Source organism: Streptococcus infantis (genome assembly GCF_047460685.1).
Lineage (GTDB): Bacteria > Bacillota > Bacilli > Lactobacillales > Streptococcaceae > Streptococcus > Streptococcus infantis_AD.
Window position 1 is genome coordinate 1 of sequence record NZ_JASHFS010000006.1, and the last position, 57671, is coordinate 57671.

General features: G+C 39.0%; 51 protein-coding genes, 3 pseudogenes and 1 riboswitch (1 of these 55 running past the window's edge). Of the genes and pseudogenes, 53 read left to right on the plus strand and 1 reads right to left on the minus strand.

From position 1 onward, the window contains the following. From QM917_RS03715 to QM917_RS03850, 28 genes and pseudogenes are all read left to right on the plus strand, one after another. Nucleotides 1-96, plus strand: a 96-nt coding sequence (locus QM917_RS03715) for an IS3 family transposase (protein WP_414267217.1), incomplete at its 5' end; no start/stop codon positions are given. Nucleotides 97-250: 154 nt separating this feature from the next. Then, the gene (locus QM917_RS03720) at nt 251-1327 is read left to right on the plus strand and encodes an aspartate-semialdehyde dehydrogenase (RefSeq protein ID WP_414284881.1); all 1077 of its coding nucleotides are present in this window, start codon (nt 251-253) and stop codon (nt 1325-1327) included. Between the two features lie 50 nt (nt 1328-1377). Then, nucleotides 1378-2313 (plus strand): 4-hydroxy-tetrahydrodipicolinate synthase, encoded by a 936-nt coding sequence (dapA, locus tag QM917_RS03725; RefSeq protein WP_414284883.1) that lies wholly within the window; start codon nt 1378-1380, stop codon nt 2311-2313. A 100-nt stretch (nt 2314-2413) separates the two neighbouring features. Beyond that, a complete protein-coding gene (gene dprA / locus QM917_RS03730; protein WP_414284885.1) occupies nt 2414-3277 on the plus strand; it encodes a DNA-processing protein DprA in 864 nt (287 codons plus the stop codon). Between the two features lie 118 nt (nt 3278-3395). Then, a complete protein-coding gene (topA, locus tag QM917_RS03735) occupies nt 3396-5483 on the plus strand; it encodes a type I DNA topoisomerase (protein WP_414284887.1) in 2088 nt (695 codons plus the stop codon). A gap of 255 nt (nt 5484-5738) precedes the next feature. After that, nucleotides 5739-6098 carry a YbaN family protein gene (locus QM917_RS03740; protein ID WP_045763427.1) on the plus strand — a complete coding sequence of 120 codons (360 nt, stop codon included), beginning with the start codon at nt 5739-5741 and terminating at the stop codon, nt 6096-6098. Nucleotides 6099-6191: 93 nt separating this feature from the next. Then, a complete protein-coding gene (locus tag QM917_RS03745) occupies nt 6192-6824 on the plus strand; it encodes a copper homeostasis protein CutC (protein ID WP_414284889.1) in 633 nt (210 codons plus the stop codon). Nucleotides 6825-6867: 43 nt separating this feature from the next. After that, nucleotides 6868-7524 carry an MmcQ/YjbR family DNA-binding protein gene (locus QM917_RS03750; RefSeq protein ID WP_414284891.1) on the plus strand — a complete coding sequence of 219 codons (657 nt, stop codon included), beginning with the start codon at nt 6868-6870 and terminating at the stop codon, nt 7522-7524. Nucleotides 7525-7838: 314 nt separating this feature from the next. Beyond that, nucleotides 7839-9401, plus strand: a complete 1563-nt coding sequence (locus QM917_RS03755) for a 2-isopropylmalate synthase (protein ID WP_414284893.1) — start codon at nt 7839-7841, stop codon at nt 9399-9401. An 11-nt stretch (nt 9402-9412) separates the two neighbouring features. Further along, nucleotides 9413-10450: a 3-isopropylmalate dehydrogenase gene (leuB, locus tag QM917_RS03760; protein WP_414284895.1), complete on the plus strand. Its 1038-nt coding sequence runs from the start codon at nt 9413-9415 to the stop codon at nt 10448-10450. Next, nucleotides 10447-10716, plus strand: a complete 270-nt coding sequence (locus QM917_RS03765; protein ID WP_414284897.1) for a DUF1294 domain-containing protein — start codon at nt 10447-10449, stop codon at nt 10714-10716. The genes leuB and QM917_RS03765 overlap by 4 nt, the downstream gene beginning before the upstream one ends. Nucleotides 10717-10719: 3 nt before the next feature. Beyond that, entirely contained in the window at nt 10720-12102 is a 1383-nt protein-coding gene (leuC, locus tag QM917_RS03770; protein WP_414284898.1) for a 3-isopropylmalate dehydratase large subunit, read from the plus strand. Nucleotides 12103-12111: 9 nt separating this feature from the next. Further along, nucleotides 12112-12705 (plus strand): 3-isopropylmalate dehydratase small subunit, encoded by a 594-nt coding sequence (leuD, locus tag QM917_RS03775; protein ID WP_414284900.1) that lies wholly within the window; start codon nt 12112-12114, stop codon nt 12703-12705. 29 nt (nt 12706-12734) lie between these two features. Then, nucleotides 12735-13514 (plus strand): L-threonylcarbamoyladenylate synthase, encoded by a 780-nt coding sequence (locus tag QM917_RS03780; RefSeq protein WP_000160505.1) that lies wholly within the window; start codon nt 12735-12737, stop codon nt 13512-13514. A 210-nt stretch (nt 13515-13724) separates the two neighbouring features. After that, a pseudogene (locus tag QM917_RS03785) lies at nt 13725-15736 on the plus strand (McrB family protein). Beyond that, a complete protein-coding gene (locus QM917_RS03790; RefSeq protein WP_414284902.1) occupies nt 15720-17051 on the plus strand; it encodes an McrC family protein in 1332 nt (443 codons plus the stop codon). The pseudogene QM917_RS03785 and the gene QM917_RS03790 overlap by 17 nt, the downstream one beginning before the upstream one ends. 170 nt (nt 17052-17221) lie before the next feature. Then, nucleotides 17222-18205: a GMP reductase gene (gene guaC / locus QM917_RS03795; protein WP_414284904.1), complete on the plus strand. Its 984-nt coding sequence runs from the start codon at nt 17222-17224 to the stop codon at nt 18203-18205. After that, nucleotides 18198-18294, plus strand: a riboswitch (purine riboswitch). Its footprint overlaps the gene before it by 8 nt. 76 nt (nt 18295-18370) lie before the next feature. Beyond that, nucleotides 18371-18952, plus strand: a complete 582-nt coding sequence (locus QM917_RS03800) for a xanthine phosphoribosyltransferase (RefSeq protein WP_414276687.1) — start codon at nt 18371-18373, stop codon at nt 18950-18952. Continuing rightward, nucleotides 18952-20211, plus strand: a complete 1260-nt coding sequence (locus QM917_RS03805) for a nucleobase:cation symporter-2 family protein (protein WP_414284906.1) — start codon at nt 18952-18954, stop codon at nt 20209-20211. The genes QM917_RS03800 and QM917_RS03805 overlap by 1 nt, the downstream gene beginning before the upstream one ends. A gap of 93 nt (nt 20212-20304) precedes the next feature. Beyond that, nucleotides 20305-22263 carry an NAD-dependent DNA ligase LigA gene (gene ligA / locus QM917_RS03810; RefSeq protein ID WP_414284908.1) on the plus strand — a complete coding sequence of 653 codons (1959 nt, stop codon included), beginning with the start codon at nt 20305-20307 and terminating at the stop codon, nt 22261-22263. 3 nt (nt 22264-22266) lie between these two features. After that, nucleotides 22267-23199, plus strand: a complete 933-nt coding sequence (locus QM917_RS03815; RefSeq protein ID WP_414284909.1) for a diacylglycerol kinase family lipid kinase — start codon at nt 22267-22269, stop codon at nt 23197-23199. A gap of 50 nt (nt 23200-23249) precedes the next feature. Continuing rightward, nucleotides 23250-25532, plus strand: a complete 2283-nt coding sequence (gene pulA / locus QM917_RS03820; RefSeq protein ID WP_414284911.1) for a type I pullulanase — start codon at nt 23250-23252, stop codon at nt 25530-25532. A gap of 396 nt (nt 25533-25928) precedes the next feature. Continuing rightward, on the plus strand, nt 25929-27857 hold the full coding sequence (glgB, locus tag QM917_RS03825; protein ID WP_414284913.1) for a 1,4-alpha-glucan branching protein GlgB: 1929 nt from the start codon (nt 25929-25931) through the stop codon (nt 27855-27857). Further along, complete coding sequence (locus QM917_RS03830; RefSeq protein WP_414276771.1) at nt 27847-28989, plus strand: glucose-1-phosphate adenylyltransferase; 1143 nt, start codon at nt 27847-27849, stop codon at nt 28987-28989. The genes glgB and QM917_RS03830 overlap by 11 nt, the downstream gene beginning before the upstream one ends. Beyond that, the gene (gene glgD, locus QM917_RS03835) at nt 28979-30118 is read left to right on the plus strand and encodes a glucose-1-phosphate adenylyltransferase subunit GlgD (RefSeq protein WP_414276769.1); all 1140 of its coding nucleotides are present in this window, start codon (nt 28979-28981) and stop codon (nt 30116-30118) included. The genes QM917_RS03830 and glgD overlap by 11 nt, the downstream gene beginning before the upstream one ends. Next, nucleotides 30115-31548: a glycogen synthase GlgA gene (glgA, locus tag QM917_RS03840; protein WP_045763411.1), complete on the plus strand. Its 1434-nt coding sequence runs from the start codon at nt 30115-30117 to the stop codon at nt 31546-31548. The genes glgD and glgA overlap by 4 nt, the downstream gene beginning before the upstream one ends. A gap of 62 nt (nt 31549-31610) precedes the next feature. Further along, a complete protein-coding gene (gene serB, locus QM917_RS03845) occupies nt 31611-32252 on the plus strand; it encodes a phosphoserine phosphatase SerB (protein ID WP_414284914.1) in 642 nt (213 codons plus the stop codon). A gap of 16 nt (nt 32253-32268) precedes the next feature. After that, nucleotides 32269-33384, plus strand: coding sequence for a glycerate kinase (locus QM917_RS03850; protein WP_414284916.1), 1116 nt, complete (start codon nt 32269-32271; stop codon nt 33382-33384). Here the strand turns inward: QM917_RS03850 and QM917_RS03855 are convergent. After that, complete coding sequence (locus QM917_RS03855) at nt 33381-33824, minus strand: DUF1694 domain-containing protein (RefSeq protein ID WP_414284918.1); 444 nt, start codon at nt 33822-33824, stop codon at nt 33381-33383. The genes QM917_RS03850 and QM917_RS03855 overlap by 4 nt on opposite strands. A gap of 164 nt (nt 33825-33988) precedes the next feature. On the opposite strand from QM917_RS03855, the gene eno reads away from it, so the two are divergent. From eno to QM917_RS03980, 25 genes and pseudogenes are all read left to right on the plus strand, one after another. Further along, the gene (eno, locus tag QM917_RS03860; protein WP_000022825.1) at nt 33989-35293 is read left to right on the plus strand and encodes a surface-displayed alpha-enolase; all 1305 of its coding nucleotides are present in this window, start codon (nt 33989-33991) and stop codon (nt 35291-35293) included. A gap of 230 nt (nt 35294-35523) precedes the next feature. Continuing rightward, nucleotides 35524-36864 (plus strand): exodeoxyribonuclease VII large subunit, encoded by a 1341-nt coding sequence (gene xseA / locus QM917_RS03865; RefSeq protein WP_414284920.1) that lies wholly within the window; start codon nt 35524-35526, stop codon nt 36862-36864. Further along, nucleotides 36842-37054, plus strand: coding sequence for an exodeoxyribonuclease VII small subunit (locus QM917_RS03870; RefSeq protein WP_000043228.1), 213 nt, complete (start codon nt 36842-36844; stop codon nt 37052-37054). Before xseA ends, QM917_RS03870 begins: the two co-directional genes overlap by 23 nt. Further along, complete coding sequence (locus QM917_RS03875; protein WP_414284922.1) at nt 37051-37926, plus strand: polyprenyl synthetase family protein; 876 nt, start codon at nt 37051-37053, stop codon at nt 37924-37926. The genes QM917_RS03870 and QM917_RS03875 overlap by 4 nt, the downstream gene beginning before the upstream one ends. Beyond that, nucleotides 37919-38734 carry a TlyA family RNA methyltransferase gene (locus QM917_RS03880; protein ID WP_414284924.1) on the plus strand — a complete coding sequence of 272 codons (816 nt, stop codon included), beginning with the start codon at nt 37919-37921 and terminating at the stop codon, nt 38732-38734. Before QM917_RS03875 ends, QM917_RS03880 begins: the two co-directional genes overlap by 8 nt. After that, complete coding sequence (locus QM917_RS03885; protein WP_049526273.1) at nt 38727-39158, plus strand: arginine repressor; 432 nt, start codon at nt 38727-38729, stop codon at nt 39156-39158. Before QM917_RS03880 ends, QM917_RS03885 begins: the two co-directional genes overlap by 8 nt. A 6-nt stretch (nt 39159-39164) precedes the next feature. Beyond that, nucleotides 39165-40832: a DNA repair protein RecN gene (recN, locus tag QM917_RS03890; protein ID WP_414284926.1), complete on the plus strand. Its 1668-nt coding sequence runs from the start codon at nt 39165-39167 to the stop codon at nt 40830-40832. After that, nucleotides 40833-41561 (plus strand): metallophosphoesterase family protein, encoded by a 729-nt coding sequence (locus QM917_RS03895; RefSeq protein WP_414284928.1) that lies wholly within the window; start codon nt 40833-40835, stop codon nt 41559-41561. It abuts the gene before it with no gap. A gap of 78 nt (nt 41562-41639) precedes the next feature. Then, on the plus strand, nt 41640-43463 hold the full coding sequence (lepA, locus tag QM917_RS03900; protein WP_414284929.1) for a translation elongation factor 4: 1824 nt from the start codon (nt 41640-41642) through the stop codon (nt 43461-43463). 298 nt (nt 43464-43761) lie between these two features. Continuing rightward, a pseudogene (locus QM917_RS03905) lies at nt 43762-43993 on the plus strand (transposase); the annotation flags it as partial. Nucleotides 43994-44580: 587 nt separating this feature from the next. Then, nucleotides 44581-44979: pseudogene (locus QM917_RS03910) on the plus strand (hypothetical protein); the annotation flags it as partial. Nucleotides 44980-45235: 256 nt separating this feature from the next. After that, the gene (locus tag QM917_RS03915) at nt 45236-45712 is read left to right on the plus strand and encodes a PTS sugar transporter subunit IIA (RefSeq protein ID WP_371558994.1); all 477 of its coding nucleotides are present in this window, start codon (nt 45236-45238) and stop codon (nt 45710-45712) included. 39 nt (nt 45713-45751) lie between these two features. Beyond that, the gene (locus tag QM917_RS03920) at nt 45752-46057 is read left to right on the plus strand and encodes a PTS sugar transporter subunit IIB (protein WP_000590576.1); all 306 of its coding nucleotides are present in this window, start codon (nt 45752-45754) and stop codon (nt 46055-46057) included. 44 nt (nt 46058-46101) lie between these two features. Further along, on the plus strand, nt 46102-47577 hold the full coding sequence (locus QM917_RS03925; protein ID WP_301560186.1) for a PTS galactitol transporter subunit IIC: 1476 nt from the start codon (nt 46102-46104) through the stop codon (nt 47575-47577). Nucleotides 47578-47680: 103 nt separating this feature from the next. Next, the gene (locus QM917_RS03930) at nt 47681-48574 is read left to right on the plus strand and encodes an aldose 1-epimerase family protein (RefSeq protein WP_414284930.1); all 894 of its coding nucleotides are present in this window, start codon (nt 47681-47683) and stop codon (nt 48572-48574) included. Nucleotides 48575-48833: 259 nt separating this feature from the next. Then, nucleotides 48834-49259, plus strand: coding sequence for a galactose-6-phosphate isomerase subunit LacA (lacA, locus tag QM917_RS03935; protein WP_000029280.1), 426 nt, complete (start codon nt 48834-48836; stop codon nt 49257-49259). A gap of 30 nt (nt 49260-49289) precedes the next feature. After that, nucleotides 49290-49805 (plus strand): galactose-6-phosphate isomerase subunit LacB, encoded by a 516-nt coding sequence (gene lacB, locus QM917_RS03940; RefSeq protein WP_414273611.1) that lies wholly within the window; start codon nt 49290-49292, stop codon nt 49803-49805. A 10-nt stretch (nt 49806-49815) separates the two neighbouring features. Beyond that, nucleotides 49816-50745 carry a tagatose-6-phosphate kinase gene (locus tag QM917_RS03945; protein WP_414284932.1) on the plus strand — a complete coding sequence of 310 codons (930 nt, stop codon included), beginning with the start codon at nt 49816-49818 and terminating at the stop codon, nt 50743-50745. Between the two features lies 1 nt (nt 50746). Next, nucleotides 50747-51727, plus strand: coding sequence for a tagatose-bisphosphate aldolase (gene lacD / locus QM917_RS03950; RefSeq protein WP_414284933.1), 981 nt, complete (start codon nt 50747-50749; stop codon nt 51725-51727). A gap of 232 nt (nt 51728-51959) precedes the next feature. Further along, the gene (locus tag QM917_RS03955) at nt 51960-52796 is read left to right on the plus strand and encodes a PRD domain-containing protein (protein ID WP_414257624.1); all 837 of its coding nucleotides are present in this window, start codon (nt 51960-51962) and stop codon (nt 52794-52796) included. Between the two features lie 34 nt (nt 52797-52830). Continuing rightward, nucleotides 52831-53148 carry a PTS lactose/cellobiose transporter subunit IIA gene (locus tag QM917_RS03960; protein WP_045763395.1) on the plus strand — a complete coding sequence of 106 codons (318 nt, stop codon included), beginning with the start codon at nt 52831-52833 and terminating at the stop codon, nt 53146-53148. Next, nucleotides 53148-54839, plus strand: a complete 1692-nt coding sequence (locus QM917_RS03965; RefSeq protein ID WP_414273615.1) for a lactose-specific PTS transporter subunit EIIC — start codon at nt 53148-53150, stop codon at nt 54837-54839. Before QM917_RS03960 ends, QM917_RS03965 begins: the two co-directional genes overlap by 1 nt. A gap of 282 nt (nt 54840-55121) precedes the next feature. Then, a complete protein-coding gene (lacG, locus tag QM917_RS03970; RefSeq protein ID WP_414284935.1) occupies nt 55122-56528 on the plus strand; it encodes a 6-phospho-beta-galactosidase in 1407 nt (468 codons plus the stop codon). Between the two features lie 42 nt (nt 56529-56570). Next, entirely contained in the window at nt 56571-56825 is a 255-nt protein-coding gene (locus tag QM917_RS03975; RefSeq protein ID WP_281334879.1) for a DUF3884 family protein, read from the plus strand. A gap of 306 nt (nt 56826-57131) precedes the next feature. After that, nucleotides 57132-57671 carry the 5' portion of a pneumococcal-type histidine triad protein gene (locus QM917_RS03980; RefSeq protein WP_414284936.1) on the plus strand. Its footprint extends 2043 nt past the window's final position, so only the first 540 of its 2583 coding nucleotides appear in the window; its start codon is at nt 57132-57134; the stop codon falls past the right edge of the window.

The following is a 57671-nucleotide window of genomic DNA, read 5'->3' on the forward strand; positions in this document are numbered from 1 at the left end:
ATTGTAGACTATATTGATTACTACAACAACAAACGAATTAAGGTAAAACTAAAAGGACTTAGTCCTGTACAATACAGAATTAAATCCTTTGCTTAAATTAATTGTCTAACTTTTTGGGGTCAGTACATTAGCGAACCTTTTTCTTGTCAATTTCAGAAAATAGATAGGAAAAAGACTTTTCAATTTTGGTAAAAAGTAGTATAATGTTTCTATTATAGAAATTTTTAGAAAATTCCGAAAGAGGTTTGTTATGGGATACACAGTTGCTGTTGTCGGCGCTACAGGTGCCGTTGGTGCTCAAATGATCAAAATGTTGGAAGAATCAACTCTTCCTATCGATAAGATTCGTTACCTTGCGTCTGCACGTTCTGCAGGAAAGATTTTGCAATTCAAAGGTCAAGATGTGACCATCGAAGAAACAACAGAAGACGCTTTTGAAGGGGTTGATATTGCTCTTTTCTCAGCTGGTGGATCAACTTCTGCAAAATATGCACCTTATGCTGTTAAGGCAGGCGCAGTCGTCGTAGATAACACTTCTTATTTCCGTCAAAATCCAGATGTACCATTGGTTGTTCCTGAAGTGAATGCCCACGCCCTTGATGCTCACAACGGAATTATCTCTTGTCCTAACTGTTCAACAATTCAAATGATGGTGGCTCTTGAGCCCGTTCGTCAAAAATGGGGATTGGACCGTATTATCGTTTCAACTTACCAAGCTGTTTCAGGTGCTGGTATGGGAGCAATTCTTGAAACTCAACGTGAGCTTCGTGAAGTCTTGAATGATGGCGTGAATCCACGTGATTTGCATGCGGAAATCTTGCCTTCAGGTGGCGATAAGAAACACTATCCAATTGCTTTTAATGCCCTTCCTCAAATCGATGTCTTCACTGATAATGACTACACTTACGAAGAAATGAAGATGACCAATGAAACCAAGAAGATCATGGAAGACGATAGCATTGCCGTATCAGCAACATGTGTACGTATTCCAGTTTTGTCAGCTCACTCTGAGTCAGTCTATATTGAAACAAAAGAAGTAGCACCAATTGAAGAAGTGAAAGCTGCTATTGCTGCATTCCCAGGTGCAGTTCTTGAAGATGATGTTGCTCACCAAATCTATCCTCAAGCAGTTAATGCTGTTGGTTCACGTGATACTTTCGTTGGACGTATCCGTAAAGATTTGGATGCAGAAAAAGGTATCCACATGTGGGTAGTATCTGATAACCTTCTTAAAGGTGCCGCTTGGAACTCAGTACAAATTGCAGAAACACTTCACGAACGTGGATTGGTTCGTCCAACAGCTGAATTAAAATTTGAATTGAAATAATGTGTAGGAGTTCTTTTGAACTCCTTCTTTAAAATAGAGAGGTGTTTTGTATGTCTTATCAAGATTTAAAAGATTGTAAAATTATCACGGCCTTTATTACTCCTTTTCATGAAGATGGCTCTATCAATTTCGATGCCATTCCAAAGTTGATTGAACATTTATTAGCACATCATACAGATGGAATTCTCCTAGCAGGAACAACTGCTGAGAGTCCGACTCTAACTCACGATGAGGAGTTGCAGTTGTTTGCGGCTGTTCAAAAGGTTGTCAACGGACGAGTTCCTTTAATCGCTGGTGTTGGTACCAATGATACACGTGACTCTATTGAGTTTGTCAAAGAGGTAGCAGAGTTTGGCGGTTTTGCGGCTGGTCTTGCGATTGTTCCTTACTATAATAAACCATCCCAAGAAGGTATGTATCAGCACTTTAAAGCCATTGCAGATGCCTCTGATTTGCCAATTATCATCTATAACATTCCAGGTCGTGTAGTTGTCGAAATGACTCCTGATACCTTACTTCGTTTGGCGGAACATCCAAACATTATCGGTGTCAAAGAATGTACCAGTCTTGCCAATATGGCTTACTTGATTGAGCATAAACCAGATGAATTCTTGGTGTACACTGGTGAGGATGGTGATGCTTTTCATGCTATGAACCTTGGTGCAGACGGAGTTATCTCTGTTGCTTCCCATACAAATGGAGATGAGATGCATGAAATGTTTACTGCAATCGAAGAAAGTGATATGAAGAAAGCGGCAGCTATTCAACGTAAATTTATTCCTAAAGTCAACGCTCTCTTCTCTTACCCAAGTCCAGCACCTGTTAAGGCAGTACTCAACTATATGGGATTCGAAGCTGGGCCAACTCGTCTACCTTTGGTTCCTGCGCCTGAAGAGGATGCTAAACGCATTATCAAGGTTGTTATTGATGGGGATTACGAAGCAACCAAGGCAACTGTCACTGGAGTCCTTCGTCCTGATTACTAAGATAACTAATATAAAAAACTTTCTAAACAAGTAAAATTGTTGGGAAGTTTTTTTCTTTTTCTACGAATAAATAGATAGAGAGAAAAACAAGGAGTCTATCATGAAAATTAAGATTGATAATTTTGAGATTTATAAGTTAAAACAAGCAGGTCTGAGTAATCAACAAGTTCTAAAGGTTCTTCAATATGGAGAAATTTATGATCAGGAATTGACTTTAGAGACCATAGCAGAAGCATCTGAATGTCGTAATCCCATTCTCTTTATGGAACGATACCACAAACTAAGCCTTGAGAGTATGGATCGTTTAAAGAGAGATTTTGAGAAATTTCCATCATTTTCCATTTTAGATGATGTCTACCCTTTTGCCCTTTGTGAAATCTACGACGCACCAGTTCTGCTTTTCTATAAGGGGGATATAAACTTATTAAAGTTGCCCAAAATTGCGGTTGTTGGAAGTCGCACTTGTAGTCAGTCAGGTACAAAATCAGTCCGTAAGGTTGTTCAAGAATTGGAGAATGAACTAGTCATTGTCAGTGGTCTTGCTAGGGGAATTGATACGGCAGCGCATATGTCTATTCTTCAAAGTGGCGGAAAAACTATTGCTGTCATTGGTACTGGCTTAGATGTCTACTATCCTAGATCGAATAAACGTTTGCAGGACTACATCGGTCAACATCACTTGCTCCTCAGTGAATATGGGCCTGGTGAAGAACCTTTGAAATACCATTTTCCAGCAAGAAATCGGATTATAGCAGGGTTATGTAGGGGGGTAATCGTTGCAGAAGCTAAGATGCGTTCAGGAAGTTTGATTACATGTGAACGATCTATGGAAGAAGGAAGAGATGTCTTTGCCATTCCAGGTAGTATTCTAGATGGACGTTCAGATGGTTGTCATCATTTGGTACAAGAGGGGGCAAAGCTGGTTACAAGTGGTCAAGATGTCTTGACAGAATTTGAATTTTAGAAGTCTATAAGATTTCAATAATCAAACTTTTCTTCTATATATAGTAGTTAAGTCTTGACAGGTCTCTAAAAATGGTTTACACTTTATAAAGTTTATTACTTTGAAAAGGTGTGATACTGTGGCTACGGCAACAAAGAAGAAAAAATCAACAGTTAAAAAAAATCTAGTAATCGTGGAGTCGCCTGCAAAGGCTAAAACGATTGAAAAATATTTGGGTAGAAACTATAAAGTTTTAGCAAGTGTCGGTCATATCCGTGATTTGAAAAAATCCAGTATGTCGGTCGATTTTGAGAATAACTACGAGCCCCAATATATCAATATTCGCGGAAAAGGTCCTCTCATCAATGACTTGAAAAAAGAAGCTAAAAAATCCAATAAAGTCTTCCTCGCAAGTGACCCGGACCGTGAAGGAGAAGCTATTTCTTGGCATTTGGCTCATATTTTGAATCTAGATGAGAATGATGCTAACCGTGTTGTTTTCAATGAGATTACAAAAGATGCGGTAAAAAATGCCTTTAAAGAACCTCGTAAGATTGACATGGATTTGGTGGATGCCCAACAAGCCCGTCGTGTCTTGGACCGCTTGGTAGGTTATTCAATTTCACCAATTTTATGGAAAAAGGTTAAGAAGGGCTTATCAGCAGGGCGTGTTCAGTCTGTTGCTCTCAAGTTAATCATTGACCGTGAAAATGATATCAATGCTTTTCAACCGGAAGAATATTGGACGATTGATGGAGTCTTCAAAAAGGGGACTAAGCAATTCCAAGCATCCTTCTATGGAATGAATGGCAAGAAGATGAAATTGACAAGCAATGAAGAGGTCAAAGAAGTCTTGTCTCATCTATCCAGCAAAGACTTTACAGTTGATCAGGTAGATAAAAAAGAACGCAAGCGTAACGCTCCACTCCCTTATACTACCTCAACTATGCAGATGGATGCAGCTAATAAAATCAATTTCCGTACTCGAAAGACCATGATGGTTGCCCAGCAACTCTATGAAGGGATTAATATTGGTACGGGCGTCCAAGGTTTGATTACCTATATGCGTACAGACTCGACTCGTATCAGTCCAGTTGCTCAAAATGAAGCTGCAAACTACATTAATGAACGTTTTGGCAGTAAATATTCTAAACATGGCAGCAAGGTAAAGAATGCGACTGGTGCACAGGATGCCCATGAGGCTATCCGCCCATCAAGTGTCTTTAACACGCCAGAAAAAATTGCTAAGTATTTGGATAAAGACCAACTTAAGCTTTATACCCTTATCTGGAATCGCTTTGTAGCGAGTCAGATGACGGGTGCTATCTTTGATACCATGGCTGTGAAGCTCTCTCAAAATGGAGTTCAGTTTGCAGCGAATGGTAGTCAGGTTAAATTTGATGGTTACTTGGCCATTTACAATGATTCAGATAAGAATAAGATGTTGCCGGATATGGCAGTTGGTGATGTCGTCAAGCAGGTCAATAGTAAACCTGAGCAGCACTTCACTCAACCGCCAGCACGTTATTCGGAAGCGACACTGATTAAGACTTTGGAAGAAAATGGTGTTGGGCGTCCATCAACTTATGCACCCACTATTGAAACCATTCAAAAGCGCTATTATGTGCGTTTAGCAGCCAAGCGTTTTGAACCGACAGAATTGGGAGAAATTGTTAACAAGCTCATCGTTGAATATTTCCCTGATATCGTCAATGTAACCTTTACAGCTGAAATGGAAGGTAAACTGGATGATGTCGAAGTTGGAAAAGAGCAGTGGCAACGAGTCATTGATGAATTTTATAAACCCTTCTCTAAAGAGGTTGCCAAAGCCGAAGAGGAAATGGAAAAAATCCAAATCAAGGATGAGCCAGCAGGATTTGATTGTGAAGAGTGTGGCAGTCCGATGGTCATTAAACTTGGTCGTTTTGGTAAGTTCTATGCTTGTAGCAATTTCCCAGATTGCCGTCATACACAGGCTATCGTTAAAGAGATTGGAGTCGAATGTCCAAGCTGTCATCAAGGACAAATTATTGAACGAAAAACCAAGCGTAATCGTATCTTCTATGGTTGCAATCGCTATCCAGAGTGTGAATTCACTTCTTGGGACAAGCCTGTTGGCCGAGATTGTCCAAAATGTGGTAACTTCCTCATGGAGAAAAAAGTCCGTGGTGGCGGTAAGCAGATCGTTTGTAGCAATGGTGATTACGAAGAAGAAAAAATCAAATAAAATGAGTCCTGAAAGTAAATTTCAGGCTCTTTTTAGTAAAGGCTTGACAAAATTCATCATTGTATGTGAAACTAGAAGAAGATTATTTTATACTCAATGAAAATCAAAGAGCAAACTAGGAAGCTAGCCGCAGGCTGCTCAAAGCACTGCTTTGAGGTTGTAGATAGAACTGACGAAGTCAGTAACATATATACGGTAAGGCGACGCTGACGTGGTTTGAATTTAATTTTCGAAGAGTATTAACTAGGAGAAGTTATGCGTATTATCTATCTGATTATTGGATTTCTGTCATTAGCTCTGGCTATTGTTGGAGTTGTCTTGCCCTTGTTGCCCACGACTCCTTTTCTTTTGTTGTCTATTGCTTGTTTTTCGAGAAGTTCCAAGCGTTTTGAAGATTGGCTTTATCATACCAAACTTTATCAGACTTACGTGGCGGACTTTCGTGAGACCAAGTCTATTGCGCGTGAACGTAAGAAAAAAATTATTGTATCGATTTATATCTTGATGGGAATTTCCATTTATTTTGCTCCTCTTTTACCAGTCAAAATCGGTTTGGGATGTTTAACCATCTTTATCACCTACTATCTTTTCAAGGTTATTCCTGATAAAGAATAACTTTAATAAGTAACGATTTTCCTTGATAAAAACAAAAACATATTCGAAATAATATGATATAATAAATTTAAAGTAATCTTCAAGGAGAATCAAATGATTTACGAATTTTGTGCTGAAAATGTAACCTTGCTTGAAAAAGCTATGCAGGCAGGAGCTCGTCGCATCGAGCTTTGTGACAATCTAGCAGTTGGTGGAACAACTCCAAGCTACGGAGTGACTAAGGCAGCTGTGGAACTGGCTACCGACTACGATACGACCATTATGACTATGATTCGACCACGTGGTGGTGATTTTGTCTACAATGATTTAGAAATTGCCATCATGCTTGAGGATATTCGTCTAACTGCTCAGGCAGGTAGCCAAGGGGTCGTCTTCGGTGCCTTAACAGCAGATAAGAAATTGGATAAGGCCAATCTTGAAAAGTTGATTGCTGCATCTAAAGGTATGGAAATTGTTTTCCATATGGCTTTTGATGAATTGAGCGACCAAGATCAGTTGGAAGCTATTGATTGGCTTAGCCAAGCTGGAGTGACACGCATTCTGACTCGTGCTGGTGTATCTGGCGACTCGTTAGAGAAACGTTTTGCTCACTATCATAGAATTCTAGAACACGCTGCAGGAAAAATTGAAATTTTACCTGGTGGAGGGATTGACATGGACAACCGTCAAACCTTTATTGACCAACTGGGCGTGACACAATTACATGGAACTAAGGTCGTCTTTTAAAAAATAGAAAGGAACTGCTAGCTTTTGGTAGCAGTTTTCACTTATGTTTGAAATTTTTAAAGCTTATCAGTTTAATAGTAAAAAAGCTAAAGAGTATGGATTTGTAGAAAATCAAGGCGTATGGAACCATAGTTCGACTATCTTGCACGGAGATTTTTTCATGATAGTTACAGTTGAGGATGGAGACTTAAGTTTTCAAGTTTATGACCAAGAAACTGGCGATCTTTATCCTCAAGTTCATATTGCAAGTATGAGAGGTACGTTTGTTGGAACTGTTCGAGAGGCTTGTTTAGAAGTTCTTTATGAAATCCGAAAGTCTTGTTTTGATGTGCAGGATTTTATCTATCCTCAGACCAAGAGAATCATGACTCGTGTTCAAGAAAAGTATGAAAATCAATTAGAATACTTATGGGAGAAATCTCCTGATACTGCGATTTTACGCCATGAAAATAATCAGAAGTGGTATGCGGTTCTTATGAAGATTTCTTGGGATAAGCTTGAAAAGGGTAGAGAAGGATTAGTGGAAGCAGTCAATCTCAAACATGATCAAGTATCTGATTTGTTGGTAAAAAAAGGGATTTATCCAGCCTTTCATATGAATAAGCGCTACTGGATTAGTGTGCCACTGGATGATAGTTTATCAGATGAAGAGATGCTAGAATTGATCGAAAAAAGTTGGAACTTGACCTTGAAAAAGTAATTATATTTACTTGATTTTTCAAATACTTTCAATTAGCAAAATATTCTTTACTGAAGAAATTTTCAGAAAATATTGGATTTTTTCTTGACATGTGTTTTTTCCTATGCTAAAATACTAAACAAGATATCAAACGAAGGAGAAAGTCAAACATGAAAACAGCTAAGTTTAATCAATTTGCTTTGTTGTTGAGGTACTCGGGCTAGTGCAAAAGCATTAGTCCTGTTTGGCTTACCAAGCGGGAGTAAATCAACATCTCGCTTGGAACTCCGAGCGAGATGTTTTTTTTAAACCAAATTTAGAAAAGGGGAAATCTTATGAGAACAGTTGAATTTCTAGATACTAGCCTTCGAGATGGTGAGCAGACACCAGGTGTTAATTTTTCTATTAAGGAAAAGATTGCCATTGCAAGACAACTGGAAAAATGGGGAATTTCGGCCATTGAAGCTGGTTTTCCAGCAGCTAGTCCTGACTCATTTACTGCAGTTCAGGAAATTGCAAAAGTCTTGAAGAAAACAGCGGTGACTGGTTTAGCTCGCTCTGTTAAATCAGATATTGACGCTTGTTATGAAGCACTTAAGGATGCTAAGTATCCACAAATCCATGTTTTTATCGCTACTAGTCCTATCCATCGTGAATTTAAGTTGAATAAAAGCAAAGAGGAAATTTTGGAAGCTATTAAAGAGCATGTTTCCTATGCACGTTGTAAATTTGAAGTGGTAGAATTCTCTCCTGAAGATGCGACTAGAACTGAGCTGGACTTTCTCCTACAAGTCGTTCAAACAGCGGTAGACGCAGGGGCAACCTATATCAATATTCCTGACACGGTTGGTTTTACCACACCCGAGGAATATGGGAATATCTTCAAGTATCTGATTGACAATGTTAAAACCGACCGTCAGATTATCTATTCGCCTCACTGTCACGATGACCTTGGAATGGCAGTTGCAAATAGCCTTGCTGCTGTTAAAAATGGGGCAGGGCGTGTTGAAGGAACCATTAATGGTATTGGAGAAAGAGCTGGGAATGCTGCTTTAGAAGAAATAGCAGTGGCTCTCAATATTCGCCAAGATTACTACCAAGCAGAGACAAGTATCGTCCTAAACGAAACGATTAATACATCCGAAATGGTTTCTCGCTTCTCAGGAATTCCAGTTCCTAAAAATAAGGCAGTTGTCGGTGGGAATGCCTTCTCTCATGAATCAGGCATTCACCAAGACGGTGTTCTTAAAAATCCTCTCACTTATGAAATCATTACACCTGAATTGGTTGGTGCCAAGAGTAATAGTCTTCCACTGGGTAAATTGTCTGGTCGCCATGCTTTTGTTGAGAAACTAAGAGATTTGGCTCTAGACTTTACAGACGAAGATATCAAGCCACTCTTTGCTAAGTTCAAGGCCTTAGCAGATAAGAAGCAAGAAATCACAGATGCTGATATTCGAGCTCTGGTAGCTGGCACCATGGTTGAAAATCCAGAAGGCTTCCACTTTGATGACTTGCAACTTCAAACCCATTCTGAAAATGACATTGAAGCGACAGTTAGATTAGCTAATTTTGATGGTGAGAAAGTTGAATTTAATGCAGCAGGTCAAGGTTCTGTTGAAGCTATCTTCAATGCTATTGATAAATTCTTTAATCAATCTGTTCGCTTGGTATCCTATACGATTGATGCGGTAACTGATGGGATTGATGCCCAGGCACGTGTATTGGTCACTGTTGAAAACAGAGATACAGAGACTATCTTTAACGCAGCTGGACTTGATTTCGATGTGTTGAAGGCTTCGGCTATTGCCTACATTAATGCCAATACCTTTGTTCAGAAAGAGAATGCTGGTGAGATGGGAACAACAGTTTCCTATCGCGACATGCCTAGCGTGTAAAGGAGAAAGCTATGACAAGAAAAATAGTTGCCCTAGCAGGTGATGGTATCGGACCTGAAATCATGGAAGCTGGTTTAGAAGTTCTAGCATCTATATCTGAAAAAACAGGTTTTGACTATGAGATTGACAGACGACCTTTCGGAGGTGCAGGTATTGATGCTGCAGGACATCCCTTGCCAGACGAAACGCTCAAGGCTTCTAGAGAAGCGGATGCTATTCTCCTAGCAGCTATCGGTAGTCCTCAGTATGATGATGCTCCAGTTAGACCTGAACAAGGCTTGCTGGCTCTTCGTAAGGAACTCAATCTCTATGCTAATATTCGTCCGGTAAAAATCTTTGAGAGTCTCAAGCATTTGTCACCTCTGAAGCCAGAACGAATAACTGGTGTTGACTTTGTAGTAGTACGTGAGTTGACAGGCGGTATTTACTTTGGTGATCATATCCTTGAAGAGCGCAAAGCTCGTGATATCAACGACTACAGTTATGAGGAAGTGGAGCGGATTATTCGCAAGGCCTTTGAAACCGCAAGAAGTCGGAGAAAAATAGTTACCAGTATCGATAAGCAAAATGTTTTGGCAACATCAAAACTATGGCGGAGAGTTGCTGATGAAGTCGTAAAAGATTTTCCAGATGTAACCTTGGAGCATCAGCTGGTTGACTCAGCTGCCATGCTCATGATTACAAATCCAGCCAAGTTTGATGTTATCGTGACAGAGAATCTTTTCGGAGATATCTTATCTGATGAATCAAGCGTTCTATCTGGTACACTCGGGGTTATGCCATCAGCCAGCCACTCTGAAGATGGTCCTAGTCTCTATGAACCGATTCACGGTTCGGCACCTGATATTGCAGGCCAAGGAATTGCCAATCCTATTTCCATGATTTTATCAGTCGCTATGATGTTGCGAGACAGCTTTGGACGTTATGAGGATGCGCAGCGTATCGAACATGCTGTAGAAGAAACTTTAGCTGCTGGCATTTTAACGAGAGATATAGGAGGACAGGCTTCGACTAAGGAAATGACAGAAGCCATTATCGCAAGAATATGAAACTAAACGAAGAAATTACTTTTGCTCTCTTGATTTGGAATCTTTTGACTTTTATCATCTATGGCATTGACAAATTTAAGGCAAGAAGAGATGCTTGGCGCATCCCTGAAAAATATTTATTATTATTTGCATTCTTATGTGGTGGTTTTGGTGCTTGGTTGGCAGGTATTACCTTTCACCACAAGACTAGAAAATGGTATTTTAAAACGGTTTGGTTCCTAGGAATAGTGACTACACTAGTAACTTTGTATTTGATATGGAGGTAATGGATGGCAGGAAAATCAATTTTTGATAAATTATGGGACCTCCATGTGATTACAGGAGAAGAAGGGCAGCCTCAACTCATGTATGTAGATCAGCACTATATTCACGAGGTGACCAGTCCTCAAGCTTTTCAAGGATTGCGAGATGCAGGACGTAGATTGAGACGACCCGATTTAACATTTGGAACCTTTGACCACAATGTCCCGACAGTCAATATCTACGATATTCGAGATGTGATTTCTAAGGCACAAATTGATAAGCTTGCTGAAAATGTTGAGGAATTCGGGATTGAACATGCGGCCCATGGTTCTGAAAAACAGGGCATCGTTCACATGGTTGGTCCAGAAACAGGAAGAACACAACCTGGGAAATTCATTGTCTGTGGAGATAGCCATACAGCTACCCACGGAGCTTTTGGAGCGATTGCCTTCGGAATTGGAACCAGTGAGGTCGAGCACGTATTTGCAACCCAAACCATTTGGCAAGTTAAGCCCAAGAAAATGTTGGTAGAATTTACTGGTGTCCCTAAAAAAGGAGTCTATGCCAAAGATTTCATTCTGGTCTTGATTGCCAAATACGGTGTTGCTTGTGGTGTTGGCTACGTGGTGGAGTATCGAGGTCAGGCTATTGATGCACTGAGCATGGAAGAGCGAATGACCATCTGCAATATGTCCATTGAGTTTGGCTCTAAGATGGGAATTATGAATCCAGATCAGAGGACTTATGATTATTTGAAGGGTCGAGAGTGTGTTCCCAAGGATTTTGATGCGGCAGTAGCTGATTGGAAAAGGCTTGTTAGCGACGACGATGCCGTTTATGACAAGGTTATCCGAATGGATGTCTCAGACCTAGCTCCTATGGTGACTTGGGGAACCAATCCTGCTATGGGTGTTGACTTTGATAGTAGCTTCCCAGAAATAAAGGATATGAATGATGAACGTGCTTATCATTACATGGATTTACAACCAGGTCAGAAACCAGCAGATATCCAACTAGGCTATGTCTTTATTGGCTCTTGTACAAATGCTCGGCTCAGTGACTTGCAACTGGCTGCTCGATTTGTAGAAGGGAAGAAGATCGCACCAAATTTGACGGCTATCGTGGTACCTGGTTCTCGACCAGTCAAGCGAGCTGCTGAAAAGTTGGGCTTGGATAAGGTTTTCCAAGATGCTGGTTTTGAGTGGAGAGACCCAGGTTGCTCCATGTGCCTAGGAATGAATCCTGACAAAGTACCAGATGGTGTTCACTGTGCCTCAACCAGTAATCGCAACTTTGAAGACAGACAAGGTTTTGGTGCTAAAACACACCTCTGCAGTCCAGCCATGGCAGCAGCAGCAGCTATTGCAGGGCGCTTCGTAGATGTTCGACAAATGCCAGAAGCCCAGTAAGGAGAGGATATGGAAAAATTTACTGTTTATACAGGAACGACTGTTCCTCTTATGAATGATAATATTGACACCGACCAAATTCTTCCCAAACAGTTTCTGAAATTGATTGACAAGAAAGGTTTTGGTAAATATCTCATGTATGCTTGGCGTTATCTGGACGATAAGTACACTGAGGATCCAGACTTTGTCTTTAACCGACCAGAATATCGCAAGGCGAGTATTCTCATCACAGGAGATAACTTTGGGGCTGGTTCCTCTAGGGAACACGCTGCTTGGGCACTAGCAGACTATGGCTTTAAGGTCGTGATTGCAGGATCTTTTGGAGATATTCATTACAATAATGAACTCAATAATGGTATGTTACCCATTGTTCAACCTAGGGAAGTTAGAGAAAAACTCGCCCAGCTCCAACCAACTGACCAAGTGACGGTTGACTTGGAACAACAAATAATCATCTCACCAGTCGGAGAATTCTCCTTTGAAATTGATAGCGAATGGAAACACAAGCTCTTAAATGGTTTGGATGATATCGGTATTACTTTGCAGTATGAAGACTTGATTGCTGCTTATGAGAAACAACGACCAGCCTACTGGCAGGATTAGAAGAAAAAAATAGAAAAGGAAATAGAACTATGACAAAACACATTCAATGGAACGGAACACTTTCACAAGAAGGCTATGATATTTTAAAAGGTGAGGGCGGTTGTATTGTTTGCCCTACTAAAGTTGGTTACATCATCATGACTAGCGATAAGGCTGGTCTTGAACGTAAGTTTGAAGCCAAAGAACGTAACCGTAATAAACCTGGTGTGGTTCTCTGTGGGAGCATGGATGAGCTTCGCGCCTTAGCACAACTCAACCCAGAAATTGAAGCCTTCTACCAAAAACATTGGGATGAAGATATTCTTCTTGGTTGTATCCTTCCTTGGAAACCAGAAGCCTTTGAAAAATTGAAAGCATATGGTGATGGTCGCGAAGAACTCATGACTGACGTGCGTGGAACGAGCTGTTTCGTTATCAAGTTTGGTAAAGCTGGTGAACAATTGGCTGCCAAGCTTTGGGAAGAAGGCAAGATGGTATATGCCTCATCAGCTAACCCATCTGGAAAAGGAAACCGCGGTAAGGTGGAAGGTATCGGAGAACGAATCGAAGGAGCAGTGGACCTTGTCATTGAAGCAGACGACTATGTGGCATCTATCCAACCTGACAAAACGATTGAAACTCGCTACGAGCAAGGTGTGATGGTGTCTATGGTGGATAAAGACGGCAAATTGATTCCAGAACAAGGCGGAGCACGCTCAACTTCACCAGCCCCAGTTGTGATTCGTAAAGGGCTTGACATTGATAAGATTATGATGCACCTGTCAGATACCTTTAACTCATGGGACTACCGTCAGGGAGAGTATTATTAAGATAAAAAGAGTCTAGTGTTATGAGGTAATAAAGCTCTCTACACTAGGCTTTTTCTTTAGAAATTCTTTTCATTTTTTGATAGATATGATATGCTAGATGCAGAATATATTAATAGAATGTAGTTTCGTTCAAAGTAAAATATCTTACTTTGAACGAAACAAATATAATTTAAGTCTAACAATAAATTTTTAATAAGCAAGGAAAACACAATGGTTTCAAAACAAACTTTCATTGACAGGATAAAAAAAGAATTCCCAGATGCAATTGAAAATCAAACAAAAAGTTATATTTCTTTTCAGGTTAAAAATAGGAAAGGGAAGTTACAAAATTTTATAGAGATTAATTTTCAAAATAAAGGAATAAAGATTGCCGTTCTCTCTAAGAGTCTTCATGACTCAGATATTTTGTTGTTTAATAAGAAGCCTGATTCATTCGGTTGGACACTTGATGCTGAGTATTTTATTGAGGATGAAAATTCATTAAATGAGATTTTACCTTTTATAAATAAATCTTATGAATTTGTAAAAAGTGGAATTAAATCAGAGTGTTATAAAGACTTCAAAGAATTTTTGTCTAAATTTGTGAATCAAGCAAATATCTATAATTCAAAAGATATAGAAATTAAACGTTCTCAAAAATTAGATGGAGCTGAACATATTTACCCTGCTCTGACTATTGAGGGTATTCCGTACAAAGTTGAAATGCTTAACACAGGTCATTTTGGTCCAAAGAGTGGTAATGGATATATTAAATCACCTTACTTTGGTTATCGGCTGAGTGACATGGATAACTCATGGATAAATATAAGGTGTGGTTTTCAGAGATTTAAACTCACAGAATTTAAAATAGTAAAATGGTATAGTAATAATCGAGATGAAGATTTAGATTATAAATACTTTGTCAAGGACTTAGAGTTGGAATCAACTGCTGAACCTAACGATATTTTAAAAGAGTTTTATGATAATTTCACTAGTTTTTATAGAGAATCAGAAAAGGAAGAGATAAACATGTCAGAAAATATCAACGAGTATAAGAATATATTATTACGATCCAAAAACCTCATCCTCCGAGGTGCACCGGGTACAGGTAAAACCTATCTTGCTAAAGAAATTGCCAAAGAATTAACGGATGGCAACGAAGACCAAATCGGATTTGTACAGTTTCACCCTTCCTATGATTATACGGATTTTGTTGAGGGTTTAAGACCGGTTTTGTTGAGGGTTTAAGACCGGATTCAAATGAGGATGGCAGTATATTTTTTAAATTAAAAGAAGGTATTTTTAAGAAGTTTTGTCAGAATGCTATAGATTCTAAGAAGATTGGAGGTCAAGATAATTTTGATGAAGCTTGGGATCTTTATCTTGAGTATGTAAATAACAGAGATGAAAAAGAATATTTGACAGAATTTTCCTATCTAACAGTAAATAGTCGAAATAATTTTAATATCAATTATGAAACTAAAGCCCAAGGAACTGTCTTAACAAAATCTTATGTTTATGAACTATATAAAGATAAAAACTATCTGAAACAGCCCTATTATCATAACCAAGGAAAAAAAGTCCTTGAAACTTTAAAGAAAAGATTTGGTTTGAAAGACTATATTTCTCCAGAAGATGTTGAAACAGACAAGAATTTTGTCTTCATCATCGATGAGATCAATCGTGGGGAGATTTCTAAGATTTTTGGCGAACTCTTTTTCTCTATCGACCCTGGATATCGTGGTGAAAAGGGAAGTGTTTCTACTCAGTATGCTAACTTACACAAGACTGATGACAAGTTCTATATTCCAGAGAATGTCTATATCATTGGAACCATGAATGATATTGACCGTTCAGTTGATACCTTTGATTTTGCTATGCGTCGTCGTTTCCGTTTTGTTGAAGTTACTGCTGAAAGCCAACTATACATCCTAGATGAGGAACTAGGTGAGCATGCTGAAGAAGCTAAAAATCGTCTAAGAAGCTTGAATGCTGCTATCGAGAACGTTCAGGAGCTAAACAGTCATTATCATATCGGTCCAAGTTATTTCCGTAATTTAAAAGAATTGGATTATGATTATGAATTACTCTGGTCTGATTATCTCAAACCACTTTTAGAAGATTATGTACGAGGTTCTTATGAAGAATCTGAAACTCTGGAAACATTGAAAAAAGCATTTGATCTTACAAATAACGAGCAAATAGAACCCCAAGATACTGGTGATAATGATGCGGATAACTGATAATCAGCATAAAATTGTTAAAGAAGACTTTGTCGCAGAATATCCCAAACTTAGTCAAGCGCTCCGTGATAGAACACTAGATAACCTATCTCGAGAGGACAATATTTTTATTTTTCCAAATGATTTGATGAATTCTCCTGATTTAGACAAGGACCAAAAGATTTTGGAAACAGTTAATCAGGAAATCAAGACAGGAAACGTGATTGGTTTTCTTGGATATGGTCAGGAAAGATTAACGCTTTCCTCTCGTTTTTCTGATGGAAGTAACGACCACTTTTTGCATTATCTCTTACAAAAGGTACTCAATATCAATCTGACTAGTTTGGATGTTGGTTTATCTCCTGCAGACAAACTCTATCAACTCTTGGTTTACCTCTTTCCCAAGTATCTGCAAGCTGCTCTCCGAAAAGGTCTCTATAAGGAATACCAGAGATTTTCTCATAATGACAGTCATGTAAAGGGAGTGATAGATGTTGGAAATCATCTTAAAAGAAATGTTCCTTTCACGGGAAATATTGCCTACACAACGAGAGAGTTCACTTATGATAATCCCCTCATGCAGCTGATCCGTCATACAATTGAATACATGAAGAATCAGAGAAGCATAGGGGGAGGAGTTCTTGATAATTTATTAACAAGTCGAGAAAATGTCTCTGAAATTATTCGTGTAACCCCATCTTATAAACTAGCTGATCGTGCTAAGATTATCCGACTAAATCAAACCAAGCCTCTTCGTCATGCATACTTTCGAGAGTATAGAAAATTGCAAGAGCTTTGTCTGATGATATTAAACAGAGAAAAGCACGGTTTAGGATACCAAGAGCAAAAAATCCATGGTATTCTTTTTGATGTTGCCTGGCTTTGGGAAGAGTATGTTTATACCTTGTTGCCAAAAGATTTCATCCATCCACGAAATAAGGATAAGACGGACGGTGTTTCTGTATTTTCTGATCGTAAACGAAAAGTTTTCCCAGATTTTTATAACAGAGAACTAAGGACAGTTTTAGATGCTAAATATAAAAGACTAGAATTTACTGAAAAAGGAATTAACCGTGAGGACTTGTTCCAGCTGATTTCTTATTCTTATATTTTAAAAGCTGATCAGGCTGGGCTTGTTTTTCCAAGCAAGGAAAAGGTAGTTGATAATGAGATAGGCAAGTTAGCAGGCTATGGAGCCCTGTTGAAGAAATGGTCTATTCAAATACCTGGACAAGCCGAAAGTTATCAAGATTTTGTCAAGAAGATTGAATCCTTTGAAAAAGTCTTTATCGAAAATCTAGGTAAGTGTTTGAAAGGTAAGACAAATACAGGGTGAATGTCTACTTATTATCTAAATCAAGAATTATAAACACGAACATTATTTGTTTTCGGTCATTACAATTGACAAAAAACGGACATTATTGTAAACTTGTTAGAGTAATTGTCTGGAAAAGACGAGGCTATTCCTAACTTTAGGAAGGTCTAAACAAGAGAAATGAGAGAAATATGTTAAACGAATTTCCGATCTTTGACTATGAAGATATTCAGCTAATCCCTAACAAGTGTGTTCTTCAAAGTCGTGCAGAGGCTGACACGCAGGTAACTTTAGGGAAGCATACCTTTAAGTTGCCAGTTGTTCCTTCCAATATGCAAACAATCCTAGATGAAAATGTTGCTGAACAACTTGCTAAGGGTGGATATTTCTATATTATGCATCGTTTTGATGAAGAAGGACGCATTCCTTTTGTCAAACGTATGCACGATCAGGGCTTAATTGCTTCAATCTCGGTAGGTGTTAAAGACTACGAGTATGATTTTGTGAGTCAATTAAAGGAAGATGCTCCAGAGTACATCACCATTGATATTGCTCATGGTCATGCTGATAGCGTTATTTCAATGATTCAGCACATCAAGAAAGAATTACCTGATACTTTTGTCATCGCTGGTAATGTTGGAACTCCAGAAGCTGTGCGTGAACTTGAAAATGCTGGTGCAGATGCTACTAAGGTCGGAATCGGTCCAGGTAAGGTTTGTATTACTAAGGTCAAAACTGGTTTTGGTACTGGAGGTTGGCAGTTAGCAGCCCTTCGCTGGTGTGCTAAGGCTGCGCGTAAACCGATTATTGCCGATGGTGGTATTCGTACACATGGTGATATCGCCAAATCAATCCGCTTTGGTGCAAGTATGGTTATGATTGGTTCACTGTTTGCAGGGCATATCGAAAGTCCTGGTAAAACAGTTGAAGTTGACGGCAAACAATTCAAAGAATACTATGGTTCAGCTTCAGAATACCAAAAAGGTGCCTATAAGAATGTCGAAGGTAAGAAAATCCTTCTTCCTGCCAAAGGACATTTGCAAGATACCTTGACTGAGATGGAACAGGATTTGCAAAGTTCGATTTCTTATGCTGGAGGTCGAAAAGTAGCAGATCTCAGACATGTGGATTATGTGATTGTGAAGAACTCTATCTGGAATGGAGATGCTCACTAAAAATATGATTACTTATTTATGCCGCGAATTGGCGTGGCGTTTCTACAAGGTACCGTAAATACCTAACAATGAGTAAGCTGCAGAGATATAAGGATAGGTGTTGAATCTATTTCTTTGTTTCCCAGAGGCTTACTTGGTAAGTCTCTTTTTATTTCGGAGGTTATTGTGAAATTATTAGAAGAACGAATTTTAAAGGACGGAAACGTTCTTGGTGAGAATATTCTTAAGGTGGATTCTTTCTTGACCCACCAAGTTGATTATTCCTTGATGCGCGAGATTGGTCGCACCTTTGCAGAACATTTTAAAAATGCTGGTATTACCAAAGTAGTGACGATTGAAGCGTCAGGGATTGCCCCAGCCTTATATGTGGCTGAACAGTTAGATGTTCCCATGATTTTTGCTAAGAAGGCAAAAAATATTACTATGAATGAAGGAATTTTGACTGCTGAGGTTTATTCTTTCACGAAACAAGTAACAAGTACCGTATCTATTGCAGGTAAGTTCTTATCTCCTCAAGATAAAGTATTGATTATCGATGATTTTTTGGCTAATGGTCAAGCAGCTAAAGGTTTGATTCAGATCATTGAACAGGCTGGTGCTAGAGTTGAAGCTATCGGAATTGTGATTGAAAAATCTTTCCAAGATGGTCGTGAACTGCTAGAAAAATCAGGTCATCAAGTAGTATCACTCGCGCGATTAGAGCGTTTTGAAAATGGAAAAGTTATCTTCAAGGAGGCAGATATCTAATGAAGCAACAGGAAAACCACTCACAGGCAGCCGTTCTTGGTTTGCAACATTTGTTAGCCATGTACTCAGGTTCAATCCTAGTACCAATCATGATTGCAAGTGCTTTAGGGTATTCAGCTCAACAGTTGACCTACCTTATTTCAACAGATATCTTTATGTGTGGGGTTGCAACTCTTTTACAATTGCAACTAAATAAACATTTTGGTGTCGGTTTGCCTATTGTTCTTGGGGTAGCCTTCCAGTCTGTTGCTCCTCTTATCATGATCGGTCAGAGTCATGGTAGCGGTGCTATGTTCGGAGCTTTGATTGCTTCAGGGATTTATGTTATCCTGATTTCAGGTATCTTCTCTAAGGTTGCCAATCTTTTCCCTGCAATTGTAACTGGTTCTGTTATCACAACAATCGGATTGACCTTGATTCCAGTTGCCATCGGAAATATGGGTAATAATGTTGAAAAACCTACTGGACAAAGTTTGGCATTAGCAACAATCACTATTCTTATCATTCTCTTGGTTAATATCTTTACAAAAGGATTTATTAAGTCAATTTCTATTTTGATTGGTTTGATTGCAGGTACTATCATCGCTGCAACAATGGGCTTGGTTGATTTCTCTCCGGTAGCAGAAGCTCCACTCGTTCATATCCCAACTCCATTCTACTTCGGTGCTCCACAATTTGAGATTTCTTCTATTGTAATGATGTGTATCATCGCTACTGTATCTATGGTAGAATCAACTGGTGTGTATCTTGCCCTTTCTGATATTACTAAAGATCCAATCGATAGCACTCGTCTTCGTAATGGTTATCGCGCTGAAGGTCTTGCTGTCTTACTTGGTGGACTTTTCAATACCTTCCCTTATACAGGATTTTCACAAAACGTAGGTTTGGTGAAACTTTCAGGTATTCGTACTCGTTTACCAATCTACTACGCAGCTGGTTTCCTTATCTTGCTCGGTCTCTTACCTAAGTTTGGTGCCTTGGCACAGATTATTCCAAGCCCTGTTCTTGGTGGAGCTATGCTCGTCATGTTTGGTTTTGTATCTCTCCAAGGGATGCAAATCTTGGCGCGTGTAGACTTCGAACATAATGAACACAACTTCTTCATTGCAGCAGTTTCTATCTCTGCTGGGGTGGGATTAAACGGAAGCAATCTCTTCAATACTTTACCGACTGAATTACAAATGTTCTTCTCAAATGGTATTGTCATTGCAAGTACAGTAGCCATCGTCTTGAATGCTATTTTGAATCGTAAAAAATAAAAATAAATGAGAAGCGATAGAAATATCCTTCTCATTTTCTTTTTTAGAGCTTCTGTATTGTTTATAGAGTCCTTTTTATGGTAAAATGGTTCTATGAATGAAAGAATGAAAGAGCTCGTTAAACTGCTCAATCGCTATGCGACAGAGTATTATACAAGTGATAATCCATCTGTATCTGATAGTGAGTATGACCGTCTTTATCGTGAATTGGTAGAGTTAGAAAAAGCTCATCCTGAACAAGTCTTGCCAGAAAGTCCGACACATCGTGTTGGTGGAAAGATTCTTGATGGGTTTGAGAAATATAGTCATCAGTATCCTCTTTATAGTTTGCAGGATGCTTTTTCACGTGAAGAACTCGACGCCTTTGATGCGCGTGTTCGTAAAGAATTGGATGATGTCACTTATATTTGTGAGTTGAAGATTGATGGTTTATCGATTTCCTTGACTTATGAGCAGGGAATTTTTGTTACTGGGGCAACTCGAGGTGATGGCTCCATCGGTGAAAACATCACTGAAAATCTTAAACGAGTGAAAGACATTCCTTTATCATTACCAGAAAAATTAGATATTACTGTTCGTGGTGAATGTTATATGCCGAGAGCTTCTTTTGACCGGGTCAATCAATCTCGTCAAGAAAATGGGGAGCCAGAATTTGCCAACCCAAGAAATGCGGCTGCAGGAACACTTCGTCAGTTAGATACAGCAGTAGTAGCCAAACGTAATCTTGCAACCTTCCTTTATCAGGAAGCTAGTCCTTCAACTCGGGATAGTCAAGAGAAGGTTTTGAAACATTTAGAACAATTAGGCTTTGTGGTTAATCAAAGACGTCTATTAGCTCATAGTATGGATGAGGTTTGGACGTTTATTCAAGAAATTGGTCAAGAAAGAGATCAGTTGCCTTATGATATCGATGGAGTTGTGATTAAGGTCAATGATCTAGCTGGTCAGGAGCAACTAGGATTTACAGTCAAAGCACCTAAGTGGGCAGTCGCTTATAAATTCCCAGCAGAAGAAAAAGAAGCGAAACTTCTTTCTGTTGACTGGACTGTTGGCCGTACAGGAGTTGTGACTCCGACTGCTAATCTTACTCCAGTGCAACTTGCAGGTACAACTGTAAGTCGTGCAACCCTTCATAATGTTGACTATATCGCTGAAAAGGATATCCGTAAGGATGACACAGTCATTGTCTATAAGGCAGGGGATATTATTCCTGCTGTTTTACGCGTGGTGGAATCAAAACGTATATCTGAAGAAAAACTCGACATTCCAACAAATTGTCCAAGTTGTGACAGTAAGCTTTTACATTTTGAAGATGAGGTTGCCCTTCGTTGTATCAATCCGCGATGCCCTGCTCAAATCAAGGAAGGCTTGACGCACTTCGCATCGCGTGATGCTATGAATATTTCTGGCCTTGGTCCATCAATCGTTGAGAAACTATTTGCAGCCGATTTGGTTAAGGATGTTGCAGATATTTATCATTTGACTGTGGAAGATTTGCTCTTGCTAGATGGTATCAAGGAAAAATCTGCTCAAAAGCTCTACCAGGCTATTCAAGCATCCAAAGAAAATTCTGCGGAAAAACTCTTGTTTGGTTTGGGGATTCGTCATGTAGGAAGTAAGGCAAGTCAGTTACTTTTACAAAACTTCCACTCAATCGAATCACTAGCACAAGCTAATCCTGAAGAAATTGCAAGTATCGAAAGTTTGGGAAGTGTCATTGCCCAAAGCCTTCAGACCTATTTTGCTACAGAGGGTTCTGCAATTCTTTTAAGGGAATTGAAAGAATCAGGTGTTAATCTAGACTACAAAGGACAGACAGTTGCAGCAAATGCAGCCTTGTCTGGTTTAACTGTCGTATTGACAGGAAAGCTAGATCGTTTGAATCGCTCAGAAGCTAAAAATAAATTAGAAAGTCTAGGAGCCAAGGTTACTGGTAGTGTGTCGAAAAAAACAGACCTTGTTGTAGCAGGAGCAGATGCAGGAAGCAAGCTCAAAAAAGCACAAGAACTGGGAATAGAGATTCGTGATGAAGCTTGGCTTGAGAGTTTGTAAGCTATGAAAGAAGTAAAAAAACGCGCACGTCTCATTTATAATCCGACCTCAGGCCAGGAAATTATCAAGCAAAATATCGCAGAAGTTCTAGAAGTGTTAGAGAGTATAGGCTATGAAACAAGTGCTTTTCAGACCAAACCTGAATACTTATCAGCCCAGAAAGAAGCAGAAAGAGCTGCAAAAGCTGGATTTGATTTGGTTTTGGTAGCTGGTGGCGATGGTACTATCAATGAAGTGGTTAATGGAATTGCACCTCTGGAACATCGTCCAAAGATAGCCATCATTCCTACTGGAACTACCAATGACTATGCAAGAGCATTGAAAATCCCTATGGGGGATCCAGTTGCTGCAGCCAAGATCATTGCTAAAAATGAAACCAAGCAAATTGATATTGGTCGTGCCTTTGGTGATAAGTATTTCATCAATATTGCTGCGGCAGGAGCTCTTACGGAGTTAACTTTTAGTGTTCCGAGTGAACTAAAGACGCGTTTGGGTTATCTGGCCTACGTTGCTAAAGGCTTCGAGATGTTTCCAAAATCCAAAGCCCGTCCTGTTCGTATTTACCATGATTGGGGAATTTTTACAGGAGAAGTTTCTCTTGTCTTTGTTGCCTTGACCAATTCTATTGGTGGATTTGAGCAATTTGCACCTGATACCAAACTGGATGATGGCAATTTCACGCTTATTCTAGTAAAGACGGATAAAATACTAGATATGTTGAGTCTGCTAGTTCAGGCCATGAACGGAGGCCAACACGTTTCAGATATCAATGTTGAATATCTGAAAACTAGTAAACTCCGAATTGAAACTTTGGATCATGAAGAGCCTTTTATGCTCAATCTTGATGGAGAATACGGTGGCGACACACCAGTAGATTTGGAAGTGTGCCATAATCACATTGAATTTTTTGTGAATCGTGAGGCACTTGATCAATAAATTATTAGTCACATATAAAATCAAATTTAATTTAGAAATTAGGAAGAACCATGTACAATTATCCTGTACTTATTCATTATCATCGTAAGGATGAAGCCTACGAGGCTTGCAGTTTCAGCAAAAATCCTCTAGATTCATCAGAGCTTATCAAAGAAGAAGAATATTTTGGAGCTAAATTCTCACTGACTCAATCGAGTGTAGTAGCTCTTGAGACCATGATTTTTACTGTTGAAAAAGATGGTGTCAGCAAAGAATATCCTATTCGCTTCAATTACTATCCACTTTTGACAGAGGTTTGGATTTTGGATGGAGATGATACAGTTTATTATTCTGAAAATCCAGCTATTGCCAGTTCCCACTATAAAGATCAAAATCCTTTTGCCTTCGACAAGGCAATTAATAGTGCTAGTTTTGACCACCACTGGGGTTATCAAGGAGAGTTGGGATGTCAAGTTTCTGAAACTGAAACAAGATTTAGCCTATGGGCACCAACAGCTACTTCTGTCCAAGTAGTAGTCTATGAATCTGCAAGTAACGACGCACCTATCCTTAAAACCTTTGAAATGGAGCGAGGAAATAGTTATTCCTATAGCCACAAGTATAATACCATTGGTGTTTGGAGTTTAACAGTTCCAGAAAACCTAGCAGGTCGTGCTTACCACTACCAAATTGACTTTCCTCATCACCAGTCATTAACTCGTGATCCATATACAATAGCGACAAGTCCTGATGGAAAACGTTCAGCCATTGTCTCAAACCAAGAACGTCAGGTCGAAGGTTTTGAGGTTAAGCATGGTACAGAAGCAACTTGGCGTTTGGAAAATCCTTGCCAGGCAGTTGTGTATGAAATGCATATCCGTGATTTGACTAAGTCTGAAACATCTGGTGTTGCGCTAGAATTAAGAGGAACCTTCTTAGGCGCAGCTCAAACTGGAACAGTTAACCAATATGGTCAATCGACTGCGTTTGATTACATCAAAGAACTTGGTGTCAACTATGTTCAGTTGCAACCAATTGCTGACCGTCATAAAGAATACGATGCTGATGGAAATGTAACTTATAACTGGGGATATGATCCACAAAACTACAATGCTCCAGAAACTAGCATGTCTACAAATCCAAATGATCCAGGTCAAGCTATCCGTGATTTGAAAGCCATGGTCCAAGCTTATCACGATGCTGGTATCGGTGTTATTATGGACGTTGTTTACAATCATACCTTCTCAACCGTTGATGCACCATTCCAAACAACGGTTCCTGATTATTACTATCGAATGAACCATGATGGAACCTACCAAAATGGAACAGGAGTCGGTAACGAAACTGCCAGTGAGCATGAAATGTTCCGTAAATATATGATTGATTCTCTTCTCTACTGGGTAAAAGAATACAATATTGACGGATTCCGCTTTGACTTGATGGGAATTCACGATGTTAAAACCATGCAGATGATTCGTTGGGCTATGGACGAAGTCGATCCGAAAATCATCCTGTATGGAGAAGGTTGGGATATGGGAACAGGTCTTGCTCCTTATGACAAGGCTAAGAAAGACAATGCCTACCAGTTGCCAAACATTGGATTCTTTAATGATAATCAACGTGATGCGGTCAAAGGTTGTGAAGTCTATGGCTCTATCAAATCTGGCTTCATCAGTGGAGCAGGTACTGAGCCGATCCTCGCAAAGGCTATTCTTGGAAGTCGTGAGCTGGGTTCTTATCTTAGCCCCAATCAGGTTCTTAACTACGTAGAAGCCCACGATAACTATAATTTACATGATTTACTTAAAACACTTCATCCGATGGAGAGTGATAAACGCATCATGAAGAAAGTAGAAACAGCAACGGCTATGAACCTCCTCATGCAAGGGATGGCCTTCATGGAACTGGGGCAAGAGTTTGGCCGTACTAAACTCGTAGCTACAGGCGAAAATGGAGAGTTGACTCACGCAGATCGTGAGCGAGCAATGAACAGTTACAATGCTCCTGATAGCGTCAACCAAGTTAACTGGGATTTGATCAATGAGCGTCAAGATAGCATCGAGTTTGTCCGTCAGATTATCCGTCTTAAAACACAAACCAGTGCCTTTTCATACCCTACCTATGAAGAAGTCTACCGTCATGTATTTGTTCATACAGCCATTGAAAATAGTGGTTGGATTGTCTACGAGATTCATGGTGGCGAAGAGCACTTCTTGGTTGTATTCAATGCCAAAGGAGCTTCATATTACTATGAAAATGCAGGAAACCTTGAAATGCTAGTTACAAATAGCCGTTCTAACCAAGAAAATGCTATTGACGATGTCAGTGTGGCAGTTATGAATGTTTTATCCTAAAAAATGAACCAAAACTCAAGATTTATGCTTGAGTTTTTTATATTTCTAGACATAAAAATAAAAATGGAACAATTACTAAAAATAGTTGAAAATTTCAGAAAATTTGGTAAAATTATATAAAAAGAGTTATCTACGAATATTATATTACCGAAATCTAAAAACGTTCAGTTTTTAATCGAGTTATTTTATATATAAATAATGAGAGTTATTTTTGTAATAGTAGCTAATAGAAAATTCCATCGCTTATTATCATTTATGAAAATTTTAGAAATGTTAAGATAACTATATGAAGATTTTCGAAAAAAATTTTAGGAGAATTCGGAAATTAGTTGAAAGTTTTCTTAAAAGGTAGTATAATAGAAATATAGAAAACGCTTACAATAAAAGGGGGATTCAATGGATAAATTTGAGGCTTTAAGAACTTTTACTAGTGGCGAAAATTTTCATCTTCAGCACTATTTGGGAGCGCATCGTGAAGAAAGAGACGGTGAGTATGGCTATACATTCCGTGTCTGGGCGCCAAATGCGCAGGCTGTCCATCTAGTTGGTGATTTTACTAACTGGGCTGAAAATCAAATCCCCATGGTTCGTAATGAATCTGGAGTTTGGGAAGTTTTTACAACTTTAGCTCAAGAGGGACATATTTATAAATATCATATTACTCGTGCTAACGGGCATCAGCTTATGAAGATTGATCCCTTGGCAGTACGCTATGAAGCTCGTCCGGGAACAGGAGCTGTTTTAACAGAGATACCTGAGAAAAAATGGAAGGACGGTCTCTGGTTAGCTCGTAGAAAACGTTGGAGATTTTTCGAAAGACCGGTCAATATCTACGAGGTGCATGCAGGATCTTGGAAGAGAAATCCTGATGGAACACCTTATAGTTTTGCTCAACTCAAAGAAGAGCTCATTCCCTATCTTGTTGAGATGAACTATACTCATATCGAGTTTATGCCTTTGATGGCTCACCCACTTGGTTTGAGTTGGGGTTATCAGCTCATGGGCTACTTTGCTTTAGAGCATGCCTATGGTCGTCCAGAAGAATTTCAAGACTTCGTTGAGGAATGTCACATCAACAATATCGGTGTAATTGTGGATTGGGTGCCAGGTCACTTTACAATCAATGATGATGCTTTGGCATACTACGACGGCACACCGACTTTCGAATACCAGGATCATAATAAGGCTAACAACTACGGTTGGGGAGCACTCAACTTTGACCTTGGTAAAAATGAAGTCCAATCTTTCTTGATTTCTAGCATTAAGTTCTGGATTGATTTCTATCACCTAGATGGTATTCGTGTTGATGCTGTAAGTAATATTCTCTATCTAGATTATGACAATGCTCCATGGACACCAAATAAAGACGGCGGCAATCTCAACTATGAAGGCTATTATTTCCTACAACGTTTGAACGATGTGATTAAACTTGCTCATCCGGATGTTATGATGATTGCAGAGGAGTCTTCTTCAGGTACCAAGATTACTGGCATGAAGGAAATGGGTGGACTTGGATTTGACTACAAGTGGAACATGGGCTGGATGAACGATATCCTACGTTTCTACGAAGAAGATCCAATTTACCGCAAGTATGATTTTAACCTTGTAACCTTCAGCTTCATGTATGTCTTTAATGAAAATTATCTCCTACCATTCTCACATGATGAGGTTGTACATGGTAAGAAGAGTATGATGCATAAGATGTGGGGGGATCGTTATAATCAATTTGCAGGCCTTAGAAATCTTTATACTTATCAAATTTGTCACCCTGGTAAGAAATTGCTCTTTATGGGTAGCGAATTCGGTCAATTCTTAGAGTGGAAATCTGAAGAGCAATTAGAATGGTCAAACCTTGAAGATCCAATGAATGCCAAGATGAAATACTTCACATCTCAGTTGAATCAACTTTATAAGGACCACCGTTGTCTTTGGGAAATTGATACAAGCTATGATGGAATTGAAATTATCGATGCAGATAATAGAGATCAGAGTGTTCTTTCCTTTATTCGTAAAGGAAAGAAAGGCGAGATGCTAGTCTGTGTCTTTAATATGGCACCAGTCGAACGTCCTGATTTCACAATTGGACTGCCAGTTGCAGGTGTGTATGAAGAAATTTGGAATACAGAGTTGGAACAATGGGGAGGTGTTTGGAAAGAACACAATCAAACCGTTCAAACTCAAGAAGGATTATGGAAGGATTATGAGCAGACTTTGACCTTTACTTTGCCAGCTTTGGGGGCAAGTATCTGGAAAATCAAACGTCGCTTGAAACCCGCTAAAAAAAAATCAAATAAATCTCAAAAAGGAGTAGAAAATGAAGAATGAAATGCTAGCTTTAATCCTTGCCGGTGGGCAAGGAACTCGTCTCGGTAAACTCACTCAAAGCATTGCAAAACCTGCTGTGCAATTTGGTGGGCGCTATCGTATCATTGACTTTGCTCTTTCTAACTGTGCCAACTCTGGTATCCACAATGTTGGGGTTATCACACAGTATCAACCTCTTGCTCTTAACAATCACATCGGAAACGGTTCTAGTTGGGGTCTTGATGTAATTGATTCAGGTGTTTCTATCCTTCAACCTTACTCTGCAAGTGAAGGAAATCGTTGGTTTGAAGGTACAAGTCATGCGATTTACCAAAATATTGACTATATCGATAGCATTAATCCTGAGTATGTTTTGATTCTTTCAGGAGACCATATCTACAAGATGGACTATGATGATATGCTCCAATCACACAAGGATAACAATGCCAGCTTGACTGTAGCAGTCTTGGATGTGCCATTAAAAGAAGCAAGCCGATTTGGTATCATGAATACAGATGCTAATAATCGTATTGTTGAATTTGAAGAAAAACCAGCTCAACCAAAATCAACTAAGGCATCAATGGGTATCTATATCTTTGACTGGAAACGTCTGCGCAATATGCTAGTTGCTGCTGAAAAGGCTAACATTGACATGTCAGACTTTGGTAAGAATGTTATTCCAAACTATCTTGAGTCTGGAGAAAGTGTCTATGCCTATGAATTCAGTGGATACTGGAAAGATGTCGGTACTATTGAGTCCCTATGGGAAGCAAATATGGAATATATCTCTCCAGAAAATGCTCTAGATAGCCGTAATCGTCAATGGAAGATTTATTCTCGTAACCTTATCGCTCCACCAAACTTCCTTGGAGAATTTGCTCAAGTAGAAGACTCTCTTGTAGTGGACGGCTGTTACGTAAATGGTACAGTGAAACACTCTATTCTTTCTACAACTGCTCAAGTTCGTAAGGGAGCAGAAGTTGTTGATTCTGTCATCATGAGTGGAGCAGTTATCGGTAGAGGTGCTAAAATTACACGTGCAATCATCGGTGAAGGTGCAATTATTGCCGATGGTGTTGAAATTGATGGTACAGAAGAAGTACAAGTAGTCGGATATAACGAAGTAGTGGGGGTAGCAACAGATGAAGATTGATAAATATTCAGCGATTTTAGGAAATACCGTTGGTTTCCATGATATGTCAACCTTGACAAGTAACCGTCCAGTGGCAAGTTTGCCATTTGGAGGAAAGTATCGTTTGATTGACTTCCCACTTTCAAGTTTAGCAAATGCTGGGGTTCGTAGTATCTTTGGAATCTTTCAACAAGATAACATCAGCTCTGTATTTGACCATATTCGTTCAGGTCGTGAGTGGGGCTTAAACACCCTTCTTAGTCACTACTATCTTGGAATCTACAATACTCGTGTAGAAAGTAGCACTGTTGGTAAAGAGTACTATCAACAACTTTTGACATACCTAAAACGTTCAGGTTCAGACCAAACCGTTTCCTTGAACTGTGATGTTTTGGTGAATATTGATCTCAATCAAGTTTTCCATTTGCATAATACAACTAAATCACCAATCACAGTAGTTTATAAGAAATTACCTAAAAGGGACATTTCTGAAGTAAATGCAATCCTTGATATTGATGAAACTGACCATGTGCTTTCTCACAAACTCTTTGATAAAAAATCAGACCAAGAATACTACAACATGTCGACAGACATCTTTGTAGTAGACACTCAATGGTTGATTAAGCGTTTGGAAGAAGAAGCTCAAAAAGAGCATCCAGAAAAATTACGCTATGTTCTTCGTGATTTGGCAGCAAAAGAAGGTGCATTTGCATATGAATATACAGGTTACCTAGCAAATATTCATTCAGTAGAAACATACTACCAAGCTAATTTAGATATGCTGAATCAGCAAAAATTCTACTCTTTGTTCTCACCAAATCAAAAAATTCATACTAAAGTTAAAAACGAAGAACCTACCTACTATGCATCAGGTTCAAAAGTGAACACATCTCAATTTGCTTCTGGTAGTATCATTGAAGGTGAAGTGGATAAATCTATTATTTCGCGTAATGTTCGTATCAATAAAGATAGCTTGGTTAAAGAGTCTCTTATCTTCCCTCGCGTTGTCATTGCAAAAGGTGCACAAGTCGAGTATGCAATCGTTGATAAGGGTGCTGAAATAGCTGAGGGAGTTGTTATTCGAGGTACAGCAGAAAATCCTGTTATCATCAAAAAAGGAGAAAAAGTAACAGAGGATGTCCTTTCATGAAAATTTTATTTGTAGCAGCAGAGGGCGCTCCCTTTTCAAAAACAGGTGGATTGGGAGACGTTATCGGAGCACTTCCTAAATCATTAGTAAAAGCTGGGCATGAAGTTGCTGTTATCCTGCCATACTATGACATGGTAGAGGCCAAGTTTGGTGATCAGATCGAAGATGTTCTTCAATTCGAAGTATACGTTGGTTGGCGCAGACAATTTTGTGGAATTAAGAAAACTGTTTTAAACGGTGTAACTTTCTACTTTATTGACAATCAATATTATTTCTTCCGCGGACATGTGTATGGAGATTTTGATGATGGTGAACGCTTTGCCTTCTTCCAACTTGCAGCCCTAGAAGCTATGGAGCGTATCGGATTTATTCCTGATGTCCTCCACGCTCATGACTACCATACAGCAATGATACCTTTCTTATTGAAGGAAAAATACAGATGGATTCAAGCCTACCAAGGAATCAAGACTGTTTTGACCATTCATAACTTGGAATTTCAGGGTCAATTCTCTGAAAGCATGCTTTGGGACTTGTTCAGGGTTGGATTTGAGCGCTACGCTGATGGAACAGTTCGTTGGAATGACTGCCTCAACTGGATGAAGGCCGGTATTCTATACGCTGATCGTGTATCAACTGTGTCGCCAAGCTATGCTTATGAGATTATGACTACAGAGTTTGGTTGCGGTATTGATCAGATTCTTCGTATGGAATCTGGTAAGGTTTCTGGTATTGTTAATGGTATTGATACTGATTTATACAATCCAGAGACGGATGCTTTACTTGAGTATCATTTTAATAAAACTGATCTGTCAGGTAAGGCTCAAAATAAAGCGAAACTTCAAGAAAGAGTTGGTCTTCCAGTACGTCCTGATGTGCCAATGATTGGTATCGTGTCACGTTTGACTCGTCAGAAGGGCTTTGATGTGGTGGTTGAAAGCCTGCATCGTATGCTTCAAGAGGATATTCAAATTGTTCTCTTGGGAACTGGAGATCCAGGATTTGAACAAGCTTTCTCTTGGTTTAGTCAAGTATTCCCAGAAAAACTTTCTGCCAATATTACTTTCGATGTGAAATTAGCTCAAGAGATTTATGCAGCATGTGATATTTTCCTCATGCCAAGTCGCTTTGAACCGTGTGGACTTTCACAAATGATGGCCATGAGATATGGTACGCTTCCTTTAGTAAACGAGGTGGGTGGACTTAGAGATACAGTTCAAGCCTTTAATCCAATTGAAGGAACAGGTACAGGCTTTAGCTTTAACAACCTAACTCCATACTGGCTCAACTGGGCATTGCAAACAGCTTTGGATGTTTATCACAACCATCCTGATGTTTGGAAAAATATGCAAGTTCAAGCTATGGAATGTGATTTCTCTTGGGATACAGCCTGCAAGTCATATCTTGATTTGTATCACAGTTTAGCAAACTAAATAGTTAAAATCGTATGATACCTTCATACGATTTTTTGAGATTCTGAAAGTAAGGCAATTATATGAAAAAAATTAAAGGACTCTGTGTACTGGATGTAGATGGGACACTGATAGAAGAGGAAGTTATTGATTTGTTGGGGAAAGAAGCAGAATGTGAAGAAAAAGTAGCTCTACTGACTGTCCAAGCTATGAGAGGAGAACTTGATTTTGAAGAAAGCCTGAGAAAACGTGTTTCTTTATTAAAAGGACTATCTGTAGATACTTTTGATAAGATTTATCATGAACTACACCTTAGTAAAAATGCTGCGCAATTTATTAATACTCTGCAAAAAAATCAGATAGAAGTGGGTCTAGTTTCGGGTGGATTTACACCTGTGGTTGAAAGAATAGCAAAAGATTTAGGGATTTCATTATTTGCTGCTAATCAACTGGAAATCAGAGATGGTTATTTAACTGGAAATCTTGTTGGTCCTATTATCAGCAGAGAAGTTAAAAAAGAAACCCTAGTAAGATGGGCTGATGAATTAGAGGTACCAATCGATAGAACAATTGCTATTGGAGATGGAGCTAATGATTTAGCAATGTTGAAGAGAGCTGGAATCGGGATTGGCTTTTGTGCCAAAGAAATCGTGAAAGGAGAAATTCCCCTTCAAATTGAAGATAGAGATTTAACAAAAGTATTGCATCTGATAGATTTCCTTTGATTAGAAAGATGAGTGTATGAAAATTGTTATAGCACCGGACTCTTTTAAGGAGAGTCTCCCTGCAAGTGAAGTAGCTAAAGCTATTAAACGAGGCCTTAAAAAGGCTCTACCTGAATCGAAATGTTTGCTCTTACCTGTAGGCGATGGAGGGGAAGGAACAGTGGATGCCATTAAAAATTCACTTGGTCTTGTAGAAAAAACTGCTTTAGTAACAGGTCTCTTTGGAAATGAGGTTCAAATGACTTATGTTCAAAAAGGAGAACTTGCTCTGTTCGAGGTGGCCGATTTAGTTGGGCTTGCTAAAATTCCTATTAAAAAACGAAATCCCTTGAAGATTCAAACAAAGGGGATTGGTCAACTGATTCTGCATTTAATAGAGCATGGCATGAAAGAAATCTATATCGGAGTCGGTGGGACATCCACTAACGATGGTGGGATTGGTATTGCTTCAGGACTCGGTTACCAGTTCTATGACAAAAATGGAAATGAACTTTTAGATATTGGTCAGTCCTTGTTTGAAATTACTGATATCTCAAAGGAGAAAGTTATATCTATTCCTTCTGATGTGCGAATTAAAATCTTAGCAGATGTGACAAATTCACTCTGTGGATCACACGGTGCCACTTACACATTTGGGAAACAAAAAGGATTAGATCCAACTCAATTTCATGAAGTTGATTCTGCTATTGAAAACTTCTATCGTAAAGTTGCCCCTGAAATCTTAAAGCTGGAAGGAGCTGGAGCAGGTGGTGGTATTGCAGCTGGCTTATGCGCTTTTGCTGGAGCAACAATTGTGTCTGGTATTCAAACTTGTTTAGATCTAATCGGTTTTGATCAGAAGGTTGCGGATGCAGATCTTGTCATCGTTGGTGAAGGTAGGTTAGACGCTCAAAGTCTAGCTGGCAAGGCTCCAATCGGGGTAGCAAAAAGAACACCAGATGGTGTTCCAGTTATTGCTATTTGTGGGAGTTTGTCAGGGGATTTAGCACCCTTACCATTTGAAAAAATCGTTGCAGCCTTTTCTATTCTAGAAAAAAGTGAACCACTAGAAGAGAGTCTGAAAAAGGCAACAGACTATTTAGAAAATACAGCTGCAAACATTGGTCAGATCTTAGCTTTGAAGAAGCATTAACCAAACCACTTTTTCCAAAGAGAAGTAGGAGCTTTGGTCTCTTTTTCTTGCCACAAGTCTGAAAAGGCCTTTTTAAGGTCTTTTTCATTTATTTGAACAGGGGCATCACTATGAATAATCAAGCCAAAAGGGGATGAATTGTGATCTTCTGAAACGATAGTCGCTTGGCAGTCAGCATCTTTGGCTTGTTTTAAATAATAGACCTGTTTTTCAAATACTACTTGAGGAGAAATCTTGACAAACAGAGGTTCAGTTTCTTTTTTTAGACTCTCTAAAATAGATACATAACCCTTATAAAAATTATCATCATTAGCTGTTTCTAGGTCTGCATAGCCAAGGACACGTTCCTCAAATGTTCCGAGAAAACGTCTCTGTTCATCTGGATTTAGTTTAAGCCCACCATGAGCTTTTTCTAGGATTTGTTTTGATACATCAGTCATAAAAATAGTATATCATAAAATAAAGGAGAAAACAGATAAAAGAAAGCGATTACTTTATAAACTTAAGGAAAATTTGCACAAAGATAACGTTTTTCCTTGAAAAAGGAGTCTTTTTAAGGTATCATAGAGGTGTAAAAAATTTAACTCAATAAGGAGAGTAAAAAATGTCAATTATTACTGATGTTTACGCTCGCGAAGTCCTAGACTCACGCGGTAACCCAACACTTGAAGTAGAAGTTTACACTGAATCAGGTGCTTTCGGACGTGGTATGGTTCCATCAGGAGCTTCTACTGGTGAACACGAAGCAGTTGAACTTCGTGATGGTGACAAATCTCGTTACGGTGGTCTTGGTACACAAAAAGCTGTTGACAACGTAAACAACATCATCGCTGAAGCAATCATCGGCTACGATGTACGTGACCAACAAGCTATCGACCGTGCTATGATCGCACTTGACGGAACTCCTAACAAAGGTAAATTGGGTGCTAACGCAATCCTTGGTGTGTCTATCGCTGTAGCTCGTGCTGCTGCTGACTACCTTGAAATCCCACTTTACAGCTACCTTGGTGGATTTAACACTAAAGTTCTTCCAACTCCAATGATGAACATCATCAACGGTGGTTCTCACTCAGATGCTCCAATCGCTTTCCAAGAATTCATGATAGTACCTGCTGGTGCACCAACATTCAAAGAAGCTCTTCGTTGGGGTGCTGAAATCTTCCACGCTCTTAAGAAAATCCTTAAATCTCGTGGTCTTGAAACAGCCGTAGGTGACGAAGGTGGATTCGCTCCTCGTTTCGAAGGAACTGAAGACGGTGTTGAAACTATCCTTGCTGCTATCGAAGCTGCTGGTTATGTTCCAGGTAAAGACGTATTTATCGGATTTGACTGTGCATCATCAGAATTCTACGATAAAGAACGTAAAGTTTACGACTACACTAAATTCGAAGGTGAAGGAGCAGCTGTTCGTACTTCTGCAGAACAAATCGACTACCTTGAAGAATTGGTAAACAAATACCCAATCATCACTATCGAAGATGGTATGGACGAAAACGACTGGGATGGATGGAAAGCTCTTACTGAACGTCTTGGTGGTAAAGTTCAATTGGTTGGTGACGACTTCTTCGTAACAAACACTGCTTACCTTGAAAGAGGTATCGCTGAAGGCGCTGCTAACTCAATCCTTATCAAAGTTAACCAAATCGGTACTCTTACTGAAACATTCGACGCTATCGAAATGGCTAAAGAAGCTGGTTACACTGCCGTTGTATCACACCGTTCAGGTGAAACTGAAGATTCAACAATCGCTGACATCGCAGTTGCAACAAACGCAGGACAAATCAAGACTGGTTCACTTTCACGTACAGACCGTATCGCTAAATACAACCAATTGCTTCGTATCGAAGACCAACTTGGTGAAGTAGCTGAATACCGTGGATTGAAATCATTCTACAACTTGAAAAAATAAAATAGTTCAGTGAACTATTTTATCCCGAACCTTGAAACTCAAAAGTTCGGCTCTTGATTAAACAAGATTTAAGCCCCTCGGATTTGATCCGAAGGGCTTTTGTATATTATAAGACAAGGTCAAAGAAATCCAGTCTTGTTTTTGTATTCTAGAGGTGAAAAAAGAGATTTTTAAACGTTTTTTTGGTATAATAATACCCAGGAAAAACTAGAGAGAAGAAGGAGGTAGAGATGGAAAAGTATTTATCGGTTACAACTTTGACCAAGTATTTAAAAATGAAATTCGATAAAGACCCCTACTTGGAACGGGTCTATTTAACTGGTCAAGTCTCTAACTTCCGTAAGCGTCCAACGCATCAGTATTTTTCTCTTAAAGATGACCGAGCGGTTATTCAGGCAACCATTTGGTCAGGTATTTATCAGAAACTAGGTTTTGATTTGGAAGAAGGGATGAAGATCAATGTGGTTGGTCGCGTCCAAGTCTATGAGCCAAGCGGAAGTTATTCTATTATCATTGAAAAAGCTGAACCAGATGGTGTTGGTGTCTTGGCTATCCAATTTGAACAACTTAAGAAGAAACTGGCAGAAGAAGGTTTGTTTCAAGAGCGATTTAAACAATCTTTACCACAATTTTCAAAAAAAATAGGTGTGGTGACCAGTCGAAGTGGTGCTGTTATCCAAGATATCATCACTACAGTCAGTAGACGTTTCCCTGGTGTGGAAATTGTCTTATATCCTACTAAAGTTCAAGGTGAGGGTGCTGCAGAGGAGATTGCTCGTAACATTGCGAGAGCCAATGAAAGAGATGACTTAGATGTTCTGATTATCGGCCGTGGGGGAGGTTCCATTGAAGATCTTTGGGCCTTTAACGAAGAGATTGTAGTTCGCTCTATCTTTGAATCACGGTTACCCATCATTTCAAGTGTGGGTCACGAAACAGATGTCACTTTGGCTGATTTTGTTGCGGATAAGAGAGCGGCAACGCCGACAGCTGCTGCTGAACTCGCTACACCAGTAACTAAGTTAGATCTTTTGACCTATCTTCAGAATCAAGAAAAACGAATGACTACAGCAGTTAAGCATAGTTTATCAAAGAAAAAAGAAGCTTTGAGAATTCTCAGTCAATCGGTCATCTTCAGACAACCAGAGCGTTTATATGACGGTTATCTACAACGCTTGGATCAGTTACAGCTACGACTGAAGCAAGGACTGAATACTGAATTGGTTCGAAATCAACAAAAGGTGCAAGAACAAGTCCACCGTTTGGAACAATTATCACCAATCATCAAGATCCAGCGTTATCAGGATCGTATTTTCCAACTGCAAAAACTAATGCGTAGCCAGATGGCTGTGACCTATGATGCAAAAGTAGCAGAAGTAAAACGCCTATCAGAAGCTCTCCTTATGCTAGATACTAGTCGAATTGTAGCCAGAGGTTATGCAATTGTCAAAAAGGGAGAAGTCGTAGTGGCTTCTGCGAAAGATTTGAAAGAAAATGACCAAGTATCACTGTTGATGCGGGACGGTCAGGTAGAATTAGAGGTTAAAGATGTCAAAACAAAAGAAATTTGAGGAAAATCTAGCAGAACTTGAAACGATTGTTCAAAGCTTAGAAAATGGTGAAATTGCTTTGGAAGATGCTATTTCTGCTTTTCAAAAAGGAATGCTCTTATCCAAAGAATTGCAGGCAACACTTGATAAGGCTGAAAAGACCTTGGTCAAAGTTATGCAAGAAGATGGAACAGAAAGTGAACTGGTATGAACAAGCAGGAAAAACTAGCTTTGGTCGAGTCAGCTCTTGAATACTTTTATGGCGACCAACAATTTGCATCCAGTTTAAGAGAAGCTGTTCTTTATTCCATACATGCAGGTGGTAAACGGATTCGTCCTTATTTGCTTTTAGAAGTTTTGGACTCCTTGCAAGTGCCTATCACTCAGGAACATGCTCAAGTTGCAGCGGCACTAGAAATGATTCATACAGGAAGTTTGATCCATGATGATCTTCCTGCTATGGATAATGATGATTTTCGTCGGGGACGTTTGACCAACCATAAGGTGTATGGTGAAGCTCTAGCTATTTTAGCAGGGGATGCGCTTTTTTTGGATCCCTATGCTTTAATTGCTCAAGCTGGTTTACCGAGCCAAACTAAGGTAGATTTAATAGCAAATCTATCACTTGCTTCTGGTAGTATGGGAATGGTAGCTGGTCAAGTATTGGATATGGAAGGTGAAGGAAAACACTTGAATTTAGAGGAACTTCAGACTATCCATGCTAATAAGACCGGTAAACTTTTAGCCTTTCCTTTTCAAGCAGCTGGAATCATTGCTGAATTAGATAAAAATCTTCAAAATCAACTTAAAACTGTTGGAGAACTGATTGGTCTTGCTTTTCAAGTGAGAGATGATGTCCTTGATGTTACCGCAAGTTTTGAGGAAATCGGCAAGACACCCCAGAAGGATTTGCAAGCCGAAAAGTCAACTTATCCTGCATTGTTGGGATTAGATCAGGCGATAGCATTTTGCAATCAAACCTTGGATCAAGCTAATGCGAAACTTGAAGAGATTAGCCAAGTTGTGAGCTTTGATAAGGAACCAATTGTGAAAATAGTAGAAAGTTTGAGAATCAATGGCTAAGGAAAGAGTAGATGTATTAGCTTACAAACAAGGTTTATTTGAAACGAGAGAACAAGCCAAACGTGGTGTTATGGCTGGTTTGGTAGTCGCTGTTTTAAATGGCGAACGATTTGATAAACCAGGAGAAAAAATTCCTGACGATACAGAGTTGAAACTCAAGGGCGAAAAACTTAAGTATGTCAGTCGTGGTGGCTTGAAACTTGAGAAGGCGCTAGATATTTTTGATCTATCAGTTGAGGGACAAACGACCATTGATATCGGAGCTTCAACAGGTGGTTTTACTGACGTCATGTTGCAAAATGGTGCTAAACTAGTTTTTGCAGTTGATGTTGGTACTAATCAACTGGCATGGAAATTACGCCAAGACCCTCGTGTTGTCAGTATGGAGCAGTTTAATTTCCGTTATGCGGAAAAAACTGATTTTGAACAGGAACCAAGTTTCGCAAGTATCGATGTCAGTTTTATTTCCTTAGGCCTTATTTTGCCGGCTTTACACCGTGTCTTAACTGATCAAGGTCAGGTTGTAGCTCTAGTTAAGCCTCAATTTGAGGCTGGTCGAGAACAGATTGGTAAAAATGGAATTATCAGAGATGCCAAAGTTCACCAAAATGTTTTAGAATCAGTTACTAAAATGGCAGTTGATGAAGGATTTTCAGTTTTAGGATTGGACTATTCTCCTATTCAAGGTGGTCATGGGAATATCGAATTTTTAGCCTATTTGCGAAAAGAAGATCACGCAATCAATCAGGTTACTTCTGAAATAGAAAAAATAGTGGAGAAAGCACATAGAGAATTTAAAGATGAATAAAAAAGAGAGACTTGAGAAGATTAGAAGATTTGTTACAGATTATCAAATCGGAACACAGGAAGAAATCGTTGAACACTTGAGAGAAGCGGGTATCTCTGCTACTCAAGCAACAGTCTCCCGAGATATCAAAGAATTAGGTATTGTAAAAATTCCATTGAAGGACAATACTTACATCTATGAATTACCAAAATCAATCGTTAGAAGCTTGCAGTTGGCAGAAAATAATATTATTCATGCTGAACGCATGGGGCATATGATCAATTTGCAAGTTATTCCAGGGAATACTATTTTTGTCAAGAGTCAGTTGATGACTGTTTTTTCTGACCAAATTTTTAGCTGTATTGCTGATGATAATTCCATCTTGATGGTATTGAGAAGTGAAGAAACAGCCAAAGATATTTTTGAGCAAGTTAAAAATTGGTAGGATTATATGTTACTGGAAATTTCGATTAAAAATTTTGCTATCATCGAATCAATTTCTTTGAACTTTGAACAAGGGATGACAGTTTTAACTGGTGAAACAGGTGCGGGTAAATCAATCATTATTGATGCTATGAATATGATGTTAGGAGCTCGAGCTACAACAGAAGTTATTCGTCATGGGGCTCCAAAAGCGGAAATTGAAGGTCTTTTTTCAATTGAAAGTAATCGCGCGCTAGAAGAAATTTTTGATGAACAAGGATTAGAATTAAGTGATGAAATCATTATTCGTCGCGAAATTTTACAAAACGGTCGAAGCATCAGTCGTGTCAATGGACAGATGGTTAATCTGTCAGTGTTAAGGACGATTGGTCAACAGCTAGTTGATATCCATGGTCAACATGACCAAGAGGAGTTAATGCGCCCACATCGACATATCCAGATGTTGGATGAGTTTGGGGATGCTTCTTTCTTTGAATTAAAAGAAGCCTATCAGATGAGCTTTGATAACTATCGCCGTATGCGCAAGCAAGTGCTTGACATCAAAAAAAATCAGCAGGAACACAAGGCTCGAATTGAAATGTTGGAATTTCAGATGGCTGAGATTGAAGCAGCTAATTTGAAAGCTGGTGAAGATATTGCCCTTAATCAAGAAAGAGACAAACTTCTTAACCATAAACATATCGCCGATACTTTAACAAATGCTTATAGTATGCTTGATAATGAAGAATTTTCAAGCCTTGCAAATGTTCGTTCGGCCATGAATGATATGGAAAGTCTTGAAGAGTTTGATCCAGAGTATCGTGAGATTTCAAACTCCCTTTCTGAATCCTATTATGTTCTAGAAGATATCACCAAGCGCTTGGAATCCATTATTGATGATTTAGACTTTGATGGGAATCGTTTGATGCAGGTTGAAAGCCGACTAGATTTAATTCACACCATTACCCGTAAGTATGGTGGTAGTGTAGATGATGTCCTTGAATACTTTGCCAAGATTACAGACGAATACAATCTTCTAACAGGAAATAATCTATCTTCTGAAGATATGGAAATCGAACTCAAGAAACTTGAAAAAAATCTTGTGGATTTAGCAGGTCAAGTTGCTCAAGCTCGCCATAAAATAGCGCAGGACTTAGAAGCTGAAATCAAGCAAGAATTGCAAGACCTATACATGGAGAAAGCACAATTTCAAGTTCGTTTTAGTCAAGGAAAATTCAGTCGGGAAGGTAATGAGAGTGTTGAATTTTACATTTCAACCAACCCTGGAGAAGATTTTAAACCATTAGTAAAAGTAGCTTCTGGAGGAGAATTGTCTCGTTTGATGTTGGCTATCAAGTCCGCTTTTTCTCGTAAGGAAGGCAAGACCAGTATCGTCTTTGATGAGGTGGATACGGGAGTCTCAGGGCGTGTAGCTCAAGCCATTGCACAAAAGATTCATAAAATTGGACAGCACGGTCAAGTATTAGCTATTTCTCACCTTCCTCAAGTTATTGCGATTGCAGATTATCAGTTCTTCATCGAAAAGATTAGCAATGAACATTCAACCGTTTCAACAGTTCGCTTGTTAACAGTTGAAGAAAGGATTGAAGAAGTCGCTAAGATGTTGGCTGGGGAGAATGTGACAGAAGCAGCATTAACTCAAGCGAGAGAATTATTACAAAGTAAGGAGAAATAAATGACAGACTATTATGTAATTGGTGATGTCCACGGAAAAGTTGGAATGTTAGAAGATTTACTTAAAACATGGGATGGCAAGACTCAATTACTCTTTCTTGGAGATTTGATTGATAGAGGAGAAGATAGCCGCCGTGTTCTTGAAATGGTCAAGGATTTAGTAGATAAGCAAGGAGCTATCTGCTTATCAGGAAATCATGAGTATATGTTTTTAACTTGGTTGGATAATCCTGAAGAAAGCTATGACCACTATCGTCGTAATGGTGGGGATACAACCATTAATTCCATCTTAGGCCGTCCACTAGATGCACCAGTAGATGGAGTAGCAGATGCAAAGCGTGTTGAGACAGAAGCAGCAGACTTAGTGGAGTTTATCCGTCAGATGCCTTTTGTCATTGAAACGGAAAAGTATATCTTTGTTCATGCCGGTATTGATTTGACTTTGGATGATTGGCACGATACTACTGACTATAAGAAGGTATGGCTCAGAAAACCATTTCACGAAGCAGCCAATCATACTGGAAAAACCATTGTCTTTGGACATACACCAGTCTATGGTTTGTTGGATCAAAAACCTGGTACATCTGAACTTTGGATGACAGAAGACGGTAAGATTGGAATGGATGGAGGAGCTGTCTACGGTGGTGTCCTTCACGGTATTGTCTTTACCGACCAAGGTATGACTGAGCACTATTTCATCGAAAATGATGGCTTTGTTGCTGAAGATTAGTACTCCTAACAGGGTATAGTCTTGTCAAAATGTTAAAAACAATTTATAATTAATAGATACCCTGAAAGGAAGAGAATGATGAACTTAGAAGAATTGAAAAAACGACAGGAGAAGATTCGTAACTTCTCTATTATCGCCCATATTGACCATGGAAAGTCAACACTAGCTGACCGTATTTTGGAAAAGACAGAGACAGTTTCCAGTCGTGAAATGCAAGCCCAACTTCTTGATAGTATGGATTTAGAGCGTGAGCGTGGAATTACTATCAAGCTTAATGCTATCGAGCTTAATTATACGGCTAAGGATGGTGAGACTTATATCTTCCACTTGATTGACACACCTGGACACGTGGACTTCACTTATGAGGTATCACGTTCCCTAGCTGCCTGTGAGGGTGCTATTTTGGTGGTCGATGCTGCTCAAGGGATTGAGGCTCAAACCCTTGCCAATGTTTATCTGGCCTTGGATAATGATTTGGAAATCATGCCAGTTATTAACAAGATTGACCTGCCAGCTGCAGATCCAGAGCGCGTGCGTACAGAGATTGAAGATGTGATTGGTTTGGATGCTAGTGAAGCAGTCTTAGCATCAGCTAAAGCCGGTATTGGTATCGAAGAAATTCTCGAGCAAATCGTAGAAAAAGTGCCAGCGCCAACAGGTGATGTGACGGCGCCGCTTAAGGCTTTGATTTTCGACTCAGTATATGATGCCTATCGTGGAGTTATCCTCCAAGTTCGTGTCATGGATGGAGTAGTCAAACCTGGTGATAAGATTCAGCTCATGAGCAATGGTAAGACCTTCGATGTAACTGAAGTCGGAATTTTCACACCTAAAGCAGTAGGACGAGACTTCCTTGCGACAGGTGACGTTGGTTATATCGCGGCTTCAATCAAGACTGTTCAGGACACACGTGTCGGTGATACAGTAACCTTGGCGACAAATCCAGCGACCGAACCACTTTCAGGATACAAGCAGATGAATCCAATGGTTTTCGCAGGTCTCTATCCAATCGAGTCAAATAAATACAATGACCTTCGTGAAGCTCTTGAAAAATTGCAACTCAACGATGCTAGTCTTCAGTTTGAACCTGAAACTTCTCAAGCTCTTGGATTTGGTTTCCGTTGTGGTTTCCTTGGACTTCTTCATATGGATGTTATTCAGGAACGTTTGGAACGTGAGTTTAACATCGACCTTATTATGACTGCACCATCTGTTATCTACAAGGTTAATCAGACTGATGGTGAGTCTATGGATGTGTCTAATCCATCCGAGTTCCCGGATCCTACAAAGATTGCAACTATCGAAGAACCATATGTTAAGGCACAAATCATGGTACCGCAAGAATTTGTCGGAGCAGTAATGGAATTAGCTCAGCGCAAACGTGGTGACTTTGTGACCATGGATTATATCGATGACAATCGTGTTAATGTTATCTATCAAATCCCACTAGCTGAGATTGTCTTTGACTTCTTCGATAAACTCAAATCTTCGACACGCGGTTATGCAAGCTTTGATTACGAATTGTCAGAGTATCGTCCATCTAAGCTGGTGAAAATGGATATCCTTCTTAATGGTGATAAGGTGGATGCTCTTAGCTTTATCGTTCACAAGGACTTTGCCTACGAACGTGGGAAACTCATCGTTGATAAGCTCAAGAAAATCATTCCTCGTCAACAATTTGAAGTTCCGATCCAAGCAGCAATTGGGCACAAGATTGTCGCGCGTACAGATATTAAAGCTCTTCGTAAAAACGTGCTTGCTAAATGTTACGGTGGTGACGTTTCTCGTAAACGTAAACTCCTTGAAAAACAAAAAGCTGGTAAGAAACGCATGAAAGCCATCGGTTCAGTAGAAGTCCCACAAGAAGCCTTTCTCAGCGTATTGAGCATGGATGAAGAATAGTTGAGCTCTCAAGAAAAAATAAGATAAATATAAAATAATGATTTTTTAAGAGGCTGGGTAAAAAGTCAATTTTCTCCGAAAATGAAAAAATATAACGCATAGTATCAAGGTTTTCAACATCTGATATTATGCGTTTTTCTGATTTTAAAGACTTTTTGCCCAGCCTCTTTTCTTAATGTTTGACAAACGCGCCAACCTCAAGTATAGCAGATTGAACTTAGAATAGTACACTACAAATTCTAAAACATTTTTAGAAATTGATTTGACTTTCCTAATCTCTTTGTTCATATCTTCTTTCAATCAACTATACAAGTTTGGGAATCGACATTTCTGGGCGGAAGGTTATTATGTGAGTACAGTAGGGCTTAATGAAGGCACAATAAGGAAATATATCCAAGATTAAAGAAATTATCCAGTGGATGATTTCTTCACGAGTATAAAAAATTTGAGAACGAGTATGGGATGATATAGCACTAGATAAATTAAGTGTGAAAGAATATGAGGATCCCTTTAGGGATAGTGGTAAGTGACGAGTCAAGAGCGATGAGGCTTGAACAAGGTGAAAGCCAGCGTCTTTAGGCGCTGGCTGGTAATGTGGACTTATAGCCTTAGTGCAAACCACCCGTTAGATGGGTGGTTATGTATTTTTGATTTTTTTCAACTTTTATTATACAATAAAACCAAATAAAAAGAAAGCGGTAACAATATGCTTAAGGCGAAAATTTTATATATATTTTTATGTTTGATCGTTATCGAAACTACAGGCTTGTTGTTGTTGAAAAGAGGTCTCGAAATGGGTTATTTTGGCACAGAAGCTATTATCCTCGCAATTTTTTCATTTGCTTTTTACAACCTATGTTCATTCGCTTGGGTCTGCTCTACAATAAAAAACAATAAAAAATAAATAGACGTATTTTTAGTCAGAACCTCTCAAAAAACGCATTTTCTTGCACCTGCTCCGTAAATATGTTATACGGACTCTGCGAAAAAGTGATAGTTTTCTAAGCCATGAGCAATGGAAAAGCACCAGCAGTACGAATGCTGAGGCTTCTTTTACGTGGTTGCGAATCACGTCCAGACCAGTGGCACTTAATCATCGCCTTTCTTATCTAGCCAGACAGAAGAAACTCAAATAGTAGGTTCAGATGATTATGGCTATGTAAAAATTCCTAAATCATGGGTTCATTTCAAAGAAATTGAAGGTGGAGATGATATTCAGTACTGTGATGGGACGGATGTCAATATTGTAACTCTCAATACCTTTAAACCTTAGCAGTTTGGTATTAGTGAAAGTGAGTACGCTGCGCTTGAAACTGTTCAAATTTCAACTAGCATTTATGAATCTAAACAGAAAAGTCAAGAATTTTCCAAGGTATGGGGGTCAAAATCAACTATCGGTGGCTATGAGGCCTATGTAGTAAACTGTATTGCTAAGAATGGGAAATATTTAATTATCTGGTTTTTTAAATCCGATGATGGTAAGTTTAGATATGTTTCTCTTGAAGGTGTTCCATAGGTATTAAAAAATCTCCTTCCAATGGTGGAAGAAAGTTGGACCAATAAAAAGAGTTAATATCGTGAAAACAGGAGGCATTCCTGTTTTTTGTTTTACTTATTAAGAAATTTATAAAAAATATGTTTGAAATTATTAAATGTTTAATTCGTAAACAAAAAAAATAAAAATCAAACAAAATGCAACAAAAAAATATTGACAACGGTTTCATATAGTGTTATACTTATACCATAAAAGTTAAATATGAAGGGAGAAGGTCATGGGATTAGATCATTTCTTTGACAAAGACCTAGTCTTTTGCTTAGAAGCAGATAATCAAGAGCAACTTTTCGATCAAGTTGCAACCATATTGGAAGAAAAGAAAGTTGTTACAGAGACCTATCGTTCGGCCTTGATTGAACGTGAAAAATCGTTCCCAACTGGTTTGGATATGGAGTTTTTAGGGAAGGATTTGCCTAACGTAGCTATTCCTCATACTGATACAATTCATAATCTAACTGAAAATGTTGTCGTGGTTCGTCTGGAAAAACCAGTAACGTTCCACAATATGATTGCCCCTGATAAGGAAGTAGAAGTATCATTACTCTTCTTTATCATCAACAATTCAAGCTCAAGTCAAACAAATATTCTTGCGCAGTTGATGGACTTCTTTACAGGCAATGGTCATCTTGAAGCGCTCTCTAAGATTACGGAACCTGAAGCTTTGTTCCAATATATCTCAGAAGCGACTGCTTAATTTGTTAATAATTTTTATATAAAAACGGAGGAAATCCAAATGATTAAAATTCTTGCTGCTTGTGGTGCAGGTGTTAACTCAAGCCACCAAATTAAAAGTGCTCTTGAAGAAGAACTTTCTAACCGTGGGTACGATGTTCAATGTGATGCTGTTATGGTAAAAGATGTCAATGAAGACTTGATTAAAGGTTATGATATCTTCACACCAATCGCTGCTACTGATTTAGGTTTTGAACCAGGTATCCCAGTTGTTGAAGCAGGACCAATCTTGTTCCGTATTCCAGCTATGAGCGCTCCAGTTTATGACAATATTGAAGCAGCTATCAAAGAACATGGTCTAAGCTAATTATTAATTTGTAAATATTCCATAAAAATAAAGGGAGGAAAATTATGGATTTCATTATTGACTTGGCCAATAAAGTATTCAAGCCAATCTTGGATATGGGTGGCCCAATTATCATGCTGATCATTTTGACAGTATTGGCTTTACTATTTGGAGTGAAATTCTCCAAAGCACTTGAAGGTGGTATCAAACTTGCCATCGCACTTACTGGTATCGGTGCTATCATCGGAATGCTTAACGGAGCTTTCTCAGCTTCTCTTGCAAAATTCGTTGAAAATACTGGTATTCAATTGAACATCACCGACGTTGGTTGGGCACCACTTGCTACAATCACTTGGGGTTCAGCTTGGACACTTTACTTCTTGCTTGTGATGTTGATCGTCAACATTGTAATGCTTGCAATGAAGAAAACTGATACACTTGACGTCGATATCTTTGATATCTGGCACTTGTCTATCACAGGTCTTTTGATTAAATGGTACGCTGACAACAATGGAGTTAGCCAAGGAGTTTCACTCTTCATCGCGACTGCAGCAGTTGTCCTTGTAGGGGTTCTTAAAATCATCAACTCTGACTTGATGAAACCAACATTTGATGACCTTCTTAACGCACCAAGTTCATCACCAATGACTTCAACTCACATGAACTACATGATGAACCCAGTTATCATGGTTTTGGATAAGATTTTTGATAAACTCTTCCCAGGTCTTGATAAATACGACTTTGACGCTGCTAAATTGAACAAACGAATCGGTTTCTGGGGATCTAAATTCTTCATCGGTTTCATCCTTGGTATCGTTATCGGTTTGATGGGAACTCCACATCCAGTTCCTGGTGTTGAAGGTGCTGAAAAATGGGAACTTGTTATTAAAGGTTGGTTGTCACTTGGTTTGACTGCCGGTGTCTGCTTGGAGCTCTTCTCATTGATCGGTTCATGGTTCATCGCAGCCGTAGAACCACTTTCACAAGGTATTACAAACGTTGCTACTAAACGTCTTCAAGGACGTAAATTCAACATCGGTCTTGACTGGCCATTTATCGCTGGTCGTGCTGAAATCTGGGCTTGTGCCAACGTACTTGCACCAATCATGTTGGTTGAAGCTGTGCTTCTTTCAAATGTCGGAAATGGTATCTTGCCACTTGCTGGTATCATCGCAATGGGTGTAACTCCAGCTCTCTTGGTAGTTACTCGTGGTAAATTGCTCCGTATGATTATCTTCGGAACACTCTTGTTGCCACTCTTCCTTCTTTCAGGTACACTTATCGCACCATTTGCAACAGAACTTGCTAAAGGTGTAGGTGCCTTCCCAGAAGGTGTAAGCCAAACTCAATTGATTACTCACTCAACTCTTGAAGGACCAATCGAAAAACTATTTGGTTGGGCAATTGGTAATGCTACAACTGGTGATATCAAAGCTATCCTTGGCGCATTAGTATTCCTAGTATTCTACGTTGGTATCTTTGCATGGTACAGAAAACAAATGATCAAACGTAATGAAGAATACGCAGCAAACGCAAAATAATTCGCTCCTAAAAATGTAAATTGTAAAAACTAGGTTGTCAGTTTCCAAATCTGGAGTCGACAGCCTAGTTTTTTTAGGTCTTAAATAAATGGAGGTAATTCTAATGATTGAATTAAAAACAGAACAGCTATGTGTACAGTTTCAAACTTTTGGTGGTGCACTTTCTTCAATAAAAGACAAAGATGGAATGGAGTATTTGTGGCAGGGAAATCCAACTTATTGGAGTGGACAAGCACCTGTTTTATTTCCAATTTGTGGATCCGTTAGAAATGATAGTGTCTTGTATGATCAAGAAGATGGTAGTCAAGTAACAGGTAAAATTCCACGTCATGGATTGGTTCGAAAAAAAGAATTTGAATTAGTAGAACAAACAGAGAACTCTGTCACCTTTGCTATCGAAGATGACCAAGAAATGTATGAGAACTATCCCTATCATTTTCGTCTAGAAATAACTTATACTGTTACGGGAAAGACTATTCGAACACAGTATCAAGTTACCAATAAGGAAACAGATAAGAAAATGCCTTACTTTATTGGTGGACATCCTGGCTTTAACTGTCCTTTATTTGATGATGAAGCTTATGAAGACTACTATCTTGAATTTGAAAAGTCAGAAACTTGTACAGTTCCTAAACCATTCCCAGAAACAGGGATGTTAGATTTTCAAGATAGAAGTAGCTGGTTAAAAGACCAAAAAGAATTGGATCTAAACTATGATTTCTTTAGCTATGATGCTGTGACTTTAGATGAGTTAGCCTCTCGCTCTGTTTCCTTACGGTCACGTAAGCATGATAAGGGGTTGAAACTAAACTTTAAGGAGTTTCCAAACCTCATTGTTTGGTCAACGCTCAATAAAGGTCCCTTCCTTGCTCTGGAACCTTGGTCAGGTTTGTCAACATCACTTGAAGAGGGCAATCATCTAGAGGATAAGAAAAATGTTCGAATCTTAAATCCAGGTCAAAGTGATCAAATTGGTTTTGATATAGAAATTTTCTAAAAAATAAACAAAAACAAACACAAACTGTTGACTTTTTTAAACAATAGTAGTATATTATGTTTAGAAAGAACAATTTGTGTTTATTTTAACAAGTTATTCTTCAAATTTCTCCCAGGAGAAGTTTTTAAGAGTGATTAGATGAATCATTCTTAAACTAAAATAGTCAACAAAAACTACTAGTAACTACTTGGTGAAGGAGATTTTCTAATCCAGATCCAAAATATTTTTACTGGTCTATTATAAAAAAGGAGTATACAATATGTCTATTGTTATTGGTGCAGATGCTGCAGGTTTAAGATTGAAAGAAGTCGTTAAAGATTTCTTGGAAAAAGAAAACTTCCACGTTGTGGATGTTACGGCTGAAGGTCAAGACTTCGTTGATGTAACTCTCGCAGTTGCTGAAGAAGTTAAAAAAGAAGAACAGAACCTTGGTATTGTCATTGATGCTTATGGTGCAGGTCCATTTATGGTTGCAACTAAAATCAAAGGAATGGTTGCTGCAGAAGTATCTGACGAACGTTCAGCCTATATGACTCGTGGTCACAACAACTCACGTATGATTACTATGGGTGCTCAACTTGTTGGTGACGAATTGGCTAAGAACATCGCTAAAGGCTTTGTAAATGGTAAGTATGACGGTGGTCGTCACCAAATCAGGGTCGACATGTTGAACAAAATGTGCTAATTTTTATATTGAAAGAAAGGTAAGATAAAAATGAGAATTGCAATTGGATGTGACCACATCGTAACAAATGAAAAAATGGCGGTTTCAGAATTTTTGAAATCAAAAGGACATGAAGTCATCGACTTTGGTACTTATGACCACGCTCGTACACACTACCCAATCTTTGGTAAAAAAGTTGGTGAAGCAGTAGTTAGTGGCCAAGCTGATCTTGGTGTATGTATCTGTGGTACTGGTGTCGGTATCAATAACGCTGTTAACAAGGTTCCAGGTGTTCGTTCTGCCTTGGTTCGTGATATGACAACAGCTCTTTATGCAAAAGAACAATTGAATGCCAACGTTATCGGATTTGGTGGTAAAATCACTGGTGAATTGCTTATGTGCGATATCATTGAAGCTTTCATCAACGCTGAATACAAACCATCTGAAGAAAACAAAAAATTGATCGCTAAAATCCAACACGTTGAAACTCATAACGACTATCAAACGGATGCCAACTTCTTTACAGAATTCCTTGAAAAATGGGATCGCGGTGAATACCACGACTAAGAGGTGACCTATGATTTTAACAGTCACAATGAACCCATCCATTGATATTTCCTATCCTTTGGATGAATTAAAAATTGACACTGTCAACCGTGTTGTTGATGTTACTAAAACGGCCGGTGGTAAAGGTCTTAACGTTACTCGTGTCCTATCAGAATTTGGTGACTCCGTAGTCGCAACAGGACTTGTCGGTGGTAAACTTGGTGATTTTTTAGTAGAAAATATTGATGATAAAGTAAGCAAACGTTTCTTCTCTATTCAAGGTGAAACCCGTAACTGTATCGCAATTCTACATGGAGAAAACCAAACAGAAATCCTAGAAAAAGGTCCTGAAGTTCAAGAAAAAGAAGGTCAAGATTTCTTGGCTCATTTCAAAGAACTTTTAGAGACTGTAGAGGTAGTAGCCATTTCAGGTAGTCTACCAGCAGGACTTCCTGTGGATTATTATGCTAATCTGGTTGAACTTGCTAACCTAGCTGGGAAACCTGTTGTATTGGACTGTTCAGGCGCTGCACTTCAGGCAGTTCTTGAGTCTCCACATAAACCATCAGTCATCAAGCCAAATAATGAAGAATTATCTCAACTTTTGGGTAGAGAAATTTCTAAAGATTTGGATGAGCTAAAAGCTGTTCTTCAAGAACCACTATTTGATGGAATCGAGTGGATTATCGTTTCCTTAGGTGCTAACGGAGCATTCGCTAAACACGGTAACACTTTCTACAAAGTAGATATTCCAAGAATTCAAGTAGTAAATCCAGTAGGTTCTGGCGATTCTACAGTGGCAGGTATTGCTTCAGGTCTTTTCCATAAAGAAACGGATCAAGAACTGTTGATAAAGGCAAATGTCCTTGGTATGCTTAATGCTCAAGAAAAAATGACCGGTCATGTCAATATGGCCAACTATCAAGGTCTCTATGACCAATTAATTGTAAAAGAGGTATAAAATGGTTTTAACAGAAAATAAACGCGCTTGTATGCAAAAACTCTCTGATGAGAATGGTATCATCTCAGCTCTCGCCTTTGACCAACGTGGTGCTTTGAAACGCCTTATGGCTCAATACCAAACAGAAGAGCCAACAGTAGCTCAAATGGAAGAACTTAAAGTCTTGGTAGCAGATGAATTGACAAAATACGCTTCATCAATGCTTCTTGACCCTGAATATGGCCTTCCAGCAACCAAAGCACTTGCTCCAAAAGCTGGTCTTCTCCTTGCTTATGAAAAAACAGGTTACGACACAACAAGTACAAAACGTTTGCCAGACTGCTTGGATGTTTGGTCTGCAAAACGTATCAAAGAACAAGGTGCAGATGCTGTTAAGTTCTTGCTTTACTATGATGTAGACAGCTCTGACGAACTTAATCAACAAAAACAAGCCTACATCGAACGTATCGGTTCTGAGTGTGTGGCGGAAGATATTCCATTCTTCCTTGAAATTCTTGCTTACGATGAAAAGATTGCGGACGCAGGTTCTGCCGAATACGCTAAAGTAAAACCACACAAGGTTATTGGTGCGATGAAGGTCTTCTCAGACCCACGTTTCAATATTGATGTCTTGAAAGTGGAAGTTCCAGTTAACGTTAAATACGTTGAAGGATTTGGCGATGGAGAAATCGTTCATACACGTGAAGAAGCAACTGCTTTCTTCAAAGCTCAAGACGAAGCTACTAACCTTCCTTACATCTACTTAAGTGCAGGTGTATCAGCTAAACTCTTCCAAGAAACTCTTGTCTTTGCCCACGAATCAGGCGCAAACTTCAATGGTGTTCTTTGCGGACGTGCAACATGGGCTGGATCAGTTGAAGCTTACATCAAAGACGGTGAAGCAGCAGCTCGTGAGTGGTTGCGTACAACTGGATTTGAGAACATTGACGAACTCAACAAGGTTCTTAAAACAACAGCAACTTCATGGACTGAACGTGTGTAAACTTCCCCCTTTATGTCCTAAAACCTAGTAAAAAAACTTTTAAAAAAAGTTGTATGTAAAGGTTTACAAAATAAAAATCTTGTGCTATACTTAAATCACAAGTTAATACAAAGTGAGTGTTACTAAGTAATATTAGGCATGATCACAGATGACTCAGAGGTAAATTTTCTGAGTTCGTTTGTGGTCATTTTTTATGCTCACAAAACTTAAATAATAGGGCAAGGAGGTTGCCATGTATCGGATATTAAATCCAATGAATAACAATGTTTCTCTCGTGCGGAATAGCAAAGGAGAGGAGTTGATCGTAATTGGTAAGGGTATTTCATTCGGTAAGAAGAAGGGAGATTTGATTTCTGAGGATCAGGTTGAAAAAGTTTTCCGAATGAAAACAGAAGAGTCGCGAGAAAACTTTATGGCTCTTCTCAAGGATGTACCGCTTGATTTTATTACGGTTACTTATGAGATTATTGATAATCTTTCTAAAAAATATCAATATCCTGTCCAAGAGTATCTATACGTCACTCTGACAGACCATATCTATTGTTCTTATCAGGCTATTAGTCAAGGACGCTATAAGGATAGTAACTTGCCTGATATTTCTGCCAAGTATCCTATCGCTTTTCAAATTGCACAAGAAGCCTTTGAAATCTATCGTCAAAAACTGACGGAAAATTTTCCTGAAGACGAGATCATTCGTATCGCTTATCACTTCATCAATGCAGAAGGTGAAAATGAAGTCGAAGTTGTTGAGTCGATTGATAAGAGAAAGGAAATTTTAAAGAGTGTTGAAAGCGTTTTGAAGAGTTATAAAATCCAGCGAACACCTGAAAATAATAATTTCTACGACCGCTTTATGATTCATCTCAATTATTTCTTGGATTATCTGGATCGTAGTCGGGATGATAATCAATCCTTGCTTGATATGGAAGAACATATAAAGAATACCTATCCAGAAGCATTCGAGATTGGTAGCAAAATTTATGAAGTCATTGCACAGGAAACTGGTCTTGACCTCTACAAGAGTGAACGAGTTTATCTTGTTCTACACATCCAACGTTTATTGTCATAACATTTACTAAAAATTATATAAGGAGAAATCTATCATGAATAGAGAAGAAGTAACATTGTTAGGTTTTGAGATTGTTGCCTATGCAGGTGATGCTCGTTCAAAATTATTGGAAGCTTTGAAGGCTGCTGAAGCTGGTGATTTCGCGAAAGCGGATAGCCTAGTTGAGGAAGCTGGTAGCTGTATCGCTGAAGCACACCACGCGCAAACTAGTCTTTTAACCAAGGAAGCTGCTGGTGATGATTTGGCTTATAGCGTGACCATGATGCATGGTCAAGATCACCTGATGACAACAATCTTGCTAAAAGATTTGATGCACCATTTAATCGAACTTTATAAAAGAGGAGCTAAATAATGAATAAGTTAATTGCCTATATCGAGAAAGGGAAGCCTTTCTTTGAAAAACTATCTCGAAATATCTATCTTCGTGCTATTCGGGATGGATTTATCGCAGGAATGCCAGTCATTCTATTCTCAAGTATTTTTATCTTGATTGCTTTTGTTCCAAACTCTTGGGGCTTTAAATGGTCTGATGAAGTAGTAGCACTTTTGATGAAACCTTACAGCTACTCTATGGGAATTCTAGCAGTCTTGCTAGCTGGTACGACTGCTAAATCATTAACAGACTCTGTTAACCGTAGCATGGAAAAAACCAACCAAATCAACTATATGTCAACGCTATTGGCGGCTATTGTTGGATTATTGATGTTGGCAGCTGATCCAATTGAAGGTGGCTTTGCAACTGGTTTCCTTGGTACAAAAGGGTTGCTTTCAGCCTTCCTGGCAGCTTTTGTAACTGTAGCTATCTATAAGGTTTGTGTGAAGAACAACGTTACTATTCGCATGCCTGACGAAGTTCCACCGAATATCTCACAAGTCTTTAAAGACGTTATTCCGTTTACGCTTTCAGTTGTTTCTCTTTATGCTCTTGACTTGCTCGCTCGTCAATTTGTTGGTGCAAGCGTTGCAGAATCAATTGGTAAATTCTTTGCCCCATTATTCTCAGCAGCAGACGGTTATCTTGGTATTACCATTATCTTTGGTGCTTTTGCCTTCTTCTGGTTTGTCGGTATTCACGGCCCATCTATCGTTGAACCTGCCATTGCAGCGATCACTTATGCAAATGCCGAAGTCAACTTGAACCTTCTTCAACAAGGTATGCACGCTGATAAGATCCTTACATCTGGTACACAAATGTTTATCGTCACTATGGGTGGTACAGGAGCAACTCTTGTAGTTCCATTCATGTTTATGTGGTTGTGTAAGTCTAAGCGTAACCGTGCCATCGGACGCGCTTCAGTAGTTCCTACATTCTTCGGTGTAAACGAACCAATCCTGTTTGGTGCACCACTTGTTTTGAACCCAATCTTCTTTATTCCATTTATCTTTGCTCCAATTGCAAACGTTTGGATCTTCAAATTCTTTATCGAAACTCTTGGCATGAACTCATTTACTGCCAACCTTCCATGGGTTACTCCTGGACCTTTGGGGATTGTCCTTGGTACAAACTTCCAGTTCTTGTCATTTGCTCTTGCAGCATTGTTAATCGTAGTAGATATTGTTATCTACTATCCATTCCTCAAGGTTTATGACGAACAAATTCTTGAAGAAGAACGTTCAGGCAAAGCTAATGATGAATTAAAAGAAAAAGTTGCAGCAAACTTCAACACTGCTAAAGCTGATGCTATCCTTGAAAAAGCTGGAGTAGAATCAGCACAAAATACAATCACTGAAGAAACCAACGTACTCGTTCTCTGTGCAGGTGGAGGAACAAGTGGTCTTCTTGCCAACGCCTTGAACAAAGCAGCAGCAGAATACAATGTTCCTGTTAAGGCAGCCGCTGGTGGCTATGGAGCTCACCGTGAGATGTTGCCAGAATTTGACCTTGTTATCCTTGCTCCTCAAGTAGCATCAAACTATGAGGACATGAAGGCTGAAACAGATAAACTTGGAATCAAATTGGCTAAGACTGAAGGAGCTCAATACATCAAGTTGACTCGTGATGGTAAAGGTGCTCTAGCCTTTGTTCAAGCGCAATTCGATTGATGATAGGGACTGTAAAACAGTCTCCTATCATCACGGAAATCGCTATGGCGAATTTCCTAATCGCCTTGTTAATTCGTCGGTAAAAAAATATCGTTTTTACCTCCTCATGTCACAATTCGACTGACCTTGAGGACTGTAAAACAGTCTCCTGATTATATATTTATTTTCCCCCTTTATGTCACTATTTGGTGACTTTGTACAAGAAGTGAGACGGAGATGGGTACCTCACTAACTCCTCTCCGCTCGCTTTTCATTTTATCCAATCAAGAAATAGGTGAAAAAATGACAAAAACACTTCCTAAAGATTTTATATTTGGTGGCGCAACAGCAGCTTATCAAGCAGAAGGTGCTACACATACAGATGGTAAAGGTTCTGTTGCCTGGGACAAATACCTAGCAGATAACTATTGGTACACAGCTGAACCAGCGAGTGATTTCTACCATAAATATCCAGTGGACTTAAAGTTGGCTGAGGAATATGGGGTAAACGGTATCCGTATTTCTATTGCTTGGTCACGTATTTTTCCAACTGGTTATGGTGAAGTAAATCCAAAAGGGGTAGAATTCTATCATAAGTTATTTGCTGAATGTCATAAACGTCATGTAGAACCGTTCGTTACTCTTCATCACTTTGATACACCTGAAGCTCTTCACTCAAATGGAGACTTCTTAAATCGTGAAAACATCGAACACTTTGTAGATTATGCGGCCTTCTGTTTTGAAGAATTTCCAGAAGTAAACTACTGGACAACCTTTAATGAAATTGGACCAATCGGTGACGGTCAATACTTGGTCGGTAAATTCCCACCAGGTATTCAATATGACCTTGCGAAAGTCTTCCAATCCCACCACAATATGATGGTTTCTCATGCACGTGCTGTGAAATTGTACAAAGACAAAGGCTACAAAGGTGAAATCGGGGTTGTTCACGCCCTTCCAACTAAGTATCCATTGGATCCTAAAAATCCTGCAGACGTTCGTGCTGCTGAGTTGGAAGATATCATCCACAACAAGTTTATTCTAGATGCAACCTACCTTGGACACTATTCAGATGCAACAATGGAAGGTGTAAACCACATCTTATCAGTAAATGGTGGTGAGTTGGATCTTCGTGACGAAGACTTTGCAGCACTTGAAGCAGCTAAAGATTTGAACGACTTCCTTGGAATTAACTATTACATGAGTGACTGGATGGAAGCCTTTGATGGTGAAACTGAGATCATCCACAATGGTAAAGGAGAAAAAGGAAGCTCTAAATACCAAATCAAGGGTGTTGGTCGTCGTGTAGCTCCTGACTATGTACCTCGTACTGACTGGGACTGGATCATCTATCCTCAAGGTTTGTATGACCAAATCATGCGCGTCAAGAAAGACTATCCAAACTACAAGAAAATCTACATCACTGAAAATGGACTTGGATACAAAGATGAATTTGTGGACAACACTGTTTACGATGATGGCCGTATCGATTATGTGAAACAACATTTGGAAGTATTGTCTGATGCGATTGCCGATGGTGCAAACGTCAAAGGATACTTCATCTGGTCACTCATGGACGTCTTCTCATGGTCTAATGGTTATGAAAAACGTTACGGACTCTTCTATGTGGACTTTGAAACGCAAGAACGCTATCCAAAGAAATCAGCTCACTGGTACAAGAAACTAGCTGAGACCCAAGTGATTGAATAGTACAACTAGTTATTAGGTATAGAATTTAAGCGAGGAAGGTTTATGCTCAAAGATTTTATCAAATCAATCTATGAAAAAGTTTATATTATTAACTTTGAACATTGCTCTCATGTACCATCCTTGACCAAGGAGCAACTTGCAAGTCTTGGAAAATGGTATGTCTCGACGGGTAAGGAGTGGATTTGTCATTCAGACTATGAATTTGAAGAATTTCAAAAGCTATTTTTAAATCTTGTCAACGCAGAAGATAAGGATAACATTTCCTTTGTTTCGGATTTTATGCCATTTCAACACTAAAATATTATAAAGAGGAATCTATCTCATACTAGGGGATATTCCTCTTTTTTATCTAGATTTTACCTGAAAGTCAAAAAAATTCTTGACAGATTTATGTTATAGGAGTAAACTATTAACTAGTTAAATAACTGGTTAAGCACATAAAGAGGTAACTCACTCGCTCAAATCTTGTTTGAAATATAGAAAATAGGAGGAGTTTTAAAAGTGAGTTATTTTTCTAAATAGATGTTTAACTGGTTAAGGAAGTTCTTTAGGAAAAGGTGTAGTTCTTCTTTAACGAATAAATGAAATAGAAAGTGTATTAAGATGAAAATCAATAAAAAATATGTTCTTGGTTCGGTAGCTCTTTTAGCATTAAGCCTTTCCAGTTATGAATTGGGGCGTTACCAAGCGGTACAGACTAGTAAAGAGTCTAATCGTGTGTCTTATATAGAAGGGAATCAGGCTAGTGCTAAGACTGAAAATCTGACGCCAGATGAGGTTAGTCAGCGAGAAGGTATTAATGCTGAACAGATTGTCGTTAAGATTACCGATCAAGGCTACGTAACTTCACATGGGGACCATTATCATTACTTTAATGGCAAGGTTCCTTATGATGCTATTATTAGCGAGGAACTCCTGATGAAGGATTCGAATTATCAACTTCGAAATGAGGATATTGTCAACGAAGTCAAGGGTGGTTATGTCATTAAGGTTGATGGTCGCTATTATGTGTACCTCAAGGATGCTTCCCATACAGAAAATATCCGTAGTAAGGAAGAAATCAATCGTCAGAAGCAAGAACATGGGCATGATGGTGGATCAAAGGTTAGCAATGAAGTCACTCTAGCAAGGGCTCAGGGACGT

What these genes read in the sequence shown, in the direction of transcription:
- QM917_RS03720 (WP_414284881.1), top strand. Translation starts at nt 251, where the DNA reads ATGGGATACACAGTTGCTGTTGTCGGCGCTACAGGTGCCGTTGGTGCT.
- dapA (WP_414284883.1), top strand. Translation starts at nt 1,378, where the DNA reads ATGTCTTATCAAGATTTAAAAGATTGTAAAATTATCACGGCCTTTATT.
- dprA (WP_414284885.1), top strand. Translation starts at nt 2,414, where the DNA reads ATGAAAATTAAGATTGATAATTTTGAGATTTATAAGTTAAAACAAGCA.
- QM917_RS03740 (WP_045763427.1), top strand. Translation starts at nt 5,739, where the DNA reads ATGCGTATTATCTATCTGATTATTGGATTTCTGTCATTAGCTCTGGCT.
- QM917_RS03745 (WP_414284889.1), top strand. Translation starts at nt 6,192, where the DNA reads ATGATTTACGAATTTTGTGCTGAAAATGTAACCTTGCTTGAAAAAGCT.
- QM917_RS03750 (WP_414284891.1), top strand. Translation starts at nt 6,868, where the DNA reads ATGTTTGAAATTTTTAAAGCTTATCAGTTTAATAGTAAAAAAGCTAAA.
- QM917_RS03755 (WP_414284893.1), top strand. Translation starts at nt 7,839, where the DNA reads ATGAGAACAGTTGAATTTCTAGATACTAGCCTTCGAGATGGTGAGCAG.
- leuB (WP_414284895.1), top strand. Translation starts at nt 9,413, where the DNA reads ATGACAAGAAAAATAGTTGCCCTAGCAGGTGATGGTATCGGACCTGAA.
- QM917_RS03765 (WP_414284897.1), top strand. Translation starts at nt 10,447, where the DNA reads ATGAAACTAAACGAAGAAATTACTTTTGCTCTCTTGATTTGGAATCTT.
- leuC (WP_414284898.1), top strand. Translation starts at nt 10,720, where the DNA reads ATGGCAGGAAAATCAATTTTTGATAAATTATGGGACCTCCATGTGATT.
- leuD (WP_414284900.1), top strand. Translation starts at nt 12,112, where the DNA reads ATGGAAAAATTTACTGTTTATACAGGAACGACTGTTCCTCTTATGAAT.
- QM917_RS03780 (WP_000160505.1), top strand. Translation starts at nt 12,735, where the DNA reads ATGACAAAACACATTCAATGGAACGGAACACTTTCACAAGAAGGCTAT.
- QM917_RS03790 (WP_414284902.1), top strand. Translation starts at nt 15,720, where the DNA reads ATGATGCGGATAACTGATAATCAGCATAAAATTGTTAAAGAAGACTTT.
- guaC (WP_414284904.1), top strand. Translation starts at nt 17,222, where the DNA reads ATGTTAAACGAATTTCCGATCTTTGACTATGAAGATATTCAGCTAATC.
- QM917_RS03805 (WP_414284906.1), top strand. Translation starts at nt 18,952, where the DNA reads ATGAAGCAACAGGAAAACCACTCACAGGCAGCCGTTCTTGGTTTGCAA.
- ligA (WP_414284908.1), top strand. Translation starts at nt 20,305, where the DNA reads ATGAATGAAAGAATGAAAGAGCTCGTTAAACTGCTCAATCGCTATGCG.
- QM917_RS03815 (WP_414284909.1), top strand. Translation starts at nt 22,267, where the DNA reads ATGAAAGAAGTAAAAAAACGCGCACGTCTCATTTATAATCCGACCTCA.
- pulA (WP_414284911.1), top strand. Translation starts at nt 23,250, where the DNA reads ATGTACAATTATCCTGTACTTATTCATTATCATCGTAAGGATGAAGCC.
- glgB (WP_414284913.1), top strand. Translation starts at nt 25,929, where the DNA reads ATGGATAAATTTGAGGCTTTAAGAACTTTTACTAGTGGCGAAAATTTT.
- QM917_RS03830 (WP_414276771.1), top strand. Translation starts at nt 27,847, where the DNA reads ATGAAGAATGAAATGCTAGCTTTAATCCTTGCCGGTGGGCAAGGAACT.
- glgD (WP_414276769.1), top strand. Translation starts at nt 28,979, where the DNA reads ATGAAGATTGATAAATATTCAGCGATTTTAGGAAATACCGTTGGTTTC.
- glgA (WP_045763411.1), top strand. Translation starts at nt 30,115, where the DNA reads ATGAAAATTTTATTTGTAGCAGCAGAGGGCGCTCCCTTTTCAAAAACA.
- serB (WP_414284914.1), top strand. Translation starts at nt 31,611, where the DNA reads ATGAAAAAAATTAAAGGACTCTGTGTACTGGATGTAGATGGGACACTG.
- QM917_RS03850 (WP_414284916.1), top strand. Translation starts at nt 32,269, where the DNA reads ATGAAAATTGTTATAGCACCGGACTCTTTTAAGGAGAGTCTCCCTGCA.
- QM917_RS03855 (WP_414284918.1), bottom strand. Translation starts at nt 33,824, where the DNA reads ATGACTGATGTATCAAAACAAATCCTAGAAAAAGCTCATGGTGGGCTT.
- eno (WP_000022825.1), top strand. Translation starts at nt 33,989, where the DNA reads ATGTCAATTATTACTGATGTTTACGCTCGCGAAGTCCTAGACTCACGC.
- xseA (WP_414284920.1), top strand. Translation starts at nt 35,524, where the DNA reads ATGGAAAAGTATTTATCGGTTACAACTTTGACCAAGTATTTAAAAATG.
- QM917_RS03870 (WP_000043228.1), top strand. Translation starts at nt 36,842, where the DNA reads ATGTCAAAACAAAAGAAATTTGAGGAAAATCTAGCAGAACTTGAAACG.
- QM917_RS03875 (WP_414284922.1), top strand. Translation starts at nt 37,051, where the DNA reads ATGAACAAGCAGGAAAAACTAGCTTTGGTCGAGTCAGCTCTTGAATAC.
- QM917_RS03880 (WP_414284924.1), top strand. Translation starts at nt 37,919, where the DNA reads ATGGCTAAGGAAAGAGTAGATGTATTAGCTTACAAACAAGGTTTATTT.
- QM917_RS03885 (WP_049526273.1), top strand. Translation starts at nt 38,727, where the DNA reads ATGAATAAAAAAGAGAGACTTGAGAAGATTAGAAGATTTGTTACAGAT.
- recN (WP_414284926.1), top strand. Translation starts at nt 39,165, where the DNA reads ATGTTACTGGAAATTTCGATTAAAAATTTTGCTATCATCGAATCAATT.
- QM917_RS03895 (WP_414284928.1), top strand. Translation starts at nt 40,833, where the DNA reads ATGACAGACTATTATGTAATTGGTGATGTCCACGGAAAAGTTGGAATG.
- lepA (WP_414284929.1), top strand. Translation starts at nt 41,640, where the DNA reads ATGAACTTAGAAGAATTGAAAAAACGACAGGAGAAGATTCGTAACTTC.
- QM917_RS03915 (WP_371558994.1), top strand. Translation starts at nt 45,236, where the DNA reads ATGGGATTAGATCATTTCTTTGACAAAGACCTAGTCTTTTGCTTAGAA.
- QM917_RS03920 (WP_000590576.1), top strand. Translation starts at nt 45,752, where the DNA reads ATGATTAAAATTCTTGCTGCTTGTGGTGCAGGTGTTAACTCAAGCCAC.
- QM917_RS03925 (WP_301560186.1), top strand. Translation starts at nt 46,102, where the DNA reads ATGGATTTCATTATTGACTTGGCCAATAAAGTATTCAAGCCAATCTTG.
- QM917_RS03930 (WP_414284930.1), top strand. Translation starts at nt 47,681, where the DNA reads ATGATTGAATTAAAAACAGAACAGCTATGTGTACAGTTTCAAACTTTT.
- lacA (WP_000029280.1), top strand. Translation starts at nt 48,834, where the DNA reads ATGTCTATTGTTATTGGTGCAGATGCTGCAGGTTTAAGATTGAAAGAA.
- lacB (WP_414273611.1), top strand. Translation starts at nt 49,290, where the DNA reads ATGAGAATTGCAATTGGATGTGACCACATCGTAACAAATGAAAAAATG.
- QM917_RS03945 (WP_414284932.1), top strand. Translation starts at nt 49,816, where the DNA reads ATGATTTTAACAGTCACAATGAACCCATCCATTGATATTTCCTATCCT.
- lacD (WP_414284933.1), top strand. Translation starts at nt 50,747, where the DNA reads ATGGTTTTAACAGAAAATAAACGCGCTTGTATGCAAAAACTCTCTGAT.
- QM917_RS03955 (WP_414257624.1), top strand. Translation starts at nt 51,960, where the DNA reads ATGTATCGGATATTAAATCCAATGAATAACAATGTTTCTCTCGTGCGG.
- QM917_RS03960 (WP_045763395.1), top strand. Translation starts at nt 52,831, where the DNA reads ATGAATAGAGAAGAAGTAACATTGTTAGGTTTTGAGATTGTTGCCTAT.
- QM917_RS03965 (WP_414273615.1), top strand. Translation starts at nt 53,148, where the DNA reads ATGAATAAGTTAATTGCCTATATCGAGAAAGGGAAGCCTTTCTTTGAA.
- lacG (WP_414284935.1), top strand. Translation starts at nt 55,122, where the DNA reads ATGACAAAAACACTTCCTAAAGATTTTATATTTGGTGGCGCAACAGCA.
- QM917_RS03975 (WP_281334879.1), top strand. Translation starts at nt 56,571, where the DNA reads ATGCTCAAAGATTTTATCAAATCAATCTATGAAAAAGTTTATATTATT.